The 57,671-nt window shown below is 35.0% G+C and carries 54 protein-coding genes and 5 pseudogenes (1 of these 59 running past the window's edge); 34 read left to right on the top strand and 25 right to left on the bottom strand.

The genetic code is table 11. From position 1 onward, the window contains the following. Positions 1–248: 248 nt before the first annotated feature. From GEZ84_RS05935 to GEZ84_RS05990, 12 genes and pseudogenes are all read left to right on the top strand, one after another. Complete coding sequence (locus GEZ84_RS05935; protein WP_153223865.1) at positions 249–881, top strand: DUF3990 domain-containing protein; 633 nt, start codon at positions 249–251, stop codon at positions 879–881. After that, entirely contained in the window at positions 872–1,099 is a 228-nt protein-coding gene (locus GEZ84_RS05940; protein ID WP_049544680.1) for a hypothetical protein, read from the top strand. Before GEZ84_RS05935 ends, GEZ84_RS05940 begins: the two co-directional genes overlap by 10 nt. A gap of 439 nt (positions 1,100–1,538) precedes the next feature. Continuing rightward, a complete protein-coding gene (locus GEZ84_RS05945) occupies positions 1,539–3,929 on the top strand; it encodes an AAA family ATPase (protein WP_049544681.1) in 2,391 nt (796 codons plus the stop codon). A 180-nt stretch (positions 3,930–4,109) separates the two neighbouring features. Then, positions 4,110–4,586, top strand: a complete 477-nt coding sequence (gene pezA, locus GEZ84_RS05950) for a type II toxin-antitoxin system antitoxin PezA (protein ID WP_049544682.1) — start codon at positions 4,110–4,112, stop codon at positions 4,584–4,586. Next, complete coding sequence (gene pezT, locus GEZ84_RS05955) at positions 4,586–5,356, top strand: type II toxin-antitoxin system toxin PezT (protein WP_049544683.1); 771 nt, start codon at positions 4,586–4,588, stop codon at positions 5,354–5,356. Before pezA ends, pezT begins: the two co-directional genes overlap by 1 nt. A gap of 137 nt (positions 5,357–5,493) precedes the next feature. Continuing rightward, positions 5,494–6,516, top strand: coding sequence for a nucleotidyltransferase (locus GEZ84_RS05960; RefSeq protein ID WP_044727581.1), 1,023 nt, complete (start codon positions 5,494–5,496; stop codon positions 6,514–6,516). Between the two features lie 8 nt (positions 6,517–6,524). Beyond that, entirely contained in the window at positions 6,525–8,291 is a 1,767-nt protein-coding gene (locus tag GEZ84_RS05965) for a ThiF family adenylyltransferase (RefSeq protein WP_153223866.1), read from the top strand. Further along, the gene (locus GEZ84_RS05970) at positions 8,269–8,733 is read left to right on the top strand and encodes a Mov34/MPN/PAD-1 family protein (protein ID WP_049544688.1); all 465 of its coding nucleotides are present in this window, start codon (positions 8,269–8,271) and stop codon (positions 8,731–8,733) included. The genes GEZ84_RS05965 and GEZ84_RS05970 overlap by 23 nt, the downstream gene beginning before the upstream one ends. Before the next feature lie 6 nt (positions 8,734–8,739). Next, complete coding sequence (locus GEZ84_RS05975) at positions 8,740–9,594, top strand: hypothetical protein (RefSeq protein ID WP_044727578.1); 855 nt, start codon at positions 8,740–8,742, stop codon at positions 9,592–9,594. A 357-nt stretch (positions 9,595–9,951) separates the two neighbouring features. Further along, positions 9,952–10,311, top strand: a complete 360-nt coding sequence (locus tag GEZ84_RS05980) for an SAG1252 family conjugative relaxosome accessory protein (RefSeq protein ID WP_048787830.1) — start codon at positions 9,952–9,954, stop codon at positions 10,309–10,311. A gap of 9 nt (positions 10,312–10,320) precedes the next feature. Continuing rightward, entirely contained in the window at positions 10,321–10,686 is a 366-nt protein-coding gene (gene mobC, locus GEZ84_RS05985) for a plasmid mobilization relaxosome protein MobC (RefSeq protein ID WP_153223867.1), read from the top strand. Continuing rightward, positions 10,673–12,169 (top strand): annotated as a pseudogene (locus tag GEZ84_RS05990) (SAG1250 family conjugative relaxase). Before mobC ends, GEZ84_RS05990 begins: the two are co-directional and overlap by 14 nt. 43 nt (positions 12,170–12,212) lie before the next feature. Here the strand turns inward: GEZ84_RS05990 and GEZ84_RS06000 are convergent. Further along, the gene (locus GEZ84_RS06000; RefSeq protein WP_153223870.1) at positions 12,213–13,061 is read right to left on the bottom strand and encodes a helix-turn-helix domain-containing protein; all 849 of its coding nucleotides are present in this window, start codon (positions 13,059–13,061) and stop codon (positions 12,213–12,215) included. Positions 13,062–13,704: 643 nt separating this feature from the next. Here GEZ84_RS06000 and GEZ84_RS06005 point away from each other — a divergent pair. The 15 genes and pseudogenes from GEZ84_RS06005 (at position 13,705) to xerS (ending at position 29,840) form a co-directional block, all read left to right on the top strand. After that, complete coding sequence (locus tag GEZ84_RS06005) at positions 13,705–14,562, top strand: helix-turn-helix domain-containing protein (RefSeq protein ID WP_049548671.1); 858 nt, start codon at positions 13,705–13,707, stop codon at positions 14,560–14,562. Between the two features lie 282 nt (positions 14,563–14,844). Then, on the top strand, positions 14,845–15,825 hold the full coding sequence (locus GEZ84_RS06010) for a radical SAM protein (RefSeq protein WP_153223871.1): 981 nt from the start codon (positions 14,845–14,847) through the stop codon (positions 15,823–15,825). Continuing rightward, positions 15,818–16,375 (top strand): CYTH domain-containing protein, encoded by a 558-nt coding sequence (locus GEZ84_RS06015; RefSeq protein WP_001003836.1) that lies wholly within the window; start codon positions 15,818–15,820, stop codon positions 16,373–16,375. Before GEZ84_RS06010 ends, GEZ84_RS06015 begins: the two co-directional genes overlap by 8 nt. After that, positions 16,362–17,585 carry a hypothetical protein gene (locus GEZ84_RS10860; protein ID WP_228113021.1) on the top strand — a complete coding sequence of 408 codons (1,224 nt, stop codon included), beginning with the start codon at positions 16,362–16,364 and terminating at the stop codon, positions 17,583–17,585. Before GEZ84_RS06015 ends, GEZ84_RS10860 begins: the two co-directional genes overlap by 14 nt. Continuing rightward, complete coding sequence (locus GEZ84_RS06025; protein WP_075228606.1) at positions 17,578–18,771, top strand: ATP-grasp domain-containing protein; 1,194 nt, start codon at positions 17,578–17,580, stop codon at positions 18,769–18,771. The genes GEZ84_RS10860 and GEZ84_RS06025 overlap by 8 nt, the downstream gene beginning before the upstream one ends. A 19-nt stretch (positions 18,772–18,790) precedes the next feature. Next, complete coding sequence (locus GEZ84_RS06030) at positions 18,791–20,005, top strand: ATP-grasp domain-containing protein (protein WP_075228605.1); 1,215 nt, start codon at positions 18,791–18,793, stop codon at positions 20,003–20,005. Between the two features lie 424 nt (positions 20,006–20,429). After that, on the top strand, positions 20,430–21,641 hold the full coding sequence (locus tag GEZ84_RS06035) for an MFS transporter (protein WP_153223872.1): 1,212 nt from the start codon (positions 20,430–20,432) through the stop codon (positions 21,639–21,641). Between the two features lie 695 nt (positions 21,642–22,336). Beyond that, positions 22,337–22,558 carry a helix-turn-helix domain-containing protein gene (locus GEZ84_RS06040; RefSeq protein WP_153223873.1) on the top strand — a complete coding sequence of 74 codons (222 nt, stop codon included), beginning with the start codon at positions 22,337–22,339 and terminating at the stop codon, positions 22,556–22,558. A gap of 302 nt (positions 22,559–22,860) precedes the next feature. Then, on the top strand, positions 22,861–23,094 hold the full coding sequence (locus GEZ84_RS06045; protein WP_153223874.1) for a DNA-binding protein: 234 nt from the start codon (positions 22,861–22,863) through the stop codon (positions 23,092–23,094). Positions 23,095–23,178: 84 nt separating this feature from the next. Next, positions 23,179–24,692: pseudogene (locus GEZ84_RS06050) on the top strand (tyrosine-type recombinase/integrase). A gap of 81 nt (positions 24,693–24,773) precedes the next feature. Next, entirely contained in the window at positions 24,774–25,625 is an 852-nt protein-coding gene (gene ylqF, locus GEZ84_RS06055; protein ID WP_153223875.1) for a ribosome biogenesis GTPase YlqF, read from the top strand. Beyond that, complete coding sequence (locus tag GEZ84_RS06060; protein WP_153223876.1) at positions 25,612–26,391, top strand: ribonuclease HII; 780 nt, start codon at positions 25,612–25,614, stop codon at positions 26,389–26,391. The genes ylqF and GEZ84_RS06060 overlap by 14 nt, the downstream gene beginning before the upstream one ends. Before the next feature lie 16 nt (positions 26,392–26,407). Next, positions 26,408–27,958 (top strand): ClC family H(+)/Cl(-) exchange transporter, encoded by a 1,551-nt coding sequence (locus GEZ84_RS06065; protein ID WP_153223877.1) that lies wholly within the window; start codon positions 26,408–26,410, stop codon positions 27,956–27,958. A gap of 87 nt (positions 27,959–28,045) precedes the next feature. Next, positions 28,046–28,491 (top strand): annotated as a pseudogene (locus GEZ84_RS06070) (MepB family protein). A 278-nt stretch (positions 28,492–28,769) separates the two neighbouring features. Continuing rightward, positions 28,770–29,840: a tyrosine recombinase XerS gene (gene xerS / locus GEZ84_RS06075; protein ID WP_153223878.1), complete on the top strand. Its 1,071-nt coding sequence runs from the start codon at positions 28,770–28,772 to the stop codon at positions 29,838–29,840. 74 nt (positions 29,841–29,914) lie between these two features. Here the strand turns inward: xerS and GEZ84_RS06080 are convergent, their stop codons facing one another. From GEZ84_RS06080 to GEZ84_RS06160, 18 genes are all read right to left on the bottom strand, one after another. Further along, a complete protein-coding gene (locus GEZ84_RS06080; RefSeq protein ID WP_153223879.1) occupies positions 29,915–30,904 on the bottom strand; it encodes a lipoate--protein ligase in 990 nt (329 codons plus the stop codon). 58 nt (positions 30,905–30,962) lie between these two features. Further along, positions 30,963–32,666, bottom strand: a complete 1,704-nt coding sequence (lpdA, locus tag GEZ84_RS06085; RefSeq protein WP_153223880.1) for a dihydrolipoyl dehydrogenase — start codon at positions 32,664–32,666, stop codon at positions 30,963–30,965. 45 nt (positions 32,667–32,711) lie between these two features. Further along, positions 32,712–33,755 carry a dihydrolipoamide acetyltransferase gene (locus tag GEZ84_RS06090; RefSeq protein WP_153223881.1) on the bottom strand — a complete coding sequence of 348 codons (1,044 nt, stop codon included), beginning with the start codon at positions 33,753–33,755 and terminating at the stop codon, positions 32,712–32,714. Between the two features lie 330 nt (positions 33,756–34,085). Continuing rightward, entirely contained in the window at positions 34,086–35,078 is a 993-nt protein-coding gene (locus GEZ84_RS06095; protein ID WP_153223882.1) for an alpha-ketoacid dehydrogenase subunit beta, read from the bottom strand. 15 nt (positions 35,079–35,093) lie between these two features. Then, positions 35,094–36,062: a thiamine pyrophosphate-dependent dehydrogenase E1 component subunit alpha gene (locus GEZ84_RS06100; RefSeq protein WP_084864344.1), complete on the bottom strand. Its 969-nt coding sequence runs from the start codon at positions 36,060–36,062 to the stop codon at positions 35,094–35,096. 153 nt (positions 36,063–36,215) lie between these two features. After that, positions 36,216–37,577 (bottom strand): sodium-coupled multidrug efflux MATE transporter PdrM, encoded by a 1,362-nt coding sequence (pdrM, locus tag GEZ84_RS06105; protein WP_153223883.1) that lies wholly within the window; start codon positions 37,575–37,577, stop codon positions 36,216–36,218. Positions 37,578–37,587: 10 nt separating this feature from the next. Then, positions 37,588–37,848 (bottom strand): hypothetical protein, encoded by a 261-nt coding sequence (locus GEZ84_RS06110; RefSeq protein WP_001105926.1) that lies wholly within the window; start codon positions 37,846–37,848, stop codon positions 37,588–37,590. A gap of 13 nt (positions 37,849–37,861) precedes the next feature. Then, complete coding sequence (locus GEZ84_RS06115; RefSeq protein ID WP_153223884.1) at positions 37,862–39,130, bottom strand: dihydroorotase; 1,269 nt, start codon at positions 39,128–39,130, stop codon at positions 37,862–37,864. A gap of 12 nt (positions 39,131–39,142) precedes the next feature. Continuing rightward, positions 39,143–39,607 (bottom strand): NUDIX hydrolase, encoded by a 465-nt coding sequence (locus tag GEZ84_RS06120; RefSeq protein WP_153223885.1) that lies wholly within the window; start codon positions 39,605–39,607, stop codon positions 39,143–39,145. 9 nt (positions 39,608–39,616) lie between these two features. Further along, entirely contained in the window at positions 39,617–40,270 is a 654-nt protein-coding gene (locus GEZ84_RS06125; RefSeq protein WP_153223886.1) for a uracil-DNA glycosylase, read from the bottom strand. A 61-nt stretch (positions 40,271–40,331) separates the two neighbouring features. After that, entirely contained in the window at positions 40,332–41,024 is a 693-nt protein-coding gene (locus GEZ84_RS06130; protein WP_153223887.1) for a YjjG family noncanonical pyrimidine nucleotidase, read from the bottom strand. A gap of 119 nt (positions 41,025–41,143) precedes the next feature. After that, positions 41,144–41,356, bottom strand: a complete 213-nt coding sequence (locus GEZ84_RS10865; protein ID WP_153223888.1) for a hypothetical protein — start codon at positions 41,354–41,356, stop codon at positions 41,144–41,146. A 48-nt stretch (positions 41,357–41,404) separates the two neighbouring features. Then, positions 41,405–41,617, bottom strand: a complete 213-nt coding sequence (locus GEZ84_RS10870; protein ID WP_228113022.1) for a hypothetical protein — start codon at positions 41,615–41,617, stop codon at positions 41,405–41,407. 423 nt (positions 41,618–42,040) lie between these two features. Beyond that, a complete protein-coding gene (locus GEZ84_RS06140; RefSeq protein ID WP_153223889.1) occupies positions 42,041–42,772 on the bottom strand; it encodes a hypothetical protein in 732 nt (243 codons plus the stop codon). A 534-nt stretch (positions 42,773–43,306) separates the two neighbouring features. After that, entirely contained in the window at positions 43,307–43,849 is a 543-nt protein-coding gene (locus tag GEZ84_RS06145) for a ClbS/DfsB family four-helix bundle protein (RefSeq protein ID WP_153223890.1), read from the bottom strand. Positions 43,850–43,930: 81 nt separating this feature from the next. After that, the gene (locus tag GEZ84_RS06150) at positions 43,931–44,425 is read right to left on the bottom strand and encodes a YkgJ family cysteine cluster protein (protein WP_153223891.1); all 495 of its coding nucleotides are present in this window, start codon (positions 44,423–44,425) and stop codon (positions 43,931–43,933) included. A 133-nt stretch (positions 44,426–44,558) separates the two neighbouring features. After that, entirely contained in the window at positions 44,559–46,292 is a 1,734-nt protein-coding gene (gene ptsP, locus GEZ84_RS06155; protein WP_020902391.1) for a phosphoenolpyruvate--protein phosphotransferase, read from the bottom strand. 5 nt (positions 46,293–46,297) lie between these two features. After that, positions 46,298–46,561, bottom strand: coding sequence for a phosphocarrier protein HPr (locus tag GEZ84_RS06160; RefSeq protein ID WP_000146947.1), 264 nt, complete (start codon positions 46,559–46,561; stop codon positions 46,298–46,300). Positions 46,562–46,911: 350 nt separating this feature from the next. On the opposite strand from GEZ84_RS06160, the gene nrdH reads away from it, so the two are divergent. The 4 genes from nrdH to GEZ84_RS06180 all read left to right on the top strand — a co-directional run bounded on the left by nrdH (position 46,912) and on the right by GEZ84_RS06180 (position 51,431). After that, positions 46,912–47,130 (top strand): glutaredoxin-like protein NrdH, encoded by a 219-nt coding sequence (gene nrdH, locus GEZ84_RS06165; RefSeq protein WP_000259240.1) that lies wholly within the window; start codon positions 46,912–46,914, stop codon positions 47,128–47,130. Between the two features lie 80 nt (positions 47,131–47,210). Then, positions 47,211–49,370 (top strand): class 1b ribonucleoside-diphosphate reductase subunit alpha, encoded by a 2,160-nt coding sequence (gene nrdE / locus GEZ84_RS06170; protein WP_153223892.1) that lies wholly within the window; start codon positions 47,211–47,213, stop codon positions 49,368–49,370. Positions 49,371–49,558: 188 nt separating this feature from the next. After that, positions 49,559–50,521 (top strand): class 1b ribonucleoside-diphosphate reductase subunit beta, encoded by a 963-nt coding sequence (gene nrdF, locus GEZ84_RS06175; RefSeq protein ID WP_055356832.1) that lies wholly within the window; start codon positions 49,559–49,561, stop codon positions 50,519–50,521. A gap of 142 nt (positions 50,522–50,663) precedes the next feature. Beyond that, complete coding sequence (locus GEZ84_RS06180; protein WP_000917573.1) at positions 50,664–51,431, top strand: DeoR/GlpR family DNA-binding transcription regulator; 768 nt, start codon at positions 50,664–50,666, stop codon at positions 51,429–51,431. 104 nt (positions 51,432–51,535) lie between these two features. Here GEZ84_RS06180 and GEZ84_RS11075 read toward each other — a convergent pair. From GEZ84_RS11075 to GEZ84_RS06205, 5 genes and pseudogenes are all read right to left on the bottom strand, one after another. After that, positions 51,536–51,793 (bottom strand): annotated as a pseudogene (locus GEZ84_RS11075) (DUF3884 family protein). Positions 51,794–51,834: 41 nt separating this feature from the next. Further along, positions 51,835–52,626, bottom strand: a pseudogene (locus tag GEZ84_RS06190) (family 1 glycosylhydrolase); the annotation flags it as partial. Positions 52,627–52,736: 110 nt separating this feature from the next. Next, positions 52,737–53,459, bottom strand: coding sequence for a class I SAM-dependent methyltransferase (locus GEZ84_RS06195; protein WP_153223893.1), 723 nt, complete (start codon positions 53,457–53,459; stop codon positions 52,737–52,739). Further along, entirely contained in the window at positions 53,437–54,141 is a 705-nt protein-coding gene (locus GEZ84_RS06200; RefSeq protein WP_153223894.1) for a methyltransferase domain-containing protein, read from the bottom strand. Before GEZ84_RS06200 ends, GEZ84_RS06195 begins: the two co-directional genes overlap by 23 nt. A 3-nt stretch (positions 54,142–54,144) precedes the next feature. After that, positions 54,145–55,059, bottom strand: a complete 915-nt coding sequence (locus tag GEZ84_RS06205; RefSeq protein WP_153223895.1) for a DMT family transporter — start codon at positions 55,057–55,059, stop codon at positions 54,145–54,147. Positions 55,060–55,254: 195 nt separating this feature from the next. Between GEZ84_RS06205 and GEZ84_RS06210 the strand changes: the two genes are divergently transcribed. From GEZ84_RS06210 to lacB, 3 genes are all read left to right on the top strand, one after another. After that, complete coding sequence (locus GEZ84_RS06210) at positions 55,255–55,731, top strand: RrF2 family transcriptional regulator (protein ID WP_033683554.1); 477 nt, start codon at positions 55,255–55,257, stop codon at positions 55,729–55,731. 152 nt (positions 55,732–55,883) lie between these two features. Continuing rightward, positions 55,884–56,312: a galactose-6-phosphate isomerase subunit LacA gene (gene lacA, locus GEZ84_RS06215; RefSeq protein WP_153223896.1), complete on the top strand. Its 429-nt coding sequence runs from the start codon at positions 55,884–55,886 to the stop codon at positions 56,310–56,312. An 11-nt stretch (positions 56,313–56,323) separates the two neighbouring features. Then, positions 56,324–56,842, top strand: a complete 519-nt coding sequence (lacB, locus tag GEZ84_RS06220) for a galactose-6-phosphate isomerase subunit LacB (protein ID WP_153223897.1) — start codon at positions 56,324–56,326, stop codon at positions 56,840–56,842. Positions 56,843–57,119: 277 nt separating this feature from the next. On the opposite strand, the gene lacD is transcribed toward lacB, so the two are convergent. Beyond that, positions 57,120–57,671, bottom strand: the 3' portion of a protein-coding gene (gene lacD, locus GEZ84_RS06225) for a tagatose-bisphosphate aldolase (protein WP_153223898.1). The gene runs 429 nt beyond the window's last position; the window shows 552 of its 981 coding nt (coding positions 430–981); its start codon lies beyond the right edge, outside the window; the stop codon is at positions 57,120–57,122.

Below are 57,671 nucleotides of genomic sequence, written 5' to 3' on the forward strand. Positions count from 1 at the left end.
TGCTAGATATCATTTTCACTCCAGATCAAGAATCAGAACAACTAAAAACAGAAGCAACTTATAGAGAAGAAACTTTGGACGACACATTAAAGGAAGCTAAAAATCAACTTCATAAGGAACAATTGGAAAAGAATTTAGAGAGATTTAGGAAAGATGGAAGGAAGTGAATCGTTTTATAAAATTTTCTTTTACTTGCATAAAGTCTTGTGTTATACTTTTAGTATAGACTAGAGAAGGAAGTAAATATTTTGGAGTTGACTACCAAGCAGGAAAAGCAACTAGGTCAGACGCAGTGGTTTCATGCGACATTGTTCCGACATTTAGAATCCTTAAAAAAAGGAATCGATGTTCAATTTAATTTAGGGAGTGAGCTAGATTTTGGACCTGGATTCTATATTACGCCTGACTTTGAACAAGCTAGAAAATTTATTAACAAGCAAGTTGAAGTATTAAATCGAAGCACCTCTAATAATAATATTTTTGACTCAGAAGAAGAAGTAGGAATTATAGTAGAATTTCGTATTTCAAATTTTGTAGAAATTTTTAAGAACCCTGACTATCGTTGTCACTATTTTGCAAAACATAAAAAATCAGAGTTAGATTTAGATTTTGCGGAATTTGTCGTTCAAAATCGGGAAAATCCAGATAAATTACAACACCATTTTGATTTTATCTATGGTGTTCAGACTGATGACAATCCAACCCAAGCTTTAGCTCGTTTTCGTCAGAATGAAATTACAAAAGAAGAAATGCTTGCTGAGTTTAGAAAGCCCTATTCTTTTAAACAATTATCCATTCACAACCAATCTTTTTGTGATATAATGAAAATAGAGAAGATTTATCAATCAAAAACAGGAGAGGAGTTACAAAAATGGCAGTAGTATCATTGGAAAATAATATTAAACTATATAGTTCAGAATTATTTCAAGCACTATTAAAAGCCTCTAATTATAAATTGGATGAGCGTATTGCTCAGACTGTTGCAGAAGGTTATGCTCGTAATCTAGATTATTCTGATCCTGAACTGATGCATGTTGGTGTAACTTCGGTTGCTAACAATCTGCTTACAAAAATTAAACGAGAGTATTTTAATGTATAGTATTTTGAAACAAGCGACCTCAAAAGAAGGAAATTACTCTTAGCCAAGTTGATAGCTAGCAGTTCAGTTATCAGGGTTAATAGTAGCGAGTCAGTCCACCTGACTCGCTTTTTCGTTATTTAGTTTTCCGATAAATTGTAATAAATGTTTACCAGAATAGTTCAGTTGTGTTTCGTGACAGTCGGCTTGTGACTCATTTTTGTCAAGTCAGAAATGAAACTCCTGTCGGAATAAGTTAGACTGACAAATTAAGACTAAGTTTTGCAGTATTTCATATGATAGATTAGGCTTAAAAATCTTATTTTACGGAGTTAAAAGAAGTTGCTTCATTGGCACGATTCGAAGAGCAATTGGAATGATTCTCATTTATAAAGTAATTTGAGTAAGCATCCTGTTTTATGTTATCTCTATATGATATAATGAAAGAGAGGTATAAATTATGTCAAATTTAGAAATAAAAAAAATTGATATCAAAGATTTTGGTTGCTATAAAGACTACAAACAGCATAGTCAATCAGGTATCGGTAATGATTTTAATGATGGAAGAATTAATATTTTTTACGGTAGAAACTATTCCGGAAAAAGTACTTATTCGAAAATTTTTCAAAGTATTGAACTTAAGCAACTTCCAGAAAAGTATGAAAAGATAGATTTTGAAGTCAAACTAGCTAATCATAGGATTATTAAGTCAAACGAAATAGGTAGCGAGTTACCAATAGATTGCAAAGTTTTTAATCAGCGATTTATTGACGATAATATTTATCTTCACAACGACAATAAATTAAATAGTTTCCAAATTTCAATAGGTAGTGATACTAATGAAACCTTGAAGAAAATCGAAGATATACGATTAAACGAACTTAAACCTAGAAATGAAAAATTGTCACAGATTGAATTGGATATAACTGAAAAGCAACAAAAGACTAAAATCAGTAAAGATAGTTTAGATTCAAAACTAAGAACAACTGCTTCAAAAATCAAGAATTTAAAGAATCCCTCGGTCGTAGTTGGTAATAAATATGATATACGAGATATAAAGGAGGAGTTTGAAAAATATTCAGCTCATTTTCCTATTTTACCATTACAAGATGATGAGAAGGCTGTAGCTGAGTTAGAAAAGAATGTTGAACAAGCCAAAATACGAATTCTCGAAAAAAACATAAATAAACCACAAAAAATTGATTTAGTTAGTTTTGATAAAAATTTTAATTTCACATTATTTTTAGAAAATACGAAGAAACTTTTATCTAAAGTTGTCTCAGTAAGTAATATTTTAGATGAATATAAAGATAGTCCAGATAAAATAAATTGGATTAAGCATGGTGTTGATATCCATGGAGATAATCCAGAAAAATGTGTATTTTGTGGTAATAGCATTGATAGTGACCTCATTAAAAATCTAAAGTTGGCTTTTTCTAATGAGTTAAGATCTCTGGAAAACGAATTATTGCTGCAAAATAATAGGATAAAATCAGAAATCCAAAAATTAGATGCTATTCCAAATATTAATAAGGAAGATTATTTTAAAGATTCTGTATCTGATATTCAAAATATAAACAAAGAGATTGAAAATAATACTGATAATAGAAAAAGAGTTCTAGAAATACTAGAATCAAAAATTTCAGAAAAACAACGAGACATTTTTTCTAAAATTGAAATTAATGATTTAAATTGGATTGATTTTTCCGAAATTCAAGTTGAGATTAACTCACTATATGATGACACTATTAAACAGATAGAACAATTTGAGGATAGGAAAACTAAAAGTTTAGATTTTCTTCGAAGATATTATATTGTAAAAGAGTTCCCTGTACCTGAGTTCACTAAACTATCTCAAGAAGTTGACCAACTCCAAGAGGATATGGAAAAAATAAATTTGGAGCAGAAAATATTAAACGAAGAAAAAGAAAAATTTGAGAAAGATATTAGTGAACTTGAAGGTAGTTTAAAGTCAGAATCTGAAGCAGTAAAACGTATAAATATGATACTTCAAAATTCTTTAGCACATTCAGAGATGTCCCTAAAATCAGTCGATGATGAGGAAGGTATATATTTCGAAGTTTCTCGAAATGAAGAAAGAGCATATAATCTAAGTGAAGGAGAAAAATCATTAATAACCTTTGCTTATTATATTACAAGATTAGAAAGTTTGTCGACAGAAGAAAAGTCAAAAACAATCTTATTTATTGATGACCCTGTCTCTAGTCTGGATGAAAATAACATTTTTTATATTTACAACCTAATTTTTTGTCTTCTAGAAAAGAAAGAATTTTTACAATACTTCTTGTCCACTCATAATCTAGATTTCTTGAAATATACAAATAGATTTTCTAATAAAAAAGATTATTACTTAATAGAAAAGATAAAAGAAGCTGAAAATATCCCGTCAAAAAGTTATATAAAAAATTTGCCTAATTATTTGTCAAATAAAGTCACGGAATTTGTATTCCTGTTTGAACAAATATATAGGGTAGCGACGGAAGATGAAGACGAAAATAATTTTTCTGTTTTTTATAATTTTCCAAATAACGGCAGAAAGTTTATTGAAACTCTTTTGTACTTTAAATATCCTGACTATAAAACAAACAATGACAATAAAATTATTAATTATTTCGGAGGTGAGAATGCTCCGTTTATACAACGTATAAATAATGAGTACTCTCATGGAGAAGATAGGTTTGATAGAACTCGCAATCCCATTAATACATGCGAGTTTAAGCATGATGCTAGAATAATATTAGGAGTCTTACATCGAAATGATCCAGAACAATTTAAATCATTTCTCAATAATAGTAATTTAACTCACCCAGATTTTCTGGAAGATAGATAAAAATAACGACATTTCATTAAAGAGATGTACTTATTTCTATACTGCTGAGTGTTGTGCTCCCTTTTAGATGGCTTTTTTAGAAGTAAAGTTTAGGCTAGAAAAGCAAGAAACAACGCACCAAAATTGGTGCGTTGTACTTTTTTATGCTATAATTGAATTATAAAAATTAAGGAGTTTGCCATGATTGGAAAGAATATAAAATCCTTACGTAAAACACATGACTTAACACAACCCGAATTTGCACGGATTGTAGGTATTTCACGAAATAGCTTGAGCCGGTATGAAAATGGAACGAGTTCAGTCTCTACGGAACTAATAGACATTATTTGTCAGAAGTTTAATGTATCTTATGTCGATATTGTAGGAGAAGACAAAATGCTCAATCCTGTTGAAGATTATGAATTGACTTTAAAAATTGAAATTGTGAAAGAAAGAGGTGCTAATCTATTATCTCGACTTTATCGTTATCAAGATAGTCAGGGAATTAGCATTGATGATGAATCTAATCCTTGGATTTTAATGAGTGATGATCTATCTGAATTGATTCATACGAATATCTATTTAGTAGAAACTTTTGATGAAATAGAGAGATATAGTGGCTATTTGGATGGAATTGAACGTATGTTAGAGATATCTGAAAAACGGATGGTAGCCTAGTGGAAATCCAAGATTATTCTGATAGTGAATTCAAACATGCTCTAGCACGGAACCTTCGCTCTTTGACCAGAGGAAAAAAGTCCAGTAAGCAACCTATAGTGATTTTACTTGGAGGGCAAAGTGGTACTGGTAAGACTACAATTCATCGTATTAAACAGAAAGAATTTCAAGGAAATATTGTTATCATAGATGGTGATAGTTTTCGTTCTCAGCATCCACGCTATATAGAACTGCAGCAAGAAATTGGCAAAGATAGTGTAGAATACACCAAAGATTTTGCAGGTAAAATGGTAGAGTCTTTAGTAACCGAATTGAGTCATTTGGGATACAATCTTTTGATCGAGGGAACTTTACGAACGATTGACGTTCCAAAGAAAACGGCACAACTCTTGAAAAGTAAGGGATATAAAGTACAATTATCCATAATCGCAACAAAGCCCGAATTGTCCTATCTAAGCACCCTTATCCGATACGAAGAACTGTACGCTATCAATCCAAATCAAGTACGCGCAACTCCAAAAGAACATCATGATTTCATTGTAAATCATCTAGTTTATAATACACGACAATTGGAAGAACTGGCTATCTTTGAAAAAATTCAAATTTATCAACGAAATAGAAGTTGTGTATATGATTCAAAAGAAAATACAACTTCAGCAGCAGATGTTCTTCAAGAGTTACTGTTTGGGGAGTGGAGTCAGGTAGAGAAAGAGATGCTTAAATCTGGAGATGAAAGATTGAAAGATTTAACTAATCGAAATGGTTGTTAGAGTTAGAATTTTTCTGTCTAACTTTTGGGGTACAATTCATTATAAATAAGTTTGTATTATTCAATTAATAATTCACCAAATATCGTTTAACATGATATAATGAAGATAAGTAAAGACGATAATTTAAGGAGGGACACATGCCAACTTTACAGTCACAGTTTATTAAATTTCACGAAACAATTAAGCTAGACGCTGACGATAAAAAGGTATTAATTGACAAACGTAAAGAAGTTGAAGAAGCAATAAACAAAGGTGTTTCAGGATTTGGAAAAAGCTTTTTCAACCAAGGAAGTTACTCAACTTACACGGGTATTTTGCCAATCGATGAAGGAGATTATGATTTAGATAGAGGTTTAAAAATAGATGTTGATAGACAATCGCATTCTCCTAAAGAGGTAAAGAAGTTTATTTTTGATGCATTAGCTTCCGAATTTGGGGAAAATAGTGTCAAAGTAAAAAATCCATGTGTGACAGTATCATTCCCTGAAGATAATGTTCACATTGATATAGCGGTGTATTGTACTGAAAATGATAACTATTTTTTAGCTAGAGGAAAACTTAATAGTACTGACGAAAACATTAAATGGGAGGAAGCTGACCCTGTAGAATTAACTAAAGAAATTAATAATGCTATGGAGAACTCCGAAGACAGAAACCAATTTCGGAGAGTAATTCGTTACTTAAAAAGATGGAAAGATCTCAAATTTAAAAATCAAGATAATAGACCGACAGGTATTGGGATCTCAGTTTTTGCTATTAATAATTTTTCTGTATCCAAAAAAGTAGACTATTTATCCGGGAAAACCACTTATGATGATATTTCAGCTTTAAGAAACTTAATAAATACTATGATTAATTCATTTTCGGATAGATATGATGTTGAAAGAAAATTATTTTATCCGAGATTAGAGATTATATTACCTGTTAAGCCAAATACTGATGTATATGAAAAGGTATCAAATATACAAATGGAAGATTTTAAGAATAAATTAGAAAAATTAAGAACCTCACTAGATGAGGCAATAGAAGCTACTGATTTAAGTGAGTCTACAAAAATATTAAGTAAACAGTTTGGTGACGATTTTCCTATTATTGAGCAAAATGAGACAGCAGAAAACTTTGGTACTAAGGCTATTATCAGTGATTATCCAAGTGCTTAGATACGAGTATGTTAGAAAAAAAAGAAATATTCCAAATGTACTTTGAAAATATACATTCAGAGAGATTTGAGTCTGAAGATAAAGAATGCTACTTTTATCAATATAAAAAATTCACCTTAAAAATTATCGTTTCTAATGACTTTCCCCACTCACTTCCTGAATTTTATCTTTCAAATTATATGGCTTTTAATAAATGGTATAGCCATGTCGGTTCCGAAGGGAAATTGTGTTACATTTCAGAAGATAATTTAATCTGGGACTTTAACAATCCATGTGGATTATTGAAAGATTGCTGTGAAAAAGTAAAGGAATTATTGGATAGTTGGGATACACCAAAAATGATTGAAGATCTCAGACAAGAGTTTCTATCATATTGGCAGATTAGTTGTTTGAATTCAAAAACAAAATATATATCCATTCGAAGTTACTTATCCAGGGTCGGTTCATTTGAAAAACATGAATTAGTTCTATCGAATCAGAATGGCTATCTTTTTAATTATGGTTCACAACTCAAAGAGAGTGTTGCGCCACATTCTAAAAAAAGCAGTGATGTTTATATACTTCCACTTAAAGATTCAACTTCTGTGATTCCTCCTAATCCCCTGAACGAACTAACAGAAGCAACATTTAAGAAAATGATTACAGGAAATCTATCTTCGAGGGTTAGACGTCGCTTCCAAAAGTGGTGTAAAACGAAACGAAAGTCATTCATATTAATTGTATCACTTCCTATATCTGATAATGATTTTGTTTTGTTTGGTGCGAGTTTTGAGTCTAGAACTTCGAAATATCCATTTAAATTTGATAATAAGGTACCACAAAAAAATAAAGGTAGAAAAAAAATTGGTTCTAAGGAGAAGAAATCAAAAAATGGAAGTTTTAAGATTACTCCAGTATATATTACAAGATTCGACAAGGAGTATAGAGTGAGTAGGACATCCCAAGAATATGATTTTCTTAATAAAAAAGTAGTAATTGTTGGACTTGGATCTGTAGGATCGTTTGTTGCAAATAATTTATCTAAAATGGGTATAGCGAAACTTCTTTTAATAGATCCTGATTTTTTAACAGTAGATAACATTTCAAGGCACTATTTAGGTATCGATAGTGTAATAGACAATATTCAAAAAGTAGATGCTTTAGAAGATAGATTGAAAAAAGAAAATCCAGATTTAGAGATTGAATGTGAGGGTATCCGATTTCAAGAAATAGTTCGGAAGAATCCAAATTTATTTCATGAATATGATTTTGTTTTTTCTTGTGTCGGAGATACTAAAACAAATTTTGAAATTAATCATTTTTTTAGAAAGATTGGTAAAACGGTATTGTATTGCTGGTTAGATCCATATGGAGTTGGGTATCATAACCTACTAGTTTCTCCACCAAATAATGGATGCTATATGTGTATGAATTATGAAAACGGATATCTTGTTAATAATAGGGCCTCTTTTGCAGAGGAAAATCAAATATTTGAAAAGCGTTTAGCCAGTTGTTATTCTTCGTTTATTCCTTATAATGTTATTGCACCTAGTTCTTTGGCAAATAAAGCTATAGAAGTATATTTACAGTACTTGGATGGGGAATTTTCTTCTGAAAACAGATTAATATCAGAAATTGGTTCAAATAAACAGTTTGGAAAAGAAGGATTTACATATAGTGTTCGATACTACAATTGTTTAAAGAACAGTGATTTATTAAATGTTGCTTTAAGAACAAATACATCTTGTCCAGAGTGTAACGGAGATTATAAAGTTGATATATGTAAATCTGAATAATAAATCTCGAATTGTAATACCATCTGATATTTTTAATTCATTGCTAAAGTTTAGGCAACTTGGTTTGGAACCTGAAGCAGGTGGTATTTTTGTTGGTAAGAGACTTTTAAATAATTCGATACTTATTATAAATTTTTCAGAACCACAGGATAATGATGTAAGAAGTAGATTTAAATTCTCAAAAACTTCTCAAAACCACCAGAAATTTGCAGATGATTATTTTGATAAAAGTTCAGGTTTTATAAGTTTAATTGGGGAATGGCATACTCATCCCGAAGATATCCCTACTGCATCTTTTGTTGACATTAACTCATGGGAAAAAATTATATCAGATAATGATGACAGATTATTCTTTTTGATAGTTGGAATTCGAGCTGGTAGATTCTACTTTAAGGAATCAAATAAGTGGCAATCCACTCTAATCTATTTTAAGGATGTATAGATACGCATGAATCGAAAAAATAAATTATTTAAGAAATACTTTTTTTGGTCTCAAAAATTTTATTTACCATTAGTATTAATTTTTATATTTCCAATTCTGATTTGCTGTTTGATTGGGAAAAGTTTGACCCTAGTTGAAGTTGAAAAAATATCAAATACCAATTTTTTTACAAGAGCTATTTTTGAAATAATTCCTGATAATTCTAACGCTACTTATATAGTTCTTTATGTATTAATCTCTACTTCATTATTGATGATTTTTAGAAAAAAAAACGCGGAACGAACATTTAATGATGGTCATTCTGTATATCTTCACAACTGTTATAAAAGACTGTGGATTGCAGCAAATTTATTAGGTTATCGAAAGTTACAACTTATAGGTGTCTCAATACCAATGCAGTTTGAACTTATTAATAATGGAGTTTTTTCAGAGTTTATCTCTGAATCATCAGTTGTTCAATATGATGAATTTAAAGGAGAAATTATTGTTGAGTATCTAATTGAAAACAAAAAGAATAAAGTTGTAAATTTATTAGTATGTGATACATATGATATTCCTATAGAAAAATTAGCACCTGACTATTTGGAAAATACAACAGTAAAAATTTCATCGCAAAGAAATTATAGTGGTAACAGATATAACAATCCTCTATTAGTTAGTACAGTTCGAGAAGAGGTACAGAAAATAGTTAACACCTATAATGAGGTTAATCTATTCATGACAACAAATCCATTAAATACACAAGGAATTGTAGGAAAAGCATTTTTAACATTAGATAGATCAGGTTTTGATAAAGTCTCAGTTATACAGATGGATGATACAAAAATTTACAAAGCTCCATTTGTAATATACGAAAATTAATAGGAAATCAATGGTTGAGAATTGTAAAACTATTCTTAGTGTTTTATTGCAATTATTTTTTTGATGTTGTGATACCTTTTCCAAATCATCCTTGTTATCCTAATACCATTCCTAAGAAAATCGATCCTTGATTTTTCTCTGGGGGTTTGGGGGCGAAGCCACAAAGTTATCTTATCGTTGGCTGTCAAAACTGAGAATGTTTTGATCGGCTGGCGATATGATTTTTGGGATATTGTGGACACAATATCTGAGCTCGCAAAGACCGAACAAGAAGTAAGTGAGGTCTATAGGAAGCGTACTGACAATGTGAGGTAGACTTACACTGTCAGACAAGTAGAATGTTGAAGGGATATCAGAATGGGACAAGAAATTAAGTCAATCCGAAAGCAATTTAGAATTACGAGACAAGAAGAAAAACAGATAAAAGAAATGATGAGGGAACAAAAAGTGGATAGTTTCTCAGAATTTCTTCGTCAAAATTTATTGAAAAAGAATTATCAGGATAGAATTTTTGAAAGTTGGTTCTCCCTTTGGCAGTCTCAAAAGTTTGAACAGATTAGTCGAGATGTGTATGAAGTTCTGGTTGTCGCAAGAGAAAATCATCAAGTGACTCAAGAGCACGTCTCAATCTTATTGACTTGCGTTCAAGAATTGATTGCAGAAGTGAATCAAGTGCAGCCACTCAGTCGTGAGTTCCGTGAAAAATATATGGGTTAGGAGGATGTAATGGTTTATCGCTATCGTACCAATCTCAAAAAAGTATTTCTAACTGATCCAGAATTACACCAATTGAATGAACGGATTGCTAAGAGCAATTGTCAAAATTTCTCAGTCTATGCCAGAAAAGTTTTACTTAATCCCAATATGTCATTTGTCACGATTAACACTGATACTTATGACCAGTTAGTTTTTGAATTGAGACGGATTGGAAATAACATCAATCAAATTGCGCGTGCGATTAATCAAAGTCATCTGATTTCTCAGGACCAATTACAAGAATTGAGTAAAGGAGTCGGAGAGTTAATTAAGGAAGTGGACAAAGAATTTCAAGTGGAGGTGAAAAGACTGAAGGAGTTTTATGGTAGTCACTAAACACTTTGCGACGCACGGAAAAAAATATCGTAGGCGTTTAATTAAGTATATTCTCAACCCTGATAAAACGGACAATTTGAAATTGGTATCTGATTTTGGCATGAGCAATTACTTGGACTTCCCTAGTCATGCAGAAATGGTAGAGATGTACAATGTCAACTTCACCAATAATGACAAGTTGTACGAATCCAGAAACGACCGACAAGAAAAATACCAACAAACTATTCATGCTCATCACCTCATTCAATCATTTTCTCCTGAAGATAATCTGACACCTGAAGAAATTAACCGCATTGGTTATGAGACCATGATGGAATTGACAGGAGGTCGTTTTAAGTTTATCGTAGCAACTCACACAGACAAAAATCATGTTCATAATCACATCCTAATCAACGCTATTGACCGCAATTCAGATAAAAAGTTGATGTGGAATTATGCTTTGGAGCGAAACCTACGTATGATTTCAGACCGTATTTCTAAAGTGGCTGGGGCGAAAATTATTGAGAAGAGTTTTTCTTACCGTGACTATCAAAAATATAGGCAGTCTAGTCATAAATTTGAATTAAAGCAACGTCTTTATTTTTTGATGCAGCAATCTAAATCGTTTGATGATTTTTTAGAGAAAGCAAAGCAGTTGCATGTTCAGATTGATTTTAGTCAAAAGCATAGCCGTTTTTTGATGACAGATAGAACGATGATAAAACCAATTCGAGGACGCCAACTCAGCAAACGAGATCTATATGATGAAGAATTTTTTAGAATGCATTTTGCTAAGCAAGAGATTGAAAGTCGTTTAGAATTTTTGTTGAATCGTGTCAATTCTTTAGAAGATTTAATAACAAAAGCCAAAGAATTGAATCTAACCATTGACTTAAAACAAAAAAATGTAACTTTTATCCTGGAAGAAGAGAATCAAACAAAATATAAAATCTTTATACGTGAGACAACCTCATACTTTGTCTATAACAAATAACATTCGGATAAGAATCAGTATGTCAAAGGACGAACATTGATAAGACAGCTAACCAACGATAGTCGAGTAATACCATACAGAAGACCTACAGTTAAGAGTCTACAGGAAAAGATTACTGAGATTAACCTCTTCATTGAATTAACTGAAGCAGATAAGAAATACCAAGACATTAAAGATGAGTTAGTAAAAGAAATAGCAGAGATAGATATAAAACTAAATCAAATTAATGAAAAAATCGCCAACTTAAATAAGATGGCGGAAGTGCTTATCAATTTGAAGAGTGAAGATGTGAGCAGTCGAAAGCTTGCAAGATATGACTTTTTAAAATTAAATTTGCCAGAATCAATTACAGTAGAACAAGTAAGCGAAGAAATAAGAGCGTTTCAAGAGGAGCTAAATCATTATCTTTATGAGTATGAGAACTTAATAAAAAATTTAGAAATGTTTGTAAAAGTACTGAATGATAAGGATTTTGATAAAAAATTTAGTATAGAAATACTATTGGAATAACAAGAACTAATCCTATGGTGGTTAAAGATTAACTATCTTTATGCTATTGATTAATATATTTGTCATAGTGCTCTTGGTACTGTGCTTTTATATTATGTTCTCCTAGAATTTCAAATACCTGAAGTGCTTGTTTCATCTTTTCGATTCCGTTCGCAGGATTGCACTTAAATTCAAAGTATCCACATGTATATAAGAAGACGGTTTGTTCATAATAGTTTAATTCATTATTTAGTAATTTTTTTATTTCTTTGATTAGAAAACTACAATTTTGAAATTCTTCTTTATCAATACTAACAATTAGGCAATTGATTGCCAATTGTGTAACAAGCCGTTTATTTGTCTTATTTAATGTTGAATAGATATAATTTTTTAACATTTCTATAGTTAATAGGAAAAAGGAGTTATAATTAATTGTTCTTACACAGTTACCTAATAAGATAATTTCATAGTAACCCCAGTTTTCAACTTTAAAAAGATAATCTGTAAGCTGTAATAACTCCTCGTCCGAGGGGAGAAAATTTTTATTTGTTGTATAGAGAATCGATTTTACCATTGTCTTTTCATAAGGACCCAAGTTATAACTTGAAGAGTTTGATAGTAATTCAATAATACTATCAAAATTTTTTGTGGAGTAGTGTTTTCGAATATATTGCACCAAGTTAGCAAATGATCCAGTTCTAGTAGAATTATTGTCATGAAGAATAATAAATTCATCCAAAGTTATATGTAATTTATCTAAAATATTGATTAGTCGAATACAAGAGATTTCTGATTCTCCCCGTTCAAATCTAGAGATTTGAGATTTAGATAAATTACTATCAGCAATTGAACTTAAACTTATTTTCTTCCCTTTTCGAATTTTTCTGAGTGTTATACCAAGTTTTGATTTCATTTTTCCCATATTCCCAACAAAATTACAAGGATTTTTTATTTATTATACAATAAATAAAAAAATAAAGGGAGGTTCAGTATGAAAAAACTTTTAAAATTTACATCAATATTGTTATTGATTATGGATATTATCATTATAGTCGGAGGTTGATTCTTACTAATCTTATACGTAATTCTTAGAGGATATCTATTATGCAAGAAGTTATTATCACAAATAATAAAAGCTGGTTATTTAGTTCGTCTAAGAGACATAGAAGACACCTAAAAAGGGTTGTTACTTATTGCAAAGTTAGTTCCGATAGTTAGAATTAGAAAAACAGTTACGAATCTCAAGTAAGACACTACAAAGAATATATTTCTAAGCGTTCAGATTGGTAACTTGCAGATATTTATCATATAAAGGTATATTAGGAACAAAAGTAGGAAAAAGACAAGCTTTTAACGACTAATAAATAAAATGAAAACTGTTATATTTCACTGATTGCTGTCATATAAAACATATTTTTATGAGTGATGTATTTACTTTCATTGTATAATCACAATAGAAATACTATTTTAGTTTTACTAAAATCTAGAATATTTGAAAACTAATTGGCTTACTTATATATGAAAACATCCCTAATCTGCAACAAGGAGAGGAAGCAATGAAAAATTTAGGACAAATCTTAAAAAAAATTCGAGAAGCTAAGGGCCTCTCTCTTTATAATATTGCTAATGATGAGATTTCTACCTCTCAGTTATCTAGATTTGAAAATGGATATACAGATATTACTCTTAGTAAATTACTTTCAGTTTTAAAGACACTGGACGTATCTTTAGAAGAGTTTATGTATTTAGGGCGTGGTTTTCATAAGATGAGTAATTTCGAGGTAATTGATAAGATAAATAATTATTTTTATAAGAACAACAGCCCAGCCTTGAGAAGACTCCTAATTAATTGTATAGAAAAGGAAGAGGAGAAACTAAGTAAGAAATTAACAATAATTTTGATTAAGTTAAAGCTCCAAGAAATTGAGAAAGATAATATTGTGACTTCTGAAGAAATTGATTTTATATCAGACTATTTATTCAGCATAGATATCTGGGGTGAATATGAATTAGAGCTATTTTCCTCCACAATGGAAATTTTTTGCCAATCAAGTATTATGATATTAACGAAGGAAATGGTGAGGAGAACTGATTTTTATAAACATTTACCGACCCATAGAAGATTAATTACCAGCATGTTATTTAATGCTTTTAGCCTCAGCGTAGAAAGAAATAATATAGTTGATGCATCTTATTATAGAGAACAATTAGTCCAGTTATTTTTTGATGAAACAGAATTATATGAAAGATTAGTTTTTCACCTCATAGATAGTTGTTACAATTTTAAGATGACAAATGAATTGAGTAATATTTTAGAGATGAGAAAGTGTATTGGCTTTCTGAAAACTTTGGAAAGCATGAGTTTAGTAGATAGATGGGAAAAATATATTGAGAGAGTACTTAATAGTAACTAATTGCAAATTAGGGATAAAAACTATTAGACCAACTGCTAGTGATATAATAACATTAGGCAGTAGGTCTAATAGTTTTTATAATCAAGGAGGATTAATCATGAAGAAATTATTGAAGTTCTGGGAAGATGTTGTTTTAGTATAGAAATAAGTCTTGAAAAACTGGATTTGAAGAATTATTTTGATTAAACAATTTTTAGTTAGGGTTCTGTTAAGGAATTATAGTATTTAGAGTTACAAGTTTGAATATCGAAAAAGATATTCACTAGAACTGGGGTGGTTGTAATGAGTGTATTAGAGTTTATAAAACCTAGAAAAGATTCCGTATATGCTCCATTGAATAGTATTAGGGTAAAGCTGACAGATAACTGTAATTGGAACTGCTGGTGGTGTCATAATGAAGGAACAGGTAGTAGGGAACAAAGATTAATAAAAAATATTGATTTTTTCAATGATAAATTTTTTAATGATTTTATTGATCTAACAGATTCCTTAAATATTACTGAGGTACATTTGACAGGTGGTGAGCCTAGTTTACATCCAGATATTGACTTAATTATTAAAAAATTGAAAGAATATAATTTTGTTGTTAAGATGACCTCAATTGGAGGTAAAAAGGAGGTTTTTGATAAGATAATATCTTCGGGAATAGATGGAATTAATTTTAGTTTACATGCGGTAGATACGGTTGAAATGTACAACACTCAAGTTAATCATTCTAATAGATGGGTAGAGCAAAATCATCGGAAGTTAAAAGAACTAATAGAATATGTAAGTAGAAAAGGAGTTCCTGTAAAGATAAATACTGTTGTAGCCAGCTCTGAAGATTTCTGTAGAGCTTATGAAGTGATGAAGTGGGCTAGTAGCCGCAACATTGCCATAAGAATCTTAAACGAAGTTGAAAGCAATGAAAAATCTATTAGTGCGATTAGAAATTTTTTTGATTCGTTAAATGGTATTGAAATAAGTAGGAAATATATCAAAGGAAGTTCATCTGGAACTATTTTTTATAATGTTCCTAATATTGGTGAAGTGGGATTTAAAATACTGATTCCAAACTACTTGCACGATATGTGTAAATGTTGTAGAATTAGGGAAAAGGGCAGATGTGGTGAATATTTTTATGGAATACGATTAGAAAATTTGCTTGGTAATTACAATATTAGGCTTTGTGTCCATAAAACATCTACAGAAACTTACTATAGACTGAGTGAATTTAAAGAGACTTCAGCCTTTGAAGAATTGAGAGGTAAAATTAATGAATGAATTAGAAGTTAGATTTGAACTTAACGATGAGAGGGATTATAATAATGCTATTTCATATTTAGAAAAATCTTATAAATTTAAGTGTGAAAATAAGCAAGTTGATGAATATTTTAAAACAAAAGGAAGAGAATTTGAAAATGATGAGGTAGGTAGCTTTATTTACAGAATTCGTCAAGAAGCTGATGATAAGGCATGTGTTTTCACAAGAAAAGATACGATAAAACAAGGAATGTGGAGTGAAAGTGAAATAGAGTTGGAATCTGAAAAACTAGAATTTGTAAGGAATATCTTGCAAGATGGTTTTTCAAATATTTTCACAATAAGTAAATATAGAAAGACTTATCATGACGTATTAGAAAATAAAACGATTAATCTAGATAAGATTGATGGTCTTGGATTTTATCTTGAAATAGAGATTTTAGGAGATTTTTCAAAAGAAGATTATAATAATTTTTATGAGAAAATGTGCGGAGAGTTCTCGTTTTTAAATTCAAAAATAGAAACAAAGGGCTATGTCCAATTAATGAGAGAAAAAAATGGACGTAATTGAAATTATCAAACAGTTTTATTTTTATGGTCAAGAAAATGGATTTCGAAAACTACAAGAAGGTAAAGTTGTTAGACCTAGAGGGTCAGAGACTATCTTTAATATGTCTGCTATTTCAGAGCATATTAGTTTGTTTGATATGCTATCTGAAACTGGCTGCGTGGAAAAATATGTAACAAAACAGCTATCATATTTTTCAAATAAATTAGATGGCGTCGGTATTAATAGATTGACTAATCCGATGGAGGTTGGCTTATCATTTCTAGTTAAGAATTGCAAAGAACCGGAAGAGATGATTTATCATGCTTTAGCTTTTTTGCAAAGCATTGGTTTATTTACACACCGTATATATGTACGATGTGATAAAGAATTAGAGTTTCGCAGATGGTACATAAAAACAGGAATACCATCTGAAAATATATATGAATGGAAAAATATTGAGAAATTTCATATAGGAAAACAGAGACCTACAGGTAATTACTCTTACTTATATTACAAGTATCTTAATGGTGTAGTTCCGTTCGGAACAATTGCAACTATATATAGAGATGGAAACTACCATTTTGATGTAGTTTTTTATGCAGAACGTTTAGCAATGATTCTAGAAGAAAAAGAATCAATCTGGGGAATTTCCGAAATTAATTTTTTGTTGCCAGTTGTATCATCATTGCCTATTGATTTTTTAAATGTTAATAGATTCGTTTTACTTTTTAGAGTTTTGGTTTTATTAATTCATGGTGGGATAGGAGAAATTTCAAATAAAAAACAGGGGTATTTTTTAAAAAAAATTATACGTGAATTAGCTTTTTTATTAGATTCAAAAACTATCTCCAATTTATCAAAGAAAAAATTAGTTGACTTATCTTCTAATCTTGTTCACAGTTTAGGTTATACTGATTTGACCATTCAGCAGAAGAGACAACTTGAGGAAAGTATAGAAAAAATAAATTATTTCTCTATTGATATAGCAAAGAGATTGAATAAAGTTGAAAACATGCTTAGGAATCAAGAGGTTAATTCAATTGATTTCAGAAAACTAAAAGGAGAATACGGAATATTTCCTGAATGGATAGTAGCAAAATATTCTGATATTCTCAAGGATAGAGGTATTCATATAGAAATAAAAAAACGGAATTCTATTCGAAGTTTAGCCTTAGGAAACGATAATAGACTAGTAGATATTGATGAACTATTAGGAGAAAAAAATGTCTAAAATACTTGTTATTGGTGGTTTCTCTGAAATACACAGAGCACTTAAAAAAAATAATTGTAAGTTAACATTGGTTTGTGAATCTTCGAAGATAAAACCATATTTTAAAGATCTTTATGATGAAGTTCTTGCCTTTAACAGTTTTAAAAATGAAGTTCAAATTATTGAAACAGTAAGTAAGGCTGTTGAATATTTAGGAGACTATCAATCGATAATTTGTATGTTTGAAAATTTACAAGCATTAGCATACAAAATAGCTGAAAAAACAAAGATACCTTTTAATATCAATGAAACTCAAATGATGGTTATAAATAATAAGTATGCATTGAGAACTTACTTGAAAAATTCATTCTTTGATAACGTTAACTGTGAAATGATTGAGAATAGAGATGATGTGATAAGATTTGTCAACAAAAATGGCACATCAATCTTAAAACCGATAGATGGTACTGGAAGTCGAGCAATCTATAAAGTTGATTCATCAAACGTGAAGGAAATAGTGAATCAAGTAGAGATTTCAGATGAAACGTTTATAATTGAAAAATTTATTGAAGGTGAAGAATTTAGTATAGAGGCTATAAGCGTAAATAGTCAGCATCATATTTATGGTATAACAAAAAAATTAAAAAATCTCGAAACATTTGTTGAGATTGGCCATATTGTACCTGCTAATATTTCGACTGATTTAGAAGATATAATTAACAACTATATGGGAAAACTATTATCAATTTTGAAGGTTACAAATGGTCCAACTCATACAGAGATAATTATCACAAACAATCAAGAGATTCATGTTGTCGAAACTCACTTTAGATTAGGTGGAGGTATGATTTCGGAATTATATAGAAATATTAGTATAAACCATAATCCTATAGAGATAGCAGCCCTATCATCTGCCCAACTTTTAAATGATTTTGATAATTTTGTCTTTTCTTCTAAATTTGTAGCTATTTATTTTGAGGAATTTGAAGGTGAAGTAATTAAAACAGTTACTTTAGATGATCACTATATTGAAAATCATAAGGATATTATTGCTACTGAATTATATGTTAAAGCGGGGGATAAGAGGAGAGAAATAGGTAGCTCAAATAGGATTGGTCATGTGATAAAAACTTCAAACGATTACAATGAGTTAATCTCAGGTAGAGAAAAGACATTGAATTCCTGTATTGAAGTACTGTATGAATAGTCAATTTTGGAGGTGAAATATGTCTGTAGTGATTATTGATCGTGAAGGTAAGTCTAAACATAATTATTTAAAATGGTTAAATGATTTTGACCAAGAGGTATATATCTTGGGCTATCTCGAAACGATAAATAGTTTTTCTTATGATAAGGCTATAGGTTTTCCTGAATTTGAGACCAACGGAAATGTTGAGCAATTTATTTATGAATTAAATAAAATCGATCCTGTTACAAAAATTTTAGCTTTTGAAGAAGGTAGTATTATTCGAGCTGCTTGTATACGAAAAAATTTGGGAATAAAAGGTCAAACACTTGAAGAAGCACTATTGTTTAGAGATAAATATCTAATGCGGAAAAAACTTTCTAAAGAAGGTTTTAAAATTCCTAAATTTAGAAAAGTAGATCACTTTATGGATGTTGTGTCTTTCTGTGAACAATTTGGGTATCCTGTGATTTTGAAACCAAGAAAAAAATGGGCTTCAAAAGGTGTTATCAAAATTGAGAATAAAGATTCGTTGTCAGATGTTCTTTATAATATTTCGCTAGATGATTACTTGGTTGAAGAGTATGTGAGTGGACAGCTATATCATGTTGACGGATTTTTTAACGGTCAATCGATAGAGTTTTCTTGTTGTAGTATGTATGTCAAAAATTGTTTAGAAGCATTTGAAGAGGGATTTGGTCTTGGTTCAATAATGCTTGATATTGACTCGAATGAAGACAAGTTATTAAAAAATTATACTGCAGAGATTTTTAAAAAATTTGAAGTTGATTATAATACGATTTTTCATGCAGAAATATTTATTGATAAATCTGGTAATCCAATACTCTGTGAGATTGGAAGTAGGCTTGTAGGGGGTGAATATACAAAAAATATTATTAAATCATTCTCAATTAATTTGGATGAATATTTGGTAAAAAGAGAGTTAGGCATTCCTTATAATATAGGCAACACTTCAAGTGTTAGGCTTTCTGGGAAAGTATGGATACCAGCACAAAAGGGATATGTGAAGTCTATTCCAATATTGGATTTGGATGGGATTATAGAGATACAAATTAAACAATATGAAAATGTTCGCTTTGCTGGATTACAGAAACAGATGGATTACTTATTAACTGTTAGCTTTTTTGGGAAGAATTTGGATGAACTTCTTCAAAAAGCAATGGATATAAAGAATTTTTATAGCAAGTCAATTGATTGGTCGGAAACTATTACTGATACATGGTTTACTACTTAGTAGTTAGAGTCTAATTTTTTATCTGCATAAGATTAAGAATATTACATTTTTAATAGATACGAGAGAATTTAGTTCAATTACTTGGTGAAGTTAGTTGGTAATACAGATATTTCATGATGGAGTTTTAAAAACTCCTATTTTTATAAAAATCAGATTCTATAAAAGTGGATAAATCAACATTTCCATCCTTAGAATTTTTGGGTTTTAAAGGCTCTTTTGAAGGAGTAATACTTTCAAAGTTATTTCATAGTTTCTTTCAACCATTATTTAAGGTGTCTTATAACACTAATAATGGTAATGATAGGTTGTAAATATACTTTTATTGTTAAACTATGATGAAATTAAATAGTGCCTTATACAAATTGTGGTAGCATTTAGACATTGCTAATGGAGGACCTGAAAAAGATAATATGAGGTAATATTAATGGAAAATAAAAAAACAAAGAATATAAGTTATCTTGTCATGAGTAAAGGGGTATCTAAAATCGGAGATATCATGTTTGACTTCGCTAATAATACCTTTCTGGCCGGACTAAATCCAACATCTTTATCGTTGGTTGCCATTTATCAATCATTAGAAAAGGTAATCGGGGTTCTATTCAATTTATTCGGTGGAGTCATTGCAGATAGTTTTAAGCGGAAAAAAATTATCATTGGAACAAATTTCTTATCTGGGATCGCTTGCATAGTTCTGTCATTAATCTCTAAAGAACAATGGTTAGTTTATGCGATTGTTATCACAAATGTCATATTGGCTTTTATGAGCGCATTTTCAGGACCGTCCTACAAGGCTTTTACGAAAGAAGTCGTAAAAGAAGATAGTATTTCCAAACTAAATTCACTATTAGAAACAACGAGTACTGTAATAAAAGTAACGATTCCTATGGTAGCAATCTTCTTGTACAACATTCTAGGGGTGCGGGGGGTGCTATTATTGGATGGATTATCCTTTCTAATGGCAGCTTTACTGATTTTATTTGTTACACCTGTGAATGAAGAAGTAGATACAAAGGAGGAAATGACAATAAGTGGAGTCTTTAACGACTTAAAAGTAGGATTCAAGTATGTTTATAGCCATAAACCAATCTTTATTATTATCATTCTTTCTGCTTTGGTTAATTTTGTTCTAGCAGCCTATAATTTATTATTACCTTATAGTAGTCAAATGTTTGAAGGAATTTCAGATAGACTTTATGGAAGCTTTCTAACAGCGCAAGCAATTGGTGGTTTTTTGGGATCGATATTAAGTAGTTTTGTCAATAGATCTTTGTCAAGTAGACGTTTGCTTCTCCTTTCAGCGTGTTCAGGCTTAATGTTAATGCTAACTGCACCGCTTTATTTTATATTCCATAACCTCATTATCCTAATTTTTTCTCCAGCGTTATTTAGTCTATTTCTTTCCATTTTTAATATCCAATTTTTCTCTATTGTTCAAAGAGATGTAGATAATGAGTTTCTTGGCAGAGTCTTTGGAATTATCTTTTCAGTAGCGATCCTTTTTATGCCACTAGGTACTGTTTTTTTCTCAGTAGTTTTAAATCCTAACAATACTTTTAATATTTTTATTATTGGTGTATCTATTACGGTATTATCGCTAATATTCAGCACGCTATTGAAGAGGTATGATAGAAGTTGATAGCTGATAAAAAATAGCTGATATAGAGAATTTAGAGCGCCTTTGGAATATATTTTTAGAAACATTTAACATTTAATCAATCACAGTTGAATGTGAAGGGCAATCTATTTTAGAAGAATACAATCAAGATACCATTATTGCTATTACTTTAGTTCAGTTAAAATATTGAGAAGTATTATTTTTATTGAGAAAGCATCACAAAGGATGCCAATTAATTTTTAATGATTTTTCTAATCTAATTTTGTGGTTATTGACAAATAAAGTCTAGTTAATTGCTTTGGTTCCATGGAGTGATTTATATACATCTGTTAATGCAACGGATAATTTTATTGATAAGTAGGGGGTGGCTATTATTCAACCTTTAGGTTCTGAAAGTAAGAGATTCACATTAGAAATATCATGTTGACCATTTTTCAATTTGCTGGTTAGCAGTAATCTGAACATCATTAATTCCTTTCTTAACAAAATTATGCGACTTTTGTTACCAGATTACTGCTGATTTTTTAATAGCTTATAACTTTTTTATTTTTAGACGGTTAATAGATTTTGACCGTCTTTCTTAATATTGTCTTACCTATAATAGATATGCTTATGAGAAGTGTTTAATAAATTAATTTTAGTTCAAAATGTCCAATTGGGACACTTTGAATGATTTCTTAGTTTTATATATTATACTTTTCTCAGGAGAAAGCTAGATGTACAGACGTTTGAGAGATTTGAGGGAAGATCACGATTTGACCCAAAAACAAATAGCTAAAATACTTTCGTTTACAAACTCAGCTTATACTAAAATTGAGCGGGGTGAGCATGCCTTAACGGCAGATGTATTGGTAACTCTCTCAAACTTTTACGATGTCAGTACAGACTACCTATTGGGATTGACAGATTTTCCTGATAAAATTCGCTTTGGAAAATAATCTCCTCAATTTCATAGAGTATGAAAATGAGGAGATTTTTTATTTGTTCTTTGACAATTGAATAGTCCAAAATGGTACTTTCCTCATTTGTGGAGCAGTTTTGAATGGCTCGCCATGATAAGAGCGATATTAAAACCATCAATAAAATAGAGCGATACTTTATATGCCATGATACAAATGATATACAATGATACTTCTGACCGTTCAGGCTGCCACCGTAAAAGAGCAGCAAGTGAAATTCTTATGATGACTTCATCAGTCATGCCATGGAGGAGAAAATATTTTTTAGAAAGGATGATGACATGAATATAAAATATATATCTGTCGAAAATTCCATTGCAGAATGGGCCGATAAAAAAGGAATTCTAAAAAGATGGGATGGTTTAAATCAATATACATTGAACAGATGGATTAAAGAAATGCGAGAAAACAGAACATTTTCCATGTATGTAATTAACCCAACCCATAAACTTATTTTCATTAATCTAGAAGGATTTGAAAGTTTCTTAAGATGGAAGCAAAAGCGGACAAAATAAGGAAGTCATGGTATAATATAGGGTAGTTATTTATTCTATACAACAATGATTTATTTCTTTTTAAGAGTTAAGAGGAATTAAATTATGTATTATGTAACTAAAACAAATTCAAAAGGGCAACCCTTATATCAAGTGGTTGAAAAGTACAAAGATCCACTAACAGGAAAGTGGAAATCAGTAACTGTAAGTTATACTAAGAATACTAGTAGGGCGAGGAAACAAGCTGAAAGAGAGGTTCTTGATAAAATAGATAGACTAACTACTTCATTTGAAAGTCAGTTTAGCCCTGAACTGATTACAACATTTGGAGAGTTAAAAGAAAATTGGTTTCAGACTTGGTGTGTCTCTGTTAAACCACAAACAATTCAGAGAGAACTACTGGTTATGAAGTGAAGCGTCTTGGGAAAATTATAGGAGATGATTTTTTGTTAGACTGGATTACTCCACTTCTGATGAAAAATAGTCTCAATAAATATTTAGAAATGTATGATGCATCGCCTTCAACAATGACTCATATAAAAAGTACTTGTAATAAGATTTTTAATCATGGTGTGTTATATAATGTCATTAAGTTTTCTCCAATGACTGCGGTAAAACTAGATATTTCACTAGAGAAAAGGCGTAAAGCAAAAGAAAGACATGATTCTAAATTTCTAGAAATCCATGAATTACATGCATTTTTTGATGTGTTACGCCAATGCAGAAATGCAAACTATTATGATCTTGCTATAGTATTGTTGCTTACAGGTATTCGAATTAGTGAAGCAGCATTTTTACCATCAGATATTGATTTTGAAAAAGGAATCTTGCATATTGATAAGGCACTTCAATATCACTGTTTAAAAGTTGAACAATTTCATTTTGATACAACTAAAACACTCAATTCAATTAGAGAAGTAGCTTTGCCTGAAGCTGCAAGCGAAGCTATTAAAAGGATAATACAGAGAAATAAAGAGTTTGATGCTTATATGGAGAAACATCCCTGTCCTGCCTTTACACATTCTGAAAGTGTATTTAGAACAGAATACGGCTCTCCAATAACATCAAGCACTTTTCGTCAAATTTTGAAACGAATAGAAGGAAAATTATTGACAAATTGTTTAAGTGACTATGGTTTTAAGTGAGTAAAACATGTTACTCCCCATTCGTTTAGGCATATGCATATTAGTTACCTTCAAAGTAATGAGATGCACATAGCAGTGAAAGATATTATGACTAGGGTAGGACACGCTAACTTTGAGACAACAATGGGCTATACACATAATATAAATCGTTCACAAGAAAATACTGTAAAAGCCTTAAATCAATTTGTAGAAAATCACAATTTCCATTTTGAAGAATTGAAAAGTTATACCTGTAAATATTCCAGAATGATTGAAAAATTTATTGAAACTAGTGATAATAGCAATAAAGTAGAATTAAGTGTTGATGAGTTCAAAGACTTGTTACATCTTAGTCCACGTTACTCACCTAAAAATATTGTTTCAAATTTACTATTAAAAATCAAAAAAGATATTGTCAAATACCACCCACAGTTTGATATAAAGATTGTGAAATCAAGTGAGAATCAAATCAGAGGTTTTTCCATTGCATGGTAGCTTTGGTGTTCGCTTGGTGTTCAAACAATAGTAAAATAAAATAGGGACTCTAAACCCTTGCTACGAAAGGAAAAAAACTCAATGGCTACTATTCAATGGTTTCCTGGTCACATGTCTAAAGCACGTCGACAGGTGCAGGAAAATTTAAAATTTGTTGATTTTGTGACGATTTTGGTGGATGCACGCTTACCTCTATCTAGTCAAAATCCTATGTTGACCAAGATTGTTGGTGACAAACCAAAACTCTTGATTTTAAACAAGGCGGACTTGGCCGATCCAGCAATGACAAAGGAATGGCGTCAGTATTTTGAATCACAAGGAATTCAGACTCTTACTATCAACTCCAAAGAGCAAGTGACTGTAAAAGTTGTAACAGATGCGGCAAAAAAACTCATGGCGGATAAGATTGCTCGCCAAAAGGAACGTGGCATTCAGATTGAAACCTTGCGTACCATGATTATCGGGATTCCAAATGCTGGTAAATCAACTCTCATGAACCGTTTGGCTGGTAAGAAAATTGCTGTTGTCGGTAACAAGCCAGGTGTGACCAAAGGGCAACAATGGCTTAAAACCAATAAAGACCTGGAAATCTTGGATACACCAGGGATTCTCTGGCCTAAGTTTGAGGATGAAACTGTTGCGCTTAAGTTGGCCTTGACAGGAGCTATCAAAGACCAGTTGCTTCCTATGGATGAGGTAACTATTTTTGGCCTCAATTATTTCAAAGAACATTATCCAGAAAAGTTGGCTGAACGCTTCAAACAAATGAAAATTGAAGAAGAAGCACCTGTTATCATTATGGATATGACCCGCGCCCTCGGTTTCCGTGACGACTATGACCGCTTTTACAGTCTCTTCGTGAAGGAAGTCCGCGATGGCAAACTTGGTAACTATACCTTAGATACATTGGATGACCTCGATGGCGACGATTAAAGAAATCAAAGAGCTCCTTGAAACGGTCAAAGACATAGATAGCCCTATCTTTTTAGAACTCGAAAAAGATAATCGCTCTGGAGTTCAAAAGGAAATCAGCAAGCGTAAAAAAGCCATTCAGGCTGAATTGGATGAGGTGCTTCGTTTGGAATCCATGCTTTCCTACGAAAAAGAACTGTATAAGCAAGGATTGACCTTAATTGCTGGTGTTGATGAGGTCGGCCGTGGTCCTCTGGCTGGACCTGTAGTCGCTGCAGCCGTTATTTTACCTAAAAATTGTAAAATTAGAGGTCTCAACGACAGCAAGAAAATTCCTAAAAAGAAACATCTGGAAATTTTCCAAGCTGTCCAAGACCAAGCCTTGTCAATCGGCATTGGAGTTATGGATAATCAGGTTATCGACCAAGTCAATATCTATGAAGCGACCAAACTAGCCATGCAGGAAGCAATCTCTCAGCTCAGTCCTCAACCAGAGCACCTTTTGATAGATGCCATGAAACTGGATTTGCCCATTTCACAAACCTCCATCATCAAAGGCGATGCTAATTCCCTCTCAATTGCAGCAGCTTCTATAGTAGCCAAGGTGACACGTGATGAATTGATGAAGGAATACGATCAGCAGTTCCCTGGCTATGATTTTACTGCTAATGCAGGATATGGAACTGCTAAACACCTAGAAGGACTGGAAAAGCTAGGAGTTACCCCAATTCACCGAACCAGTTTTGAACCCGTAAAATCACTGGTTTCAGGAGAAAAAGAAAGTTAAGTTAGAAGGAATGATTATGGAGGAACAGTCAGAAACACTCAGTTCCAAGAAAGAATTTGCCTTTGCCTCAAGCACCATATTATCCCAAGTTGGACGAGGAATCATTGTCGGTCTCGTCGTTGGAATCATCGTTGGATCTTTTCGGTTTTCAATCGAAAAAGGCTTCCACCTGATACAAGGACTTTATCAAGATCAAGCGCACCTAGTGCGCAATCTTTTTATACTGGTTTTATTTTACGTACTCATCTGCTGGATTAGTGCTAAACTGACACGTTCAGAAAAAGATATCAAAGGCTCAGGAATCCCTCAAGTCGAAGCCGAACTGAAAGGCCTCATGACCCTCAACTGGTGGGGCGTTCTTTGGAAAAAATATGTGCTAGGAATTCTTGCCATTGCCAGTGGACTCATGCTGGGGCGTGAGGGACCCAGTATTCAACTTGGAGCAGTTGGTGGAAAAGGTATTGCCAAGTGGCTCAAATCCAGTCCAGTAGAGGAACGTTCCTTGATTGCTAGTGGTGCAGCTGCAGGACTAGCTGCAGCCTTTAATGCACCGATTGCAGGACTTCTCTTTGTGGTAGAAGAAGTTTATCATCATTTTTCACGCTTTTTCTGGGTATCTACTCTCGCAGCTAGTCTCGTAGCAAACTTTGTCTCACTGCTCATATTTGGCCTAACACCCGTACTGGATATGCCAGATAACATCCCTCTCATGACACTTGATCAGTATTGGATTTACCTCCTTATGGGAATTTTTCTAGGACTTTCTGGTTTTCTCTATGAAAAAGCTGTACTCAATGTCGGTAGAGTTTATGACTGGATAGGTCAAAAAATCCGTTTGGATAGAGCTTATTATCCAATTCTGGCCTTCATTCTCATCATACCAGTGGGAATTTTCTTACCTCAAATCCTTGGTGGTGGAAATCAACTTGTTCTTTCCCTAACTGAGCAAGATTTTAGTTTTCAAGTTCTATTAGCTTACTTTTTGATTCGTTTTGTTTGGAGTATGATTAGTTATGGAAGTGGGCTTCCAGGAGGAATTTTCCTACCAATTTTGGCGCTTGGGTCCTTACTTGGTGCCCTAGTTGGTGTTATTTGTGTCAATCTTGGACTTGTTAGTCAAGAGCAGTTTCCTATATTTGTCATTCTGGGAATGAGTGGCTATTTTGGAGCAATATCCAAGGCTCCCTTAACTGCTATGATACTCGTAACTGAGATGGTAGGAGATATTCGCAACCTCATGCCACTTGGATTAGTAACCTTGGTTGCCTATATTATCATGGATTTACTCAAGGGTGCCCCAGTCTATGAAGCTATGTTGGAAAAAATGCTACCAGAAGAAGCAACAGATGAAGGAGAAGTCACCCTCATTGAAATCCCTGTTTCAGATAAAATAGCAGGAAAACAAGTACACGAACTCAACCTACCACACAATATCCTCATCACAACCCAAGTTCATAATGGTAAGAGCCAAACCGTTAACGGTTCAACCAGAATGTATCTCGGTGATATGATTCACCTGGTTATTCCAAAAAGTGAAATTGGGAAAGTCAAAGATTTGTTGTTGTAGATCAAAATTTTTATTACATAATTTTTGTTATGTAATAAATACATCAAGAATATTTTGTTGATTTTGATAAGGGAGAAATACATCATAATGAAAATACTAGATGTTCTATATGAGTTTTATGGTGATTTTGAATTCATTAAAGAAAAGTGGAATGAAAAATACGAAGGTATTCTTATCAAAATAAAGGATGAGCAAGAATATAAAAGATGTCGCTTAGCAAAAAGAACACCGAAAAAGGAAGGATATTTTACAGTTTTTTGGAAAAAAGATCAAAATAACATGAACATTCCTTATACCAAGGAAGATTTGGGAACTGAACTTGTTATCGTTGTCATCGATGATAATGATAACAAGGGGCTATTTATTATTCCAAACGAAGTTGCTATTCGTAAAAAAATTCTCTCGACAAAAACAACAAAGGAAAAATGTCCATGCGATTTTATCCGCCTTGGTGCACAAATTTAAATACAACGGCTCAATCAACACAAATATGGCAATTGATGTTTTTTAGAGAAATTGAATTACAAGAATGACTTTGAAACATTTTTTAATGAATTCATATCAAACACAAAGACTTGGTTCTTTTTTCATAGGAACCAAGTCTTTGTGTTAGTTTCTCAAGAATAAAGTACATTTTTTGCTAACTTGTACCAAAAAAATTTTTTAGTTATCGGATTTTATTAACTGTTATTAAATCATTTTAGTTACTTTAATAGAAGGCTATACAACATCTTTCCGAAAAACTATAATTTTCTTGAAAAATATATAAGTCTATGCTATACTACTAGTAGACTTATTTATGGAGAAAATCATGAAACGCGAGATTTTACTGGAACGAATCGACAAACTAAAACAAATCATGCCCTGGTATGTTCTTGAATACTACCAATCTAAGCTTGCTGTCCCCTATAGTTTTACAACCTTGTACGAATACCTCAAGGAATATGATCGATTTTTCAGCTGGGTTTTGGAGTCTGGAATTTCAAACGTTGATAAAATATCTGATATTCCTTTATCTGTCTTGGAAAATATGTCTAAGAAAGACATGGAATCTTTTATCCTTTATCTTCGAGAACGTCCTTTGCTGAATGCTAATACAACCAAGCAAGGAGTTTCTCAGACAACTATCAATCGGACCTTGTCAGCACTTTCTAGTCTTTACAAGTATCTGACCGAGGAGGTTGAAAACGACCAGGGAGAACCTTATTTCTATCGCAATGTAATGAAGAAAGTTTCAACCAAAAAAAAGAAAGAAACGCTTGCTGCCAGAGCTGAAAACATCAAGCAAAAACTCTTTCTGGGTGATGAAACAGAAGGCTTTCTGACTTATATCGATCAAGAGTACCCACAACAGCTCTCAAATCGAGCTCTTTCATCATTTAATAAAAATAAAGAACGTGATTTAGCCATTATTGCCCTTCTCTTGGCGTCTGGTGTCCGCCTATCTGAAGCTGTTAATCTGGATCTAAGAGACCTCAATCTAAAAATGATGGTCATTGATGTCACCCGAAAAGGTGGCAAACGTGACTCGGTCAATGTCGCTGCCTTTGCAAAACCTTATCTAGAGGATTATCTGGCCATTCGAAATCAACGCTATAAAACAGAAAAAACAGATACAGCCCTTTTTTTGACTCTCTACAGAGGTGTTCCTAATCGTATCGATGCTTCCAGCGTTGAGAAAATGGTTGCTAAGTACTCTGAGGACTTCAAAGTTCGTGTAACCCCCCACAAACTGCGCCATACCCTAGCAACCAGGCTCTATGATGCAACCAAATCTCAAGTTTTAGTCAGCCACCAGCTAGGACATGCCAGCACACAAGTCACTGACCTCTATACCCATATCGTTAATGATGAACAAAAGAATGCCTTGGATAGTTTATGAAATACATAAAATAAATTATGTAAAATATATATATCAAGAAAAGAAGTTGGCCAACTAACCAACTTCTTTTTGACTTATCCTACTACCGCTTCAGCGATTTCTTCACGACTAATACCAGCGAAGTAACGTGTAATATCAATAGTTTCAAGAGCCTTAAGGACATCTTCGCGTTCGTATTTCACTTCACGAAGGACATCTTCTACTGCAACAACGTCTTCAATACCAAAGAAGTCACCATAAATCTTGATGTCTTGGATTTTTGATTCGACGACATTAGCAAAGACTTCCACCTTACCACTAGTGAATTTGGTCCCACGACGGACGTTAAATTCAGGTGATTTACCGTAGTTCCAGTCCCAAGTTCCAAACTTAGTATCCTTGATTCGATTGATTTCAGCCAATTCTTCCTCAGAAAAAACGTATTCAGTCATCTCTGGGTACTCTTTTTTCATGTATTCCAAGAGTAAATCACGGAATTCTTCAACTGTGATTTTTTCTGGCAATTCATTAATAATATTGGTCACACGGGCACGAACCGATTTCACACCTTTTGATTCAAATTTATCTTTTGAAACCTTAAGGGCATTTGCTAGTACTGACAAATCAACGTCAAAGAGCAAGCAACCATGGTGCATGATGCGTCCATTGATATAGGCTTGGGCATTACCACAGAATTTCTTACCGTCGATTTCTAAGTCATTACGGCCTGTGAACTCAGCTTTAACCCCAAGTTGAGCTAGTGTATTGATAACTGGCGTTGAGAAGCTCTTAAAGTCAAAAGCCTTGTTCTCATCTTCTTTTGAGATGATCGTGTAGTTGAGGTTATTTAAATCATGGTAAACAGCTCCACCACCACTGATACGGCGGACTACTTCAATGCCATTTTCGCGAACATAATCACGGTTGATTTCTTCGATGGTATTCTGATGACGACCAACAATGATAGATGGCTTGTTAATCCAAAGTAGGAAGATTTGATCCTCATCCAAAAGGTGTTTAAAGGCATATTCTTCCAAGGCAATATTAAAAGCAGTGTCGTTTGAATGATTGATAATATATTTCATGATATCCCTTTATACGATAGATACTGGAAATAACCTTCCAGTCTAATCTATCTTTCTTTTATTTTTTCTTAGGTGAATGGATGGCCATTCCTAAAACATCCGCAAATGCTTCGTACATCACTTCAGAGTAGGTTGGGTGTCCGTGGATAGTCTTCAGCATTTCTTCAACAGTAATTTCCATTTCGATGATGCTTGACGCCTCATTGATCAATTCTGCAGCTGCAGGGCCGATAATATGAACACCAAGAATTTCTCCGTATTTCTTATCTGCAATAACTTTAACGAAACCTTGAGCAGCATCAGAAGCAATGGCACGACCGTTTGCGGCAAAGTTGAATTTACCGATGGCAACATCGTATTTCTCACGGGCTTGTTCTTCTGTCAAACCTACTGCTGCTACTTCAGGAAGAGTATAGATAGCTGCAGGAGTCAAATTCAATTTGGCAACAGCATGATTTCCTTTGAGAGCATTTTCAGCAGCAACTTCCCCCATACGGAAGGCTGCGTGCGCTAACATCTTAGTACCGTTGATGTCACCTGGTGCGTAAATACCTGGGACAGAAGTTTCCATGTATTCGTTGACCTTGATGCGACCACGATCCAATTCAAACTCAACATCGCCAATACCTTCAAGGTCTGGCACACGACCGATTGAAAGAAGAGCTTTGCTTGCGATGATATCGTCTTTTCCTTCAACCTTGATACGAAGTTGACCATTTTCCTCAATGATTTCTTGCAGTTTAGTACCAGTCAAGATGGTCATTCCTTTACGCTCAAGGATCAAGCGAAGATTCTTAGAAACTTCTGCATCCATAGCTGGCACGATACGGTCCATCATTTCGATAACAGTCACTTTTGAACCAAATGTCATGAAGGCCTGACCAAGTTCGATACCGACAACTCCTCCACCGATGATAACAAGGCTTTCTGGCACTTCATTCATTTCAAGAATGTCATCACTAGTCATGACAAGTGGAGATTCCATACCAGGGACGTTAATCTTGCTGACTTTTGAACCACCAGCAAGGATGATTTTCTTGGTTTCAAGAAATTCAGAACCATTTACCAAGACATTCTTGTCCTTAGTGATCGTACCAATTCCTTTATGAACAGTAACTCCGTAGCTACGAAGAAGACCAGTAACTCCACCAACCAAGGTATTAACAACCTTAGACTTGGTTTCAAGGAGTTTGTCCATATCTACAGTGAAGTTTGGATTTTCGATTACGATACCACGGTTTGCAGCATGACCGATGTTTTCGATAATTTCAGCGTTGTGAAGATAGGTCTTGGTTGGGATACATCCACGATTCAAGCAGGTTCCACCAAGTTCAGATTTCTCAACAAGGGCAACCTTACCGCCGAGTTGGGCAGCTTTAATGGCTGCAACATAACCAGCAGGACCTCCACCAATCACAACAATATCAAAGGCATCATCGCTTTTACCATCATCATTTGAAGCACTTGCTGTAGGTGCTGGACTAGCTTCTGGCGCTACTGCTCCGGCTGTTGGGATATTTTCCCCTTCTTCCCCAAGGTAACCGATAACTTCCGTTACAGGCACTGTTTCCCCATCTCCTTTGAGGATAGCAATCAAATAACCATCTTCTTCGGCTTCTAACTCCATGCTGACTTTGTCAGTCATGATTTCCAAAAGGATTTCTCCTTCTTTTACAAATTCTCCGACTTTTTTATTCCATTGGACGATTTGTCCTTCTGTCATATCCACGCCGGCTTTTGGCATAATTACTTCTAAGGCCATGTCTTCCTTCCTTTATCTATATCTTAAAAATGAATACTCTTGCTCTTAAATCAACATTGAGATTGGATTTTCAATCAGTTCTTTCAAGTCTTTCATAAACTTAGCACCAGCCATACCATCTACAACACGGTGGTCAATTGTTAAACCAAGACTCATGATTGGGCGAATCACAATTTCACCATTGACGACAACTGGCTTCTCAATTGTCGAACTGACACCAAGGATAGCTGAGTTTGGTTGATTGATGATAGGACCAAAGGACTGAACACCAAACATTCCCAAGTTACTGATAGTAAATGTTGAATTTTGCAACTCACTTGGAGCCAATTTACCATCCAAGGTACGGCCAATAACGTCTTTGAATGCACCAACCAACTCTGAAAGACTCATTTTCTCAGCATTATAAACAACAGGTGTCATCAGTCCATTATCCATACCAACTGCCATGGCAAGGTTGACATAGTTATGAGTGATAATGGTCTTGCCATCTTCTGTCAATGAAGCGTTGATGTATGGGTGTTTCATAAGAGTCTTAACAACCGCAAGTGAAAGAAGGTCTGTTACAGTAGTCTTCTTCCCAGTTGCTTCCATGATTGGCTCAAGAACCTTCTTACGAAGAGCCAACATTTCAGTCATATCAACTTCATAGTTGAGGGTGAAGGTTGGCGCAGTTAGGTAAGATTCAACCATACGTTGGGCAATAACTTTACGCATTGGTGTCATTGGAATACGCTCGATTTCACCGTAAGGTGTTACGTTATCAGGAACTTCTTCCACTTTTTCAATCTGGGCAGGAGACTTGATGGTGTCGTTTTCAATATTTTCAGGAAGCAAGGCCAAAACATCCTTCTTCATGATTTTACCACAATGACCCGTTCCTTGGATTTCCTGCCAAGCAATATTATGTTCGAGGGCAATTCGTTTTGCAAGTGGCGAAATGCGAACCACGTTTGTGTCTTTATAAGTTTCCACGTCTTCTTTGTGGACACGACCGTTTGCACCTGAGCCAGAAACGTCGTAGAGGTTGATTCCTAAATCATCCGCTAACTTTCTAGCTGCAGGAGTCGCTCTTAGCTTGTCATCAGCCATGACCTCTCCAATTCTATTATAAGATACTAAGGGCGTCAAAAGTCAAAGTGAAAATAGGAAACTTGACGAAGAAACTTTAGTTTCTAGGAAAGTTTATCTTTTTCACACAGACTTTAGCCCGAGTTCAATTTTATGATACTAAGGGCGTTAAAAGCGACTGAAAAATAGGAAATCGACGATGGCTTCGATGAAGCCAAGGAGATTTATCTTTTTTCCGAGCTTTTAGCCCGTGTTCGAATATAAGATATTAAGGACGAAGAGCTCTGCACCTAAAAGATACAAAGTTTCTCGTCAGCTTTATTTTGTTTACATAACTTATCTTATGTAGTTTTATTCTTTACTATAAGTTTTACGGATGGCATCTTTGATGCTTTCAACTGTTGGAATCATTGCATTTTCTAGGTTTTGTGCATAAGGCATTGGCACATCTTCTCCTGCGCAACGGCGGATTGGTGCATCTAGATAGTCAAATGCTTCCGATTCTGAAATAATAGCTGAAATCTCTCCGATATAGCCGCTTGTTTTGTGGGCATCGTTGACCAGAACAACCTTACCAGTCTTCTTAACTGAGTTTATGATGATCTCCTTATCAAGCGGAACAAGGGTACGTGGGTCAACAATCTCAACAGAAATTCCTTCTTCTGCTAATTCTTCAGCTGCTTGAACCACACGACGGAGCATTTTTCCATAAGTAACAACTGTTACATCCGTTCCTTCGCGTTTGATTTCCCCAACCCCAAGTGGAATTGTGTAATCTGGATCAACTGGCACTTCGCCTTTTTGGTTAAATTCCGATTTGTACTCAAGAATAATAACTGGGTTATTATCACGGATAGAAGACTTGAGCAGTCCTTTCATGTCAGCAGGTGTACCTGGAGCCACAACCTTAAGACCAGGAATGTGAGTAAACCAAGATTCCAATGATTGTGAGTGCTGGGCTGCAGATCCAACTCCATTACCAGCTGCACATCGAACAGTCATTGGGACCTGACCCTTACCACCAAACATATAACGTGTTTTAGCAGCTTGGTTGACAATATTGTCCATGGCAATAACTGAGAAGTCCATAAAGGTCATATCGACGATTGGACGAAGTCCTGTCATGGCTGCTCCTGCTGCTGCTCCAGAGATGGCAGCTTCAGAAATCGGACAGTCACGAACACGTTCTGGACCAAATTCTTCAAGCATTCCAACAGAAGTTCCGAAGTCTCCTCCAAAGACACCGACATCTTCTCCCATCAAGAACACATTTTCATCGCGACGCATTTCCTCAGACATAGCAAGGATAATGGTGTCACGGAAGGACATTGTTTTTGTTTCCATTTTATCTCTTTCTCCTTAGTCTGCGTAAATATCTTCAAATGCTGATTCAAGCGGTGGGAATGGACTTTCTTCTGCAAATTTAACAGAAGCTTCTACTGCTTCCTTGACTTGCGCTTGGATTTCTTCCAATTCTTCGGCACTTGCAATAGTATTTTCAATGAGGTACTTGCGAAGGTTTTCAATTGGGTCTTTTTGTTTCCACAACTCCACTTCTTCACGCGTACGATATTTACCAGGGTCAGATGATGAGTGACCAAGCCAGCGGTAAGTTACACTTTCAATCAAGACAGGCCCATTGCCACCACGAACATGGTCTACAGCTTTCTTAAATCCTTCATAAACATCGATGACATTGTTTCCATCTTCGATGAACATTCCAGGAATTCCATATGCAGCGCTACGTTGGTGGATATGTTCTACATTAGTCATTTTCTTGATATCTGCAGAGATTCCATAACCGTTGTTAATGCAGTAGAAAATGACTGGCAGGTTCCAGATAGAAGCCATGTTTACTGCTTCGTGGAAAACACCTTCGTTGGTCGCACCATCTCCAAAGAAGCAGACTACGATTTTTCCAGTGTTTTGCATTTGCTGACTAAGGGCTGCACCAACAGCGATTCCCATACCACCACCTACGATACCATTAGCACCAAGGTTCCCAGCATCAAGGTCAGCGATATGCATAGAACCACCTTTACCTTTACAGGTTCCAGTGTATTTACCAAGGATTTCAGCCATCATTCCATTGAGGTCAATTCCTTTGGCAATAGCTTGTCCATGACCACGGTGATTTGAGGTAATTAGATCATCTGGATTGAGAGCCAACATAGCACCCACGTTAGCTGCCTCTTCTCCAACAGAAAAGTGCGTCATTCCTGGCACTTTTCCTTTCTTTACTAATTGCGCAATTTTTAAGTCCATACGACGGATTTCTTCCATCTTACGGAACATCTCTAGCAAAAGATTTTTATCTAAAGTTGACATCTTCTTGCCTTTCTAACTTTCTTCTTACCTTACTATTTTACCGTTTTTGGTAAATACTGTCAAAGTTTTTCTAAAGAAAATTTCACAAATTAAAAAAGAAAATCCTATAGGACTAAGGGATTTTCTTGTTAAGAATATTTTTTCACAAACTTTTTATCGTTTAGATTTTACTAAAGATTCAAATCTCTTCATAATCACTGTTAAACGCCAACGGTAGAGCGCCCCACTCACAATTAGACTAATAATCAAACCGATCCAGTAAGAATAAGCTCCAAAATCTGTTAAGAAATCAAAGACCATAGCCACTGGGATTGCTACTCCCCAATAACCAATCAAACCAAGGTAAAAAGGAATAACTGTATCCTTATACCCCCGTAAAATTCCCTGAAGGGGTGCCGCAAAGGTATCTGCTAACTGAAAGAAAAGACTATAAGTCAAAAAACGCGCTGTCAAATCGATAAATTCTGGGTCGTTACCATAAAGATTGGCCACATTTCCCCTAAAAATGTAAAGGAAGGATAAGGTGAAGCCTGCAAAAATAAGGGCAGTCCATCTTCCTAGACTAATATAGGTTTTCGCATCATCAAATCGCTTGGCTCCCACTTCATAAGAAACGACAATTGCCATAGCAGATGAGATACTCATAGGAAAGGCATACATGAGAGTTGAAAAGTTCATAGCTGACTGGTGACTAGCGATAATCAAGGACGAGAACTTAGCCATAATCAAGCCAACAACAGAAAAGATAGCCACTTCCGCAAAGACAGTTCCCCCAATAGGCAGTCCTAAACGAACTCCTTCCTTGATTTTATCCATATTAAGTGGAATTCGTTTCTCAAGGTGTAAGGCTTTGAGCTTCTCCTGTTTAAATAGAACCAGAACAGAAATTCCCAGCAAGACCCAGTAGGCCAAAGAAGTACCTAAACCAGAACCAGCACCTCCCAGTTCTGGAACACCAAAGGCTCCGAAAATCAAGAGATAGTTAAATCCACTATTGAGGGGAAGTAACAAAAGCATGAGATACATGGACAGCTTGGTCAATCCCAGCGAATCCAGCAAGGAACGAATGACACTAAAAAGTAATAAGGGGATAATCCCGATAGATAAAAACCAGAGATAGCGAACCGCTACTGCTGCCACTGGAGCTTCTAGTCCAATATGATTCAAGATTGGTGGTGCCAGAAAAAGTACCATCCCCAGCAAGACCACAGATAGACCCAGGGCCAAATAGATGAACTGGTAAAAATCAGACGCCACTTCTTCCTGTTTACCTCGCCCAAGATGGTGACCAATGATGGGCACCAGGGCTGACACAATCCCTGTCAGGAATGTAAAAAAAGGATTCCAGATACTGGTTGCCATAGACACACCAGCCAAGTCCATAGTATTGTATTGACCAGTCATAGTCGTATCAACAAAGGAGGCAGAATAATTGGCAAATTGGTAAATCAGGATAGGGAAAAATATCTTTAAAAATAATACTAACTTCTCTCGCAAACACTTTGTCTTATACATACTTCTCTTTCTATTCTGATTTATCTAAACCAAAGAGTTTCAGACCATAGTTTTTCAAACTTAGCGGAGGGTTATTAGATTTTGAAGTAGTATGCCAACACGCACATGTACGACAATAATAGCTTCTAACTAAACCTCCATTATCATATTGAACTGCATGGTCAGCTTTTTCTTTAGTTTCATATTGAATTTTAGAACGATTAGCTGCGGGACAGTAAATGCCACTATTAGATTTTGCTTGTCTCTCCCTACGTTTTCGAAAATAATTCATATTCCAACTCCTATCAAGCTTGATAGACGATTTGTCCTTTACAGATGGTATATTTAACCTGCCCTTTTAAGGTTTCACCGATGAATGGTGAATTAGCTGCTTTGGAAGCAAAATGGGAGTTCACAAGGCGGTCAGCCTTAGCATCAAAAATAGTGATGTCCGCTGGACCATTCTCAGCCAAGTAACCTGCTTCAAAGTTATAAATCTTGGCTGGGTTGTATGTCATCTTTTCGAGTAGTTCCATCAAGCTTAACTCACTAGCTTCTACCAAAAAGGTCAAGCCGAGAGACAGGGACGTTTCTAAGCCAGTCATACCAGATGGCGCTTTGGTAATATCCTCAACATTTTTTTCATCCGCATGGTGAGGCGCGTGGTCAGTTGCGATAACTGTGATGACTCCTGTTTTAAGGCCTTCGATAACGGCACGACGGTCTGATTCCAAACGAAGCGGAGGATTCATCTTAGCATTGCTACCTTGTGTCAAAAGAAGTGCTTCGGTCTTAGAGAAATGCTGTGGCGCCACTTCTGCTGTTACTTGCGCTCCTAATCCTTGAGCAAACTCCACTACTTTAACACTTTCTTCCTTAGACAAATGCTGAATATGAACATGGGCCTTGGTTGCATAGGCAATCATGACATCACGCGCCATCATAGCGTACTCAGCCACCCCAGTCGCACCGCAAATATGGAAATGTTCTTTAGCGATATTTTCATTAAATCCAAGAATCCCGTTCAATCCTGGATCTTCCTCATGAAGACTAATAAAGGTGTTGAGTTTTTTAGCTTCCTCCATAGCTTCCTTGACAACTTTACTACTTTCAAGCGGAATACCGTCATCAGAAAAACCAACAGCTCCAGCTTCTAAGAGTGCCTTAAAGTCAGTCAAATCTTGCCCATTAAAATTCTTAGTTATGGTCGCAACCGTCTTAACATTAATCTTCTCTTTGGAAGCTGACTGGAGAACTTCCTGCAAAGTCTCCACGTCTGAAATAGTTGGACTGGTATTAGCCATCATGACAACAGTTGTAAAACCACCTGCAGCGGCTGCTAGGGCACCAGTATGGATGTCTTCCTTGTGGGTCTGACCAGGTTCACGGAAATGAACATGAATATCAACCAAGCCAGGAGCAACTACAAGACCAGTAGCATCTAAGATTTCTGCTCCTTCTTCCGTGATCTCAGACGCAATTTTGACAATTTTCCCATCTTGGACTAAAACGTCACACACCTGATCCAAACCAGACTTGGGATCCATAACACGACCATTTTTGATTAGTAGCATCTACTTTCTCCTTTATTCATAGAAATCAACTTGGGTATCCAACAATTTATCCCCATCATAAACAAACTTGGCTGAAAAGAAGGGTTTATCCTCTAAAAGCCACTTAACAAAGGTGTGGTCACCTTCCCAAGTCGGCTTACTCAAAACCTCGTCATAGGGAACCCATTCTAGCGTCCCCTCATTGCAATCAATCAAGTCCCCCTCGAACTCTGCCACCTTAAAAACATAGGTGTACCAGTCTAAATCTGGTGTAAATTCAGGAAAAGTGATAACACCTTTTAGAACTGGCTTGGCTTTCAGTCCTGTTTCTTCGAGGATTTCACGCGCTGCGCATTCCTGAGGCGTCTCACCACGCTCTAGTTTGCCACCCACACCAATCCATTTCCCTTCATGGACATCATTTGGCTTCTTATTACGGTGGAGCATGAGCAGTTCTTTCCCATTATCAATGTAGCAAATCGTCGCTAACTGAGGCATATTTTCTCCTTATCTAAGCCAATCGATTGGCTCTTGTCCTGTCTCTTTTAAAAATGCATTGGTCTTGGAAAAAGGCTTGGAACCCCAAAATCCTCTATAAACTGACAAAGGACTGGGATGGGCTGATTCGATAATCATATGGTTGGAATTTGTAACCAGTGTTTTTTTCTTGCGTGCATAAGCACCCCAGAGGATGAAAACAACAGGTCTATCCAGATTATTGACTACCTTGATAACTGCATCTGTAAACGGCTCCCAGATCTGCCCAGCATGACCATTGGCCTGTCCAGCAGGAACCGTCAAACAAGCATTAAGAAGCAAGACTCCTTGCTCAGCCCAAGCTGTCAAATCATGAGATTTCTTAACGCCAATATCATCTGATAATTCTTTCAAGATATTTTGCAAGGATGGCGGAGCTGGGATAAAGTCAGGTACAGAAAAACTCAAACCCTGCGCTTGACCTGGCCCGTGATAGGGATCTTGTCCCAGAATCACCACCTTAACCTCTTCAAGCGGCGTTGTCAATAGAGCCTGAAAAACCTTTTCCTTAGGCGGATAAATAGTCCCTTGAGAATAGACCTGCTCCATAAACTGATTGATTTTCCCAAAATAACCTTCAGGCAATTGCTCCTTAATCAAAGCGTGCCAAGACGAGTGTTCCATAGCCAACTCCTTCGTTTTTACTGCCTCTATTATAGCAAAAAGTGGCTATGGAAACCACTTTTTACAGTTTATCTAAACAATCCAGCAAGTCTTTGTAAGAATGGACTTCGTAGGTTGGCTGGGCTTGTGTGGGATTTTCGAGGTGATGAGGAGTGTACCAAATCGTGTCAATCCCAGCATTATTGCCGCCTTGAATGTCGGCGGTTAGGGAATCTCCAATCATCAGCGTCTTTTCTTTACTAAATCCAGCAATTTGCTGGCCAATCTTTTCATAAAAGAGAGCATCAGGCTTTTGTGTTTGCAATTGTTCAGAGATAAATACTTGATTGAAATAAGGTGCTAAACCAGATTGAGCCAAACGCCCTGTCTGAATGGCAGTAATACCATTTGTCGCAGCATATAGCTCATAATCTCGCTCGATAAGTCTGTCTAAGAGTTCATGAGCTCCCGAAATCGTTTGTCCCTGCTGGGCAAGATAAAATTGGTAACGTTGGGCTAGAAAACTACCGTCTTTTTCCTGTCCAAAGTGAGCAAATAAACGAGAAAAGCGCGTGTTAACTAGCTCTTGTTTACTAATTTTCTTTTGCTCCAAGTCCTTCCAGAGAGCCTTGTTCATAGGAACGTAATAATCTTTATAAGCCTGAAGATCTGTAACACCTTCTTCTTTTAGAAGTTGGGTCAAAGCCACATCCTCAGCAGCATCAAAATCAAGCAAGGTGTGGTCGAGGTCGAAGAGTAGAAATTTGTAGGACAATTTGAGGTTTTCCTTTCTATGATAAACAACTTTCACTTCATTCGGCTGTTTAATGCAAAAACTTAAAAGTAGTATAGTACCACAAAGAATAATAGTTCTAATTGATTAACTAACCCATACTATTCTAGTGAATGATAGAAAAATCTTCTATAAATTCGAGCAATAGTTAAAATACATACAAATATAATTCCCAAAATAGATAACACTATTTTCACAAAACTCATTTCCGAATCTATGACATACATATGAAAAAGAGGGGCTAGCCCTACACATATATACAAAAGATAATTTATAAAGTTTATTTCACCAAATCCTGCAATAAAATGTTTCATTTTAAATATCCCCATTTTACCTTTCGTCTTAATGATTCTTCGGCAAATCTATTGACTTCTCTTTTTTTGGAAAAATCTTGATAGCAAATTTACTCCACTTAATACCACTAAAATTTCAATGGGCAAAAAATAGTAATCCCATATCAAATGAGAAATCAGCAATGTTAGAAATAGTATACAGTCAATATAACTATTCTGAAAATACTCTGTAATTACATAATACAGATATACCACAACCATCAAAATGAAAACAACCATCATAATACTATTACCCTGTCCTTCTCACTAACGCTATTTCCAAAATTTAATTTTTTTATGACTTAGTAACGTAATCCCAATTAGCAATACACCTAATATAAATAAAAGTATTTCCAAAAATTTATTCTCAGTTTTAATAAAAGGTATAAGATACATACTAATCAATATGGAACTTACCCCTAAAAGAGCAAAGACCACTCTGACTTTATCACTTAGTTTAAACATGTTGAGTTTCCCATAAAATAAGCAATTTAACATCGATACGAAAAAAGAACTTTGTCATGGAGAGATAATTCTCCATTAATGTGGCTAAGATAGTGTTCTAACGATAGACAACTTCGTTTCTATCTCTTCGGCAGCTAGATAAGATATCTTTTCTCTACCTGATTTTATTTTAAAGAAAACTAAGATTTGACCCTATTTATCTCACTTCTTATTTTTAAATAATGCATACTCTTTTTCTCTGATAAAAGGAAGTGAAAAATTAGAAAAAATTAGTAGAATTGAAAACAGATATTCGTCTTTTTGCATTGCTAAAACATAGCCTAAAAATAAATAGACAATCAAATCTAGTACAAACAGAGAAAATATTCTCCTTTTCATTACCTCACTTGTCTTAAAGATTCTGTTTAATAGAAACTTTATCATAGTATCTACACACATTTTTATCAAAAAGATAAGAGCCAATACACGATTAGCCACTGTACCATGAATAATAAATGGAAATATAGTTAATATAAAACTAGAAATCTCTAAATATTTTATCCAAGGGGATTGAGACATCTTACTTTTAAACTGACTGATTTTCCTATACTCGCTAGCTAATCTAGTGTCAAAATCTTTACCAATTATATTAAAGATTAAGAACTCTAGGATAAAAATACTTATTAATACGATATAGGTAGAAATGTTTCCTGGGAAAAATTTATTGATTAAAATCGGGAAACTCATTAACAGAATTGAGTTTATAGCCAAGCAAATGGATACTATTTTATTCTTCACAGAGTATATAGGTAGCGATACTATTGAATAGAGAAACGCTAAAAAAATAAGCAAAAAATACTCTGTGCTACTAATTAGCGGTGCCCTTAATGATAAAAATAGATAGGCACCCCACACGATGATATGCGCTTTACGAATTGACTCTAGATTACTCATCCACCTACTCCTAATATGCAAAAGGAATCCATTTTTAGTTCCCATTCTCTTTCCAACAAGTCATAAACGTTTCATGATATTTCCTTCCTCTACATTAGGTAAAGTTGAAATACATTTTTGCAAGTAAAAATATAATTGTTATTTGGAAATCTAAAATATCTATCCCTCTTCTAGACCTAAACCAAGTCAGATTAAAGATACAAATAGAATGATAAGGCTTTCTTTTACTTTAGACTACCATAAAACAAGTAATCTTTCAACAAAATTCATTGGCAAACTACTACTCTAGAAGATTGACACCCCAAAGCTTTCAGAATAGAACTATCCTAACTATCGAATGCTCTATTCTCATAAATATCTATGCAATTCTAGAGCTACAATTCCTATAAACTAAATGTTTTCGCACTATTCTAAGCTATTGATAGCCTTAAATCTTAATTTTTGAAGGATTCTAAAGCTAGAATTCCTCAAAGACAAGGAAAAAAACTATTAGAAACTTAGAAAAATCTTTCCTAAATTTCACTGTTTCTTGAATTAATAATACTTACAATTCTTCTGATGTGCTTTGAGTTTTTTCAGAGCCCAATCATAGTGGCTTGACGTGCTACTGACAAAGTAGGAACCTAGACTTGTCCCTCCCGTCCACTTATAGACACCTTTGGTAAAGAGTTCGTCATTGCTAAAAACTTCTATCAACTCTAAAACCTCCCTATGTGATTGTTCTAGGAGTCTAGTCACTTCTTCTAAGGAGGTTTTCTGGTGCTTCTTCCAAAAAGCGACATTCATTTCTCCATAGATTTTCCAATTATAAGGTTCAGGGATAAAAGGTCTTTCGTGACCTTCTTGATTAGAATGTACCCAAATCAAAAGTAACTGCTGCCATTCATAAAGATGGATCAAGACATCCCTTAGATTTTTATCTCTTTTCCAGTGCGCTTCCTTTTTCTTTTGGTCTCTTGAAAAATCAAAAGGAGTCTGCAACTCTTCTTCGCTTAGTTGAGAGATGAAACGATTGAGCTTTTCATAATTCTCCTTAGAGGCTAGCACCAGCTCCTCTTTTGTTTTTGGTCTAGGCATAAAAGTTCTCCCTTCACATTGTGAGTTATTATGAGAATTTTTATCCTGTAATCTTTGTTCAAAATTTAAAATTACAAATCTCTATAACTTATCCTTTAATTTCTCAACAAAGAGATAAGTTGCAGGGCAGGTCAATGTATTCTTAATCGTCAAATGGTTGATTTGATGGATCTTTTTACGGTCTGTATGGGGAAATTCACGACAGGCCTTTGGACGAACGTCATAGATAGAACAGAGGTTATCTCCTCCTAAAAATGGGCAGGGCATGGATTTGAAAACCTTATCACCATCTTCATCTACCTGCAAAAACTCTGCTTCAAAAGCAGGTAATTTCATCTTAAAATACTTGGCGATTCGTGTAATATCCGCTTCTTTAAAGTCAGGCCCCAATGTCTTGCAACAGTTAGCGCAAGCCGTACAATCAATCTCTGCAAAGACTTCTTGGTGAATCTGCTGGGCTATCTTATCTAGATTTTTTGGTGGCTTTTTCTTTAAATTGGCTAAAACTTTTCGATGCTCCTTTTGCTTTTGCAAGGCTAGCTGATGGTAATACTCAATATCAATTTCTTTAGACATAGTTTCTCTCTTATTCTATTTGTTTCCCCCTATTATATCACGCCTCTGACTCATTGAAAAGTGGACTTTATAAGACTATACTTTTCCAAAATGTAGCAAAAAACCTTGCAACTAGGTTACAAGGTTGATGACATTAATCGAAGTTAACGTATTCTTTTTGAAGTTCAAGAACTTCTTCCATTGTTGAACACTCTGTAAGGGCACGGTTAGCGTACTCTTCCATCTTAGCAGTGTCCAATTTCTTCATCAAGCTACGTGTACGAAGTACTGATGTTGCTGACATAGAGAACTCATCCAAGCCCATTCCGACAAGAAGTGGAACAGCTTTTTGGTCACCAGCCATCTCACCACACATACCAGCCCATTTACCTTCAGCGTGAGCTGCCTTGATAACGTTGTTGATCAAGCGAAGGATTGATGGGTTATATGGTTGGTAAAGGTATGAAACTTGTTCGTTCATACGATCTGCTGCCATTGAGTATTGAATCAAGTCGTTTGTTCCAATTGACATGAAGTCTACTTCTTTTGCAAATTGGTCTGCAAGCATGGCTGCTGCAGGGATTTCAATCATGATACCAACTTGGATGTCATCCGCAACTGCAACACCTTCAGCAAGAAGGTTTGCTTTTTCTTCTTCATAAACTGCTTTAGCTGCACGAAATTCTTTCAAAAGGGCAACCATTGGGAACATGATACGCAATTGACCATGAACAGAAGCGCGAAGAAGGGCACGGATTTGTGTACGGAACATTGCATCTCCAGTTTCAGAAATAGAGATACGAAGGGCACGGAATCCAAGGAATGGGTTCATTTCGTGTGGCATATCGAAGTAAGGAAGTTCCTTATCTCCACCAATATCCATTGTACGAACAACCACTGGTTTACCATTCATTCCCTCAAGAACAGCCTTGTATGCTTCATACTGCTCGTCTTCTGTTGGGAAATCTTGAGAATCCATGTACAAGAACTCTGTACGGTAAAGTCCAACAGCTTCTGCACCGTTGTTGTTAACACCTTCAACGTCTTTTGGAGTACCGATGTTAGCAGCCAACTCGAAGTGTTTACCGTCAGCAGTCACTGTTTGAGCATCTTTCAAAAGTGCCCATTCAGCTTTTTGTTTAGCATAAGCTTCACCAGCTGCTTTAAATTCAGCCGCTTGTTCATCTGTTGGGTTGATAATCACTTCACCAGTGATTCCGTTAACGGCAAGGATATCACCGTCTTTCACCACTTCAGTGATGTTATTTGTTCCCAATACAGCTGCAATTTCAAGTGTACGTGCCATGATAGCTGAGTGGCTTGTACGTCCACCGATGTTAGTTACAAAAGCTTTTACAAAGTTTTTGTCCAATTGAGCTGTATCAGATGGTGTCAAGTCATGCGCAATCACGATTACTTCTTCGTTGATAGAAGCTGGGTTTGGCAATTTTTTACCAAGAAGGTTTGCCAATACACGTTTTGTCACGTCGCGAATATCCGCTGCACGTTCTTGCATGTATGGATTGTCTTCCATGCCTTCAAAGATAGTGATGAACATGTCAGTCACTTCTTTAAGACCTGCTTCTGCATTGACTTTCTTAGCACGGATTGTTTCTTTAATCTGACCAATCAATTCTGGGTCAGAAAGAACCATCAAATGAGCGTCAAAAACTTGAGCCGCTTCTTCACCAAGCGTACCTACAGCCTTCTCACGGATAAGAGAAAGCTCGTTTTGAGAAGCTTCAAGAGCTACATCCAAACGAGCCTCTTCTGCGTTTGTATCTTCGACTGAAACAGTCTCGAATGACAAATCCGGTTGAACGAGTAGATATGCTTTTGCAACTGCAACACCGTCAGATGCTGCGATTCCTTTAAGCATTTCTGTCATTTTCCTTATGCCAATCCTTCTTTTTCCATTGTTTCTGAGATTGCAGCGATAGCGTCATCTGCATCTGCACCTTCAGCTGAGATAGTTACATCAGCACCTTGGCCAACACCAAGACTCATAACACCCATGATTGATTTAAGGTTAACTGATTTACCTTTGTACTCAAGAGTGATATCTGAAGCAAATTTGCTAGCAGTTTGTACCAACAATGTTGCTGGACGTGCGTGAATACCTGTTTCTGCCACTACGTGGAAATCTTTAGAAGCCATAGTTTGACTCTCCTTTTGTTCTTTCTTTTTTGAGTTATATGTGATAACCCTTACAATTTGGTATTATATCATCTTCTAGGATTTTTTTCAAGCATTTTATGGGATTTATTCGATTTCCTTTCAGATAACTTGCTGAAAATCTTCTATCCTAGATGGCAAAACACAGGATATAGTTTTTCAAAAAACAACTTATAGGATAATTATCACTTTTTCACAAAACAAACACTATATATTGTGCTTTGTTTGGTTATCTATAAAAATAGACCACTATATTTAGTTTTAAATCATTGACAAAAATTTATTTTCTGATATACTAAGAAAGTAATCTATTTTGAAAGAGGAGTTACACAATGGTAACCGTTTATTCTAAAAACAACTGTGTCCAATGTAAAATGACCAAACGTTTCTTGGACAGTAATAATGTCGCTTATCGTGAAATCAATCTTGATGAGCAACCTGAGTACATCGATCAAGTTAAAGAGCTCGGTTTCAGCGCAGCTCCTGTTATCCAAACACCAACTGAAGTCTTTTCAGGTTTCCAACCAGGAAAACTGAAACAATTAGCATAATCTTAGTACATCATCCAGAAGAAACTGCTTCTAGGGCTTACTTAGAAGCCTTTCTTTTGTAATTAGATAAGGGAAATTTTATGGGATTAAAACATCTTGAGGACGTGACTTACTTCCGTCTCAATAACGAAATCAATCGTCCTGTTAATGGACAAATCATGCTTCATAAAGATAAAGAAGCCTTGGATGCCTTCTTTAAGGAAAATGTAGTTCCAAACACTATGGTTTTTGATTCAATTACTGATAAAATCGACTACCTCATTGAACACGACTACATCGAAACAACCTTTATCAAGAAATACCGTCCAGAATTTTTGGAAGAAATGTCGCAATTTATTAAAGATCAAAACTTCCAATTCAAATCTTTCATGGCAGCTTATAAATTTTACAATCAGTACGCCTTGAAAACTAATGACGGTGAATACTATCTTGAAAGTATGGAGGACCGTGTCTTCTTTAACGCCCTTTATTTCGCTGATGGTGATGAAGCTGTTGCAATCGATATTGCCAATGAAATCATCCACCAACGCTACCAACCTGCTACTCCTTCCTTCTTGAATGCTGGACGTGCTCGTCGCGGGGAGTTAGTATCTTGCTTCCTAATCCAAGTAACGGATGATATGAACTCTATCGGACGTTCTATCAACTCAGCTCTTCAACTTTCACGTATCGGTGGTGGTGTGGGAATTACCCTCAGTAACCTTCGTGAAGCGGGCGCACCTATCAAAGGCTATGAAGGAGCAGCTTCTGGGGTCGTACCAGTTATGAAGCTTTTTGAGGACAGCTTCTCTTACTCTAACCAATTGGGTCAACGTCAAGGTGCAGGGGTTGTTTACCTCAACGTCTTTCATCCAGATATCATCGCTTTCCTTTCAACTAAGAAAGAAAACGCTGATGAAAAAGTTCGTGTAAAGACCCTTTCACTTGGTGTTGTGGTACCCGATAAATTCTACGAATTGGCTCGTAAAAATGAAGAAATGTACCTCTTCAGCCCATACTCTGTAGAGCTTGAATACGGTGTGCCATTTAACTACATCGATATTACTGAAAAATACGATGAACTAGTCGCAAATCCAAATATCCGCAAAACAAAAATCAAGGCGCGTGATTTGGAAACTGAAATCTCTAAATTGCAACAAGAGTCTGGCTACCCTTATGTAGTCAACATTGATACGGCTAACCGTGCAAATCCAGTTGATGGAAAAATTATCATGAGTAACTTGTGTTCTGAGATTCTTCAAGTCCAAGAACCAAGCTTGATCAACGACGCTCAAGAATTCCTTCAAATGGGAACGGACGTTTCATGTAACCTTGGTTCAACCAACGTCGTCAACATGATGACTTCACCTGACTTTGGTCGCTCAATCCGTGCTATGGTTCGTGCTCTTACTTTCGTTACAGATAGTTCGCACATCGTAGCTGTTCCTACTATCGACCATGGAAATAGCCAAGCTCACACCTTTGGTCTTGGTGCTATGGGACTTCACAGCTACCTTGCCCAACAACTGATTGAATATGGATCGCCTGAGTCTGTTGAATTTACAAGCATCTACTTCATGCTTATGAACTACTGGACTTTAGTTGAGTCAAACAATATTGCGCGTGAACGTGGTATCACCTTCCACAACTTTGAAAAATCAGACTATGCTAAGGGAAGCTACTTTGACAAGTATGTGACTGGCGAGTTTGTTCCAAAATCAGACCGTGTTAAAGAACTCTTCAAAGATGTCTTTATCCCTAGTGCTACTGACTGGGCTGAACTTCGCGACAAGGTTCAAGCAGATGGTCTTTACCACCAAAACCGCCTTGCTGTAGCGCCAAATGGTTCGATCAGTTACATCAATGACGTTTCTGCTTCTATCCACCCGATTACGCAACGTATCGAAGAACGCCAAGAAAAGAAAATCGGTAAAATCTATTATCCAGCTGCAGGCTTGTCAACAGAAACCATTCCTTACTACACTTCTGCCTACGACATGGATATGCGTAAGGTGATTGATGTTTACGCTGCTGCAACTGAGCACGTAGACCAAGGTCTTTCACTCACTCTCTTCATGCGTAGTGATATTCCAAAAGGTCTTTACGAATGGAAGAAAGAAAACAAACAAACAACACGTGACTTGTCTATCCTTCGTAACTATGCCTTTAACAAGGGTATCAAGTCTATCTACTACGTCCGTACCTTTACAGATGACGGTGGAGAAGTCGGTGCTAACCAATGTGAAAGCTGTGTGATTTAGTTTTTAATCAAAGGAATTACTATTTCTCTGTAAGTTTAGTAAGCTAGCATCAAAAGAGAACTTAATCAAACATTTTATAAACTAGCTAAGCACATGTAAAAGTCGGTTCTCCGACTTTTTGTGCGATACACTAAAGGAAGCAAAAACGATTGTACAACAGCATTATTATATATAGAAAGAGATTTCAAATGGAAACTTACTACAAAGCCATTAACTGGAATGCCATCGAAGATGTCATCGACAAATCAACTTGGGAAAAACTGACGGAGCAATTCTGGCTTGATACACGTATTCCCTTGTCAAATGACCTAGACGACTGGAGAAAACTATCAAACAAGGAAAAAGACTTAGTTGGAAAAGTCTTTGGTGGTTTAACCCTTCTCGACACTATGCAATCTGAAACAGGGGTTCAAGCCCTTCGCGCAGACATCCGTACACCCCATGAGGAAGCTGTGTTCAATAACATCCAATTTATGGAATCTGTCCACGCTAAATCTTATTCATCAATCTTTTCTACCTTGAATACAAAAGCTGAGATTGAAGAAATTTTCGAATGGACCAATACCAATCCTTACCTACAAAAGAAGGCTGAGATTGTTAACGAAATCTACCTAAACGGTAGCCCACTTGAAAAGAAAGTAGCCAGCGTTTTCCTTGAAACCTTCCTCTTCTACTCTGGTTTCTTCACTCCCCTCTACTACCTTGGTAATAACAAACTAGCCAACGTTGCGGAAATCATCAAACTGATTATTCGTGATGAATCTGTTCACGGAACTTACATTGGTTACAAATTCCAACTTGGTTTCAATGAATTGCCTGAAGAAGAGCAAGAAAAACTCAAGGATTGGATGTACGACCTGCTCTATACTCTTTACGAGAATGAAGAAGGCTATACAGAAAGCCTCTATGACGGTGTTGGTTGGACGGAAGAAGTCAAAACCTTCCTTCGCTACAATGCTAACAAGGCACTCATGAACCTTGGGCAAGATCCACTCTTCCCAGATTCAGCTGATGATGTCAACCCAATCGTTATGAACGGTATTTCAACAGGAACTTCCAACCACGACTTCTTCTCTCAAGTCGGAAATGGTTACCTCCTTGGTGAAGTTGAAGCCATGCAAGATGATGACTACAACTACGGTTTGGACTAATTCAATTATCCCAGAACTGATAACAAATATCATGGTTTGTTTAAAACAACCATGATATTTTTGTTTTTGTTTTATTTTGTTTTTTAAATTGATTGATTGAACACTTTATGATAAAATAGTAATAGAAATAGAGGTGATAACGATGTTAAAGCAGGAAAAACTAGATAATATTCTAGAAACGGTAAATACAAAGGGAACTATTACTGTAAAAGAAATCATGACTCGCTTGGATGTATCAGATATGACTGCTAGACGCTACTTACAAGAGTTAGCTGACAAGGATTTACTTGTTCGAGTACACGGTGGAGCTGAAAAAATTCGCACAGGTTCTATTTTAAATAATGAACGTTCCAATATTGAAAAACAAAGCTTACAAATCGCAGAAAAACAAGAAATCAGCCGTTTTGCAGGTCATTTAATCGATGAGGGTGAAACCATTTTTATCGGTCCAGGGACAACCTTGGAATCTTTTGCCCGTGAACTTCCAATCGATAATATTCGTGTTGTAACAAACAGTTTACCAGTATTTCTCATCTTAAACGAACGAAAACTAACAGATTTGATTTTAATTGGTGGAAACTACCGCTCTATCACTGGGGCCTTTGTGGGAACACTAACCTTGCAAAACCTAGCCAACCTTCAATTTTCTAAAGCTTTCGTTAGCTGTAATGGTATTAAAGACAATGCGATTGCGACCTTTAGTGAAGAGGAAGGTGAATCTCAACGCATCGCCCTCAATAATTCCAATAAAAAATACTTACTAGCTGACAATAGTAAGTTCAATAAATTTGATTTTTATACCTTCTATAATATCTCAGATATTGATACCATCGTTTCAGATTCTAAACTGAGCAAAGAAACGTTCGAACAACTTTCAAAACAAACAAAAATTATTCTTTCTAAACCATAAAACTGAGGATTGATAAAATTTAAAATGCGTCATATCAAGAAAATAAGAATCTTGATATGACGCATTTTTTGATGAAGATTTTTACAAAGAGTTTCCTAGATTCTTTATGATTGTTGAAACGGCATAAAATCTGAATCAAAGGAGATATTATCCCGTTCTTCAGGACTGATAAAATTTAAAAAGATATTTTTAAATTCTTCTAGCTCATAGTCTGAATGGCAAATCCATTCTTTACCGGTAGAGACATACCATTTTCCGAGACTTTTCAGTTATTCATTCGTCAAACACGGTATTTGAGAACATTTTCCGAAATTTATAATATAAACTTTTTCATAAATAGATTGGATAAAATCTTTGAACATCTTTTGCCTCACTATAATTCTATATCTAATTACTAATTCTACTAGTCTATAATCTGACTTTCTGCTACTTTCTTGTACCAGTGAGCTGATTTCTTAGGATAACGCTCTTGAGTTTCAAAGTCTACATAGAAGAGACCGTAGCGTTTTTCATAACCGTTTGACCATGAGAAGACATCCATCAATGACCAGATGAAGTATCCTTTGATGTTTGCACCATCAGCAATAGCATCAGACAATACTTCCAAGTGTTGTTTCACATAATCAATACGACCATCATCGTAAACAGTGTTATCGACGAACTCATCTTTATAACCAAGTCCATTTTCAGTGATATAAATCTTCTTGTAGTTAGGATAATCTTTCTTCACTCGCATAATTTGGTCATACAAACCTTGAGGGTATATAATCCAATCCCAGTCCGTACGTGGTACATATTCAGGAGCTACACGACGACCAACACCTTTAATTTGGTATTTAGAGCTTCCTTTCTCTCCCTTACCATTATGGATAATTTCAGTCTCCCCATCAAAGGCTTCCATCCAGTCACTCATATAGTAGTTGATTCCTAGGAAATCATTCAAGTCTTTTGCAGCTTCTAATGCTGTAAAATCTTCTTCACGTAGATCTAAGCTACCACCATTAACTAATAAGATATGGTTGACACCTTCTATGGTTTCAGCTGAATAGCGACCTAAATAAGTTGCATCCAAAATAAATTTGTTGTTAATGATATCTTCTAACTCAGCCGCACGAACATCGGCTGGATTTTTAGGATCCAAAGGATACTTTGTTGGCAGAGCGTGAACAACACCAATTCCACCTTTATAGCCTTTTTTTATCATATTTTTTATAAAAAAATAAAATCATAAACAAAATTAAGAAAACAAGTGTTTATAATTCAGAAAATTTCATATCAATTCAAAAAATCAGTACACTAATAATTCTATATTTTTTTGAAAACTCCAAACCAAAATCCATTATTTCTAATAAACAACTCATCACCAAAAGCTCTAGTATGTTTTGAACCAATTTCTAATTTTACAAGACGCATAGGAGCTAATAATTCAATTAACTCACTTTCTGTATAAACTCTTTCTAACATTGAATCTAGTTTTCTACGTATATAACCTTTTTCTAGTAAATAATTATCAGGAATTGCATCTTGAAAAATTCCATCTTTCCGTGGACAATAAAAATAATACATTCCTCCTGCTTTCAACACCCTTTTCACCTCTGAAAAATAGTTCTGTCTATCTTTTTCATCCACTATAAATGTAATCGCAGACATTATATCAAATATAGAATCGAAATGATTGTCAGGAAAATCTAAACCTTTACCTACATCTGTCTGTGCTATACGACAATTAAATTGTGGAAATGACTTAGTCAATAATTGTTTTGCACTATCAGCGGCCTCCTTTGTTAAATCTACACCACAATAAGTATCAGCATAATGATTTTCAATTAAATAGTAAAGATTCCTTCCAAAACCACAACCAACTTCTAATACCCTGCACTCATCGTTTTGAGTAACGATTTGATTTCTCAAAGAAAAAATCTTTTGAACTGCATCATTAGGAACTAAGCGTGTCTCTGTTTTTGATGATTGGGCGTGTAATTCTTCCCATTTCTTGTGATTATCTTCATTTAAAACAAATGTATCCATTGAACTCTCCATATCTCATTATCGTTTCTACATGATGAAATCCAGCACTCTTTAACATTTCTTTATTTTCAGCATGAGTGTAGTTAATCATAACTCCCTCCAAGCTCAATTGCTTAGGTAGAATTTCTTCTGGACTAAATCCATGTTCTTGCTTGAATTTAATATAATTGGAAACTATCAACTTATTTACCTTCGGATCTGTCATGATTTCTTTCTTAAATAGAATAAACGCTCCACCTTCAACTAAAGATTCATATATTTTTGATAAAATCTTTATTCTCTTGTCTGGAAGAATAAACTGAAGGAAATAATAGCTAATAATTAAATCGCTGGGTTCTAACCTGGCTTCCTCCACGGAGCTTGTTATGAATTCAAGCTCAGGAAATTTCGATTGTGCCACCTGATTCATTTCTGGAATCTCTTCTATCCCGATAAAACGAACTTCTTTTTTAGACTTGTGACGCTGGTATAATTTACCAATCAGATTACCCGTTGCAGAGCCTAGCTCATAACATAAGGAATGGTCACGAATAAAAAAATCGCTTAGATGACAAACAAGGTTATGTCCTTCATCATATAAAGGAATAGATTGTCTAACATGCTCATCAAAATGTTGAGCTACACCATTACCAAAACTCCATTGTGTTCCATTTTGAATAACAATATCATTTCCAACTTCCATAGACTACTCCTCTTCTCCCTTGACTTTCCAGTTTACTAATACCAATGCTAACACAACCATCGAACCCCCAAGAACCAAATTCAATGTAAACGGCTCATGTAAGCCCATAATAGAAAAGATAGTTGAAAATACTGGAACTAAAAACAAGAAACTGCTAGCTACTGTTGCTCCCCTTTGTCCTAGACTATAAAACCACAGTCCAAACGAACCAACAGACGCAGGAATAATTAACCATATAAACCAAACCCAGCCCCAAAATCCTAAATTTAGAAAGTTATAACTTTCATGCACAGGTATTGAGAATAAGTAAAGGAATACCCCACCTAATAACAATTGCCAAGCTGTAAATATCCATGGACCGTTATCAAAAGGAATTTTCTTGGTGACAACTGTATTGATTGACCAACAAAATGAACCAAGTAAAGCAAACAAAGCACCTAAACTAAACGCAGATACATCTAGTCCAATACAAGTAACAACTCCAGCCACACCTAATATTAAGGCACTTATCTTCTGAATAGTCAATGTATCTTTTAACAAAAAATGTGCTAAGAAAGCTAACCAAAGAGGATTCGTAAATAAGATAATGGAAGACATCGATGACGACACATCATGAGCTAGGGCAAGATTAAGAAATCCCATGGTTCCAGCTGTCTGTAAGAGCCCGATAGTCACAACCAATATAAACCCCTTTATCTTGCTACCTTGACTTTTAGGAATGATAGTCCCTCCCTTGCAAAATAAAAACGATAATACTAACATCACTAACCCAGCAATAATAAATCGAACACCCCCAAGTAATAATGGAGGAGTCTTTTCAACTACTATAAGATATTTACCAGTTGGAAAAGACGACCCCATAAAAAGTGTGGTAAGTAATATAGAAATCAAAAAAATAAAATTTGAACCTCGTTTCATTTATTTCGCCTTCTTTCAAAAGATATTGATGATATTTTTTGTCTTTTATTCTACTCTTTTAAAAATGAATGTCAAGAGATTTATCAAAAAATTCCAAGATTATTTTTTTAAACTCCTATGTATTGAGAAAAAAACAAAAAAAGACTATACTGGTAATTGTGGATAATGATTATCTTTTTATATGGAGGTACAAACATGCGATTGTCATCAGGTTGGGAACAGTCAGTCTATGTCTTACTCATGTTAGATCAGCTCCCTGAAGGAAAATATATCAATACAATTTCCTTGAGTGAACGGCTAGAAGTTTCAGATTCTTATTTGAAAAAAATTATAAAACTATTAGACAACGAAGGATTGGTTAAATCCGTTAGAGGGAAAAATGGAGGCGTTGCTCTTTCTAAACCCCTCAGCCAAATCACCTTTTACGATGTATTTGTAGCTATAGAAGGAAAAAATCGAATCTTTGAAAGTCAAAATCTTCTAAAAAAATTCTTAGGCAACAAGGAAAGTAAAAAGGCTAAAAGATGCGTCGTAACCAACTCTCTTGATATTATTGAAAATACTTTAGTTGCAACCCTGACTTCTATTACACTCAGCCAGGTAGCCCATCAATCTGAGATTAACTATGATTTAACCGATATCAGAAATTGGATCAATAAATGCCAAAACTAGCTGAAGAAAAAATTCTTCAACTAGTTTTTATAAATCCTTGACAAATAATTTTACAAGGACTATACTATATTTGAAGATATAATATATCTTCTATATCGTCAACAATGATATTTCATTGCATGCTTTTGGATAGCTAAAGAAAGAAGGTTCTTATGAAAGTTATTTTAGCTACTGACCAAGATGGTTTCCAACTGAAAGAAACCGTCAAACACTATCTGCTTCATTCTGGTTATGAAGTAATTGACCTCAACTCTACACAAGGTTCTGCGGATTTCGTTGATTCTACTGTCAATGCTATTACAGAGTTTAGAAAATATAAGCAAGCTCGTGCTATTCTTTTTGACAAGTTTGGACATTCTTTTATGCCTGCTAATAAGTTTAAAGGTATTATCTGCGCCGCTGTTTCCGATGAACACTCTGCCATGATGACTATTCGACACAATTCTACTCCAATCATTACAATTGGTTCTGGAATTACAGGCGCTATTTTAGCAGTTGAAATAGTCAAAGCCTTTCTTGAGCACAACTATGATTCTGGTCGTCACCAAGTTCGCATTGATATGCTGAACAAGCTCTGCTAGGAGGTATTCCCATGAAAATTGCTCTCGGTTGTGATCACATTGTAACAGATGTGAAGATGAAGATTTCAAAACACCTAAAAGAACAAGGTCATGAAATCATTGATGTTGGTACTTATGATTTCGTCCGTACTCACTATCCTATTTATGGTCGCTTAATTGCAGAGGAGGTCGTCAATGGACGGGCTGACTTTGGAGTCGCCCTTTGCGGTACAGGTGTTGGAATTGCTGTATCTGCTGATAAAGTGCCTGGAACTCGAGTTGTACTTGTCGGAGATGTTGCGACTGCTCGTTCCGCTCGTGAAAATCTCAATGCTAATATTGTTGCTTTCGGTGGTGCAATCCTAGGTATCAATTTCATTAACAACATTGTAGATGAATTTATCAATACCAAGTACAAACCAAGTCCTGAAAAAGAGGAATTGATTTCGAAAATTGATAAACTATCTGAAGTGAGTCCAGATGTAGCTGCCAATGATCATATCTTCGATGAAGAGAATGCCAAGTGGAATCGTGGAGAATATCACGATTAACTTGTATTCCGCCTTCTATATTTTATCTAATACTCAATGAAAATCAAAGAGCAAACTAGAAAGCTAGCCGCGGGCTGCTCAAAGCACTGCTTTGAGGTTATAGATAGAACTGACGAAGTCAGTAACCATACCTACGATAAGGCGACGCTAACGTGGTTTGAAGAGATTTTCGAAGAGTATAACCTTGAGGATAACTAACTCAAGGTTATTTTTACGTCATCAAAAAGTCTAGAGATATTTCTATCCCTAGACTGAAGTTTTTTTCGCAATTTGAGTGCTACACGCGTTCTTTCCATGAAGTCGCTGTTGTTTGAAGAACCTTGTTGAGTTCATCAATGTTTTCAAAACCAGTTGTGCGAAGCCATTCGCGAGCTGCTGTTTCACCATCTTTGATGTAAGCTTCAACTGATCCAGCCCATGTAGCACGGCCACAAAGAACTCCGTTAAAGTTTGCACCTGATTCATGAGCAAATACCAGAGTATCTTGGAAGAGTTTAGCTGATACACCAGCACTCAAGTAGATGTATGGCAAGTTCGTTGCTTCATCTTGTGCTTTGAAGAATGCTGCTGCTTCTTCACGTGTATAAACTACTTCACCTTCAGCGAAGCCTTCAACATATTTAATGTTTACAGGAACTTCTACTTTCAAGACATCAATGTTAAAGCGTGGGTCTGAGAAGACTTTCATAGCACCGATAACTTTGTGTGGTTTTACTTTAGCGTATTCTACAGAACCAGCGTCAGTAATTTTTTCATCGTAAGCAAGAATTTCAAGGAAGAATGGGATATCTTCAGCCACACACTCAGAACCGATACGTTCGATGTAAGC

It is taken from the genome of Streptococcus mitis, assembly GCF_009496155.1.
GTDB classification, from domain to species: Bacteria; Bacillota; Bacilli; order Lactobacillales; family Streptococcaceae; genus Streptococcus; species Streptococcus mitis_BQ.

Excerpts from the sequence above, each read along its gene's own strand:
- GEZ84_RS06060 (WP_153223876.1), top strand. The coding sequence starts at position 25,612 with ATGGCGACGATTAAAGAAATCAAAGAGCTCCTTGAAACGGTCAAAGAC.
- GEZ84_RS05980 (WP_048787830.1), top strand. The coding sequence starts at position 9,952 with ATGGGACAAGAAATTAAGTCAATCCGAAAGCAATTTAGAATTACGAGA.
- GEZ84_RS10860 (WP_228113021.1), top strand. The coding sequence starts at position 16,362 with ATGGACGTAATTGAAATTATCAAACAGTTTTATTTTTATGGTCAAGAA.
- pdrM (WP_153223883.1), bottom strand. The coding sequence starts at position 37,577 with ATGTATAAGACAAAGTGTTTGCGAGAGAAGTTAGTATTATTTTTAAAG.
- GEZ84_RS06195 (WP_153223893.1), bottom strand. The coding sequence starts at position 53,459 with ATGGATACATTTGTTTTAAATGAAGATAATCACAAGAAATGGGAAGAA.
- lpdA (WP_153223880.1), bottom strand. The coding sequence starts at position 32,666 with ATGGCCTTAGAAGTAATTATGCCAAAAGCCGGCGTGGATATGACAGAA.
- GEZ84_RS06180 (WP_000917573.1), top strand. The coding sequence starts at position 50,664 with ATGTTAAAGCAGGAAAAACTAGATAATATTCTAGAAACGGTAAATACA.
- nrdF (WP_055356832.1), top strand. The coding sequence starts at position 49,559 with ATGGAAACTTACTACAAAGCCATTAACTGGAATGCCATCGAAGATGTC.
- GEZ84_RS06145 (WP_153223890.1), bottom strand. The coding sequence starts at position 43,849 with ATGCCTAGACCAAAAACAAAAGAGGAGCTGGTGCTAGCCTCTAAGGAG.
- GEZ84_RS06205 (WP_153223895.1), bottom strand. The coding sequence starts at position 55,059 with ATGAAACGAGGTTCAAATTTTATTTTTTTGATTTCTATATTACTTACC.
- ylqF (WP_153223875.1), top strand. The coding sequence starts at position 24,774 with ATGGCTACTATTCAATGGTTTCCTGGTCACATGTCTAAAGCACGTCGA.
- nrdH (WP_000259240.1), top strand. The coding sequence starts at position 46,912 with ATGGTAACCGTTTATTCTAAAAACAACTGTGTCCAATGTAAAATGACC.
- GEZ84_RS06010 (WP_153223871.1), top strand. The coding sequence starts at position 14,845 with ATGAGTGTATTAGAGTTTATAAAACCTAGAAAAGATTCCGTATATGCT.
- GEZ84_RS05965 (WP_153223866.1), top strand. The coding sequence starts at position 6,525 with ATGTTAGAAAAAAAAGAAATATTCCAAATGTACTTTGAAAATATACAT.
- GEZ84_RS06150 (WP_153223891.1), bottom strand. The coding sequence starts at position 44,425 with ATGTCTAAAGAAATTGATATTGAGTATTACCATCAGCTAGCCTTGCAA.
- GEZ84_RS06095 (WP_153223882.1), bottom strand. The coding sequence starts at position 35,078 with ATGGAAACAAAAACAATGTCCTTCCGTGACACCATTATCCTTGCTATG.
- lacB (WP_153223897.1), top strand. The coding sequence starts at position 56,324 with ATGAAAATTGCTCTCGGTTGTGATCACATTGTAACAGATGTGAAGATG.
- GEZ84_RS05940 (WP_049544680.1), top strand. The coding sequence starts at position 872 with ATGGCAGTAGTATCATTGGAAAATAATATTAAACTATATAGTTCAGAA.
- mobC (WP_153223867.1), top strand. The coding sequence starts at position 10,321 with ATGGTTTATCGCTATCGTACCAATCTCAAAAAAGTATTTCTAACTGAT.
- GEZ84_RS06200 (WP_153223894.1), bottom strand. The coding sequence starts at position 54,141 with ATGGAAGTTGGAAATGATATTGTTATTCAAAATGGAACACAATGGAGT.
- pezA (WP_049544682.1), top strand. The coding sequence starts at position 4,110 with ATGATTGGAAAGAATATAAAATCCTTACGTAAAACACATGACTTAACA.
- GEZ84_RS06005 (WP_049548671.1), top strand. The coding sequence starts at position 13,705 with ATGAAAAATTTAGGACAAATCTTAAAAAAAATTCGAGAAGCTAAGGGC.
- GEZ84_RS06015 (WP_001003836.1), top strand. The coding sequence starts at position 15,818 with ATGAATGAATTAGAAGTTAGATTTGAACTTAACGATGAGAGGGATTAT.
- GEZ84_RS06065 (WP_153223877.1), top strand. The coding sequence starts at position 26,408 with ATGGAGGAACAGTCAGAAACACTCAGTTCCAAGAAAGAATTTGCCTTT.
- GEZ84_RS06100 (WP_084864344.1), bottom strand. The coding sequence starts at position 36,062 with ATGTCAACTTTAGATAAAAATCTTTTGCTAGAGATGTTCCGTAAGATG.
- GEZ84_RS06210 (WP_033683554.1), top strand. The coding sequence starts at position 55,255 with ATGCGATTGTCATCAGGTTGGGAACAGTCAGTCTATGTCTTACTCATG.
- GEZ84_RS06030 (WP_075228605.1), top strand. The coding sequence starts at position 18,791 with ATGTCTGTAGTGATTATTGATCGTGAAGGTAAGTCTAAACATAATTAT.
- lacA (WP_153223896.1), top strand. The coding sequence starts at position 55,884 with ATGAAAGTTATTTTAGCTACTGACCAAGATGGTTTCCAACTGAAAGAA.
- xerS (WP_153223878.1), top strand. The coding sequence starts at position 28,770 with ATGAAACGCGAGATTTTACTGGAACGAATCGACAAACTAAAACAAATC.
- GEZ84_RS05945 (WP_049544681.1), top strand. The coding sequence starts at position 1,539 with ATGTCAAATTTAGAAATAAAAAAAATTGATATCAAAGATTTTGGTTGC.
- GEZ84_RS05960 (WP_044727581.1), top strand. The coding sequence starts at position 5,494 with ATGCCAACTTTACAGTCACAGTTTATTAAATTTCACGAAACAATTAAG.
- GEZ84_RS06025 (WP_075228606.1), top strand. The coding sequence starts at position 17,578 with ATGTCTAAAATACTTGTTATTGGTGGTTTCTCTGAAATACACAGAGCA.
- GEZ84_RS06035 (WP_153223872.1), top strand. The coding sequence starts at position 20,430 with ATGGAAAATAAAAAAACAAAGAATATAAGTTATCTTGTCATGAGTAAA.
- GEZ84_RS06000 (WP_153223870.1), bottom strand. The coding sequence starts at position 13,061 with ATGAAATCAAAACTTGGTATAACACTCAGAAAAATTCGAAAAGGGAAG.
- nrdE (WP_153223892.1), top strand. The coding sequence starts at position 47,211 with ATGGGATTAAAACATCTTGAGGACGTGACTTACTTCCGTCTCAATAAC.
- GEZ84_RS06080 (WP_153223879.1), bottom strand. The coding sequence starts at position 30,904 with ATGAAATATATTATCAATCATTCAAACGACACTGCTTTTAATATTGCC.
- GEZ84_RS06090 (WP_153223881.1), bottom strand. The coding sequence starts at position 33,755 with ATGGCTGATGACAAGCTAAGAGCGACTCCTGCAGCTAGAAAGTTAGCG.
- GEZ84_RS06120 (WP_153223885.1), bottom strand. The coding sequence starts at position 39,607 with ATGCCTCAGTTAGCGACGATTTGCTACATTGATAATGGGAAAGAACTG.
- GEZ84_RS05975 (WP_044727578.1), top strand. The coding sequence starts at position 8,740 with ATGAATCGAAAAAATAAATTATTTAAGAAATACTTTTTTTGGTCTCAA.
- GEZ84_RS06160 (WP_000146947.1), bottom strand. The coding sequence starts at position 46,561 with ATGGCTTCTAAAGATTTCCACGTAGTGGCAGAAACAGGTATTCACGCA.
- GEZ84_RS06040 (WP_153223873.1), top strand. The coding sequence starts at position 22,337 with ATGTACAGACGTTTGAGAGATTTGAGGGAAGATCACGATTTGACCCAA.
- GEZ84_RS06045 (WP_153223874.1), top strand. The coding sequence starts at position 22,861 with ATGAATATAAAATATATATCTGTCGAAAATTCCATTGCAGAATGGGCC.
- GEZ84_RS10865 (WP_153223888.1), bottom strand. The coding sequence starts at position 41,356 with ATGAAACATTTTATTGCAGGATTTGGTGAAATAAACTTTATAAATTAT.
- GEZ84_RS10870 (WP_228113022.1), bottom strand. The coding sequence starts at position 41,617 with ATGATGGTTGTTTTCATTTTGATGGTTGTGGTATATCTGTATTATGTA.
- GEZ84_RS06110 (WP_001105926.1), bottom strand. The coding sequence starts at position 37,848 with ATGAATTATTTTCGAAAACGTAGGGAGAGACAAGCAAAATCTAATAGT.
- GEZ84_RS06125 (WP_153223886.1), bottom strand. The coding sequence starts at position 40,270 with ATGGAACACTCGTCTTGGCACGCTTTGATTAAGGAGCAATTGCCTGAA.
- GEZ84_RS06140 (WP_153223889.1), bottom strand. The coding sequence starts at position 42,772 with ATGAGTAATCTAGAGTCAATTCGTAAAGCGCATATCATCGTGTGGGGT.
- ptsP (WP_020902391.1), bottom strand. The coding sequence starts at position 46,292 with ATGACAGAAATGCTTAAAGGAATCGCAGCATCTGACGGTGTTGCAGTT.
- GEZ84_RS06115 (WP_153223884.1), bottom strand. The coding sequence starts at position 39,130 with ATGCTACTAATCAAAAATGGTCGTGTTATGGATCCCAAGTCTGGTTTG.